Annotated in this window: 54 protein-coding genes, 1 tRNA gene and 1 pseudogene (2 of these 56 running past the window's edge); 11 read left to right on the forward strand and 45 right to left on the reverse strand. The window is 28.2% G+C overall.

Annotation, left to right across the window (positions count from 1 at the left end; genetic code table 11):
• Positions 1 to 360: the 5' portion of a zinc-ribbon domain-containing protein gene (locus tag ACMC9J_RS00615; RefSeq protein ID WP_019265493.1), read on the reverse strand. It extends 234 nt beyond the left edge of the window; 360 of the gene's 594 nt are visible here — the first part of the coding sequence; its start codon is at positions 358 to 360; its stop codon lies off the left edge, out of view.
• A gap of 271 nt (positions 361 to 631) precedes the next feature.
• Between ACMC9J_RS00615 and ACMC9J_RS00620 the strand changes: the two genes are divergently transcribed.
• Positions 632 to 1,975 carry an IS4 family transposase gene (locus ACMC9J_RS00620; protein WP_427003342.1) on the forward strand — a complete coding sequence of 448 codons (1,344 nt, stop codon included), beginning with the start codon at positions 632 to 634 and terminating at the stop codon, positions 1,973 to 1,975.
• A 71-nt stretch (positions 1,976 to 2,046) separates the two neighbouring features.
• On the opposite strand, the gene uvrC is transcribed toward ACMC9J_RS00620, so the two are convergent.
• The 5 genes from uvrC to ACMC9J_RS00645 all read right to left on the reverse strand — a co-directional run bounded on the left by uvrC (position 2,047) and on the right by ACMC9J_RS00645 (position 13,177).
• The gene (gene uvrC, locus ACMC9J_RS00625; RefSeq protein WP_019267084.1) at positions 2,047 to 3,798 is read right to left on the reverse strand and encodes an excinuclease ABC subunit UvrC; all 1,752 of its coding nucleotides are present in this window, start codon (positions 3,796 to 3,798) and stop codon (positions 2,047 to 2,049) included.
• 9 nt (positions 3,799 to 3,807) lie between these two features.
• Complete coding sequence (locus tag ACMC9J_RS00630) at positions 3,808 to 10,344, reverse strand: DUF3320 domain-containing protein (protein ID WP_427003355.1); 6,537 nt, start codon at positions 10,342 to 10,344, stop codon at positions 3,808 to 3,810.
• 162 nt (positions 10,345 to 10,506) lie between these two features.
• Complete coding sequence (locus ACMC9J_RS00635) at positions 10,507 to 11,355, reverse strand: PfkB family carbohydrate kinase (RefSeq protein ID WP_427003356.1); 849 nt, start codon at positions 11,353 to 11,355, stop codon at positions 10,507 to 10,509.
• Between the two features lie 23 nt (positions 11,356 to 11,378).
• Complete coding sequence (gene pdxS, locus ACMC9J_RS00640; RefSeq protein WP_004033648.1) at positions 11,379 to 12,260, reverse strand: pyridoxal 5'-phosphate synthase lyase subunit PdxS; 882 nt, start codon at positions 12,258 to 12,260, stop codon at positions 11,379 to 11,381.
• Positions 12,261 to 12,328: 68 nt separating this feature from the next.
• On the reverse strand, positions 12,329 to 13,177 hold the full coding sequence (locus tag ACMC9J_RS00645) for a cation diffusion facilitator family transporter (RefSeq protein ID WP_250416118.1): 849 nt from the start codon (positions 13,175 to 13,177) through the stop codon (positions 12,329 to 12,331).
• 97 nt (positions 13,178 to 13,274) lie between these two features.
• Between ACMC9J_RS00645 and ACMC9J_RS00650 the strand changes: the two genes are divergently transcribed.
• The 4 genes and pseudogenes from ACMC9J_RS00650 to ACMC9J_RS00665 all read left to right on the forward strand — a co-directional run bounded on the left by ACMC9J_RS00650 (position 13,275) and on the right by ACMC9J_RS00665 (position 15,293).
• On the forward strand, positions 13,275 to 13,457 hold the full coding sequence (locus ACMC9J_RS00650) for a hypothetical protein (protein ID WP_019265487.1): 183 nt from the start codon (positions 13,275 to 13,277) through the stop codon (positions 13,455 to 13,457).
• 158 nt (positions 13,458 to 13,615) lie between these two features.
• Positions 13,616 to 14,190: pseudogene (locus tag ACMC9J_RS00655) on the forward strand (transposase); the annotation flags it as partial.
• A 435-nt stretch (positions 14,191 to 14,625) separates the two neighbouring features.
• Positions 14,626 to 14,859: an AbrB/MazE/SpoVT family DNA-binding domain-containing protein gene (locus ACMC9J_RS00660; protein ID WP_427003357.1), complete on the forward strand. Its 234-nt coding sequence runs from the start codon at positions 14,626 to 14,628 to the stop codon at positions 14,857 to 14,859.
• Positions 14,856 to 15,293, forward strand: a complete 438-nt coding sequence (locus ACMC9J_RS00665) for a type II toxin-antitoxin system VapC family toxin (protein ID WP_019267083.1) — start codon at positions 14,856 to 14,858, stop codon at positions 15,291 to 15,293. The genes ACMC9J_RS00660 and ACMC9J_RS00665 overlap by 4 nt, the downstream gene beginning before the upstream one ends.
• 61 nt (positions 15,294 to 15,354) lie before the next feature.
• Here ACMC9J_RS00665 and ACMC9J_RS00670 read toward each other — a convergent pair whose 3' ends face one another.
• The 11 genes from ACMC9J_RS00670 to ACMC9J_RS00720 all read right to left on the reverse strand — a co-directional run bounded on the left by ACMC9J_RS00670 (position 15,355) and on the right by ACMC9J_RS00720 (position 21,887).
• A complete protein-coding gene (locus tag ACMC9J_RS00670; protein ID WP_427003358.1) occupies positions 15,355 to 15,495 on the reverse strand; it encodes a hypothetical protein in 141 nt (46 codons plus the stop codon).
• Between the two features lie 250 nt (positions 15,496 to 15,745).
• On the reverse strand, positions 15,746 to 16,186 hold the full coding sequence (locus ACMC9J_RS00675; RefSeq protein ID WP_427003359.1) for a hypothetical protein: 441 nt from the start codon (positions 16,184 to 16,186) through the stop codon (positions 15,746 to 15,748).
• A gap of 13 nt (positions 16,187 to 16,199) precedes the next feature.
• Positions 16,200 to 16,889, reverse strand: a complete 690-nt coding sequence (locus ACMC9J_RS00680) for a HisA/HisF family protein (protein WP_427003360.1) — start codon at positions 16,887 to 16,889, stop codon at positions 16,200 to 16,202.
• A gap of 647 nt (positions 16,890 to 17,536) precedes the next feature.
• A complete protein-coding gene (locus ACMC9J_RS00685) occupies positions 17,537 to 17,821 on the reverse strand; it encodes a DUF3194 domain-containing protein (protein ID WP_019267080.1) in 285 nt (94 codons plus the stop codon).
• Between the two features lie 33 nt (positions 17,822 to 17,854).
• Positions 17,855 to 18,205, reverse strand: a complete 351-nt coding sequence (locus tag ACMC9J_RS00690) for a prefoldin subunit beta (protein ID WP_004033636.1) — start codon at positions 18,203 to 18,205, stop codon at positions 17,855 to 17,857.
• Between the two features lie 62 nt (positions 18,206 to 18,267).
• Positions 18,268 to 18,534, reverse strand: coding sequence for a KEOPS complex subunit Pcc1 (locus tag ACMC9J_RS00695; protein ID WP_019264420.1), 267 nt, complete (start codon positions 18,532 to 18,534; stop codon positions 18,268 to 18,270).
• Complete coding sequence (locus ACMC9J_RS00700) at positions 18,531 to 19,013, reverse strand: ribonucleotide-diphosphate reductase subunit beta (RefSeq protein ID WP_019264421.1); 483 nt, start codon at positions 19,011 to 19,013, stop codon at positions 18,531 to 18,533. The genes ACMC9J_RS00695 and ACMC9J_RS00700 overlap by 4 nt, the downstream gene beginning before the upstream one ends.
• 50 nt (positions 19,014 to 19,063) lie before the next feature.
• Complete coding sequence (locus ACMC9J_RS00705) at positions 19,064 to 19,195, reverse strand: DNA-directed RNA polymerase subunit P (protein WP_004033630.1); 132 nt, start codon at positions 19,193 to 19,195, stop codon at positions 19,064 to 19,066.
• A gap of 3 nt (positions 19,196 to 19,198) precedes the next feature.
• Positions 19,199 to 19,468 (reverse strand): 50S ribosomal protein L37Ae, encoded by a 270-nt coding sequence (gene rpl37A, locus ACMC9J_RS00710; protein WP_004033629.1) that lies wholly within the window; start codon positions 19,466 to 19,468, stop codon positions 19,199 to 19,201.
• Between the two features lie 207 nt (positions 19,469 to 19,675).
• Positions 19,676 to 21,157: an IMP dehydrogenase gene (guaB, locus tag ACMC9J_RS00715; RefSeq protein ID WP_019264422.1), complete on the reverse strand. Its 1,482-nt coding sequence runs from the start codon at positions 21,155 to 21,157 to the stop codon at positions 19,676 to 19,678.
• A 16-nt stretch (positions 21,158 to 21,173) separates the two neighbouring features.
• Positions 21,174 to 21,887 (reverse strand): (5-formylfuran-3-yl)methyl phosphate synthase, encoded by a 714-nt coding sequence (locus ACMC9J_RS00720; RefSeq protein WP_019264423.1) that lies wholly within the window; start codon positions 21,885 to 21,887, stop codon positions 21,174 to 21,176.
• 140 nt (positions 21,888 to 22,027) lie between these two features.
• On the opposite strand from ACMC9J_RS00720, the gene ACMC9J_RS00725 reads away from it, so the two are divergent.
• Positions 22,028 to 22,939 carry a glycosyltransferase family 2 protein gene (locus ACMC9J_RS00725; RefSeq protein WP_427003361.1) on the forward strand — a complete coding sequence of 304 codons (912 nt, stop codon included), beginning with the start codon at positions 22,028 to 22,030 and terminating at the stop codon, positions 22,937 to 22,939.
• Here the strand turns inward: ACMC9J_RS00725 and ACMC9J_RS00730 are convergent.
• From ACMC9J_RS00730 to ACMC9J_RS00770, 9 genes are all read right to left on the reverse strand, one after another.
• The gene (locus ACMC9J_RS00730; protein ID WP_019264425.1) at positions 22,936 to 24,129 is read right to left on the reverse strand and encodes an LUD domain-containing protein; all 1,194 of its coding nucleotides are present in this window, start codon (positions 24,127 to 24,129) and stop codon (positions 22,936 to 22,938) included. The two genes, ACMC9J_RS00725 and ACMC9J_RS00730, sit on opposite strands and share 4 nt — an antisense overlap.
• A complete protein-coding gene (locus tag ACMC9J_RS00735) occupies positions 24,129 to 24,788 on the reverse strand; it encodes a (Fe-S)-binding protein (RefSeq protein WP_019267076.1) in 660 nt (219 codons plus the stop codon). Before ACMC9J_RS00735 ends, ACMC9J_RS00730 begins: the two co-directional genes overlap by 1 nt.
• Positions 24,789 to 24,908: 120 nt before the next feature.
• Complete coding sequence (locus ACMC9J_RS00740; RefSeq protein WP_019264427.1) at positions 24,909 to 25,256, reverse strand: DUF2304 domain-containing protein; 348 nt, start codon at positions 25,254 to 25,256, stop codon at positions 24,909 to 24,911.
• A gap of 13 nt (positions 25,257 to 25,269) precedes the next feature.
• Positions 25,270 to 25,992, reverse strand: a complete 723-nt coding sequence (locus tag ACMC9J_RS00745; RefSeq protein ID WP_304170837.1) for a glycosyltransferase family 2 protein — start codon at positions 25,990 to 25,992, stop codon at positions 25,270 to 25,272.
• Positions 25,993 to 26,005: 13 nt separating this feature from the next.
• Positions 26,006 to 26,464 carry a riboflavin synthase gene (gene ribC, locus ACMC9J_RS00750; protein WP_019264429.1) on the reverse strand — a complete coding sequence of 153 codons (459 nt, stop codon included), beginning with the start codon at positions 26,462 to 26,464 and terminating at the stop codon, positions 26,006 to 26,008.
• Between the two features lie 48 nt (positions 26,465 to 26,512).
• Positions 26,513 to 27,349, reverse strand: coding sequence for an ATP-binding cassette domain-containing protein (locus tag ACMC9J_RS00755; protein ID WP_427003362.1), 837 nt, complete (start codon positions 27,347 to 27,349; stop codon positions 26,513 to 26,515).
• A 6-nt stretch (positions 27,350 to 27,355) separates the two neighbouring features.
• Positions 27,356 to 28,048 carry a cobalt ECF transporter T component CbiQ gene (gene cbiQ, locus ACMC9J_RS00760; protein WP_094516549.1) on the reverse strand — a complete coding sequence of 231 codons (693 nt, stop codon included), beginning with the start codon at positions 28,046 to 28,048 and terminating at the stop codon, positions 27,356 to 27,358.
• 33 nt (positions 28,049 to 28,081) lie between these two features.
• The gene (locus ACMC9J_RS00765) at positions 28,082 to 28,372 is read right to left on the reverse strand and encodes an energy-coupling factor ABC transporter substrate-binding protein (RefSeq protein WP_019264432.1); all 291 of its coding nucleotides are present in this window, start codon (positions 28,370 to 28,372) and stop codon (positions 28,082 to 28,084) included.
• Positions 28,373 to 28,381: 9 nt separating this feature from the next.
• Positions 28,382 to 29,047, reverse strand: coding sequence for an energy-coupling factor ABC transporter permease (locus ACMC9J_RS00770; RefSeq protein ID WP_019264433.1), 666 nt, complete (start codon positions 29,045 to 29,047; stop codon positions 28,382 to 28,384).
• Between the two features lie 311 nt (positions 29,048 to 29,358).
• On the opposite strand from ACMC9J_RS00770, the gene pyrF reads away from it, so the two are divergent.
• Positions 29,359 to 30,000, forward strand: a complete 642-nt coding sequence (gene pyrF, locus ACMC9J_RS00775) for an orotidine-5'-phosphate decarboxylase (protein ID WP_304170696.1) — start codon at positions 29,359 to 29,361, stop codon at positions 29,998 to 30,000.
• A 9-nt stretch (positions 30,001 to 30,009) separates the two neighbouring features.
• Here pyrF and ACMC9J_RS00780 read toward each other — a convergent pair whose 3' ends face one another.
• The 5 genes from ACMC9J_RS00780 to ACMC9J_RS00800 form a co-directional block, all read right to left on the reverse strand.
• The gene (locus ACMC9J_RS00780; RefSeq protein WP_019267074.1) at positions 30,010 to 30,555 is read right to left on the reverse strand and encodes a hypothetical protein; all 546 of its coding nucleotides are present in this window, start codon (positions 30,553 to 30,555) and stop codon (positions 30,010 to 30,012) included.
• Between the two features lie 22 nt (positions 30,556 to 30,577).
• The gene (locus ACMC9J_RS00785; RefSeq protein ID WP_427003363.1) at positions 30,578 to 31,492 is read right to left on the reverse strand and encodes a deoxyhypusine synthase; all 915 of its coding nucleotides are present in this window, start codon (positions 31,490 to 31,492) and stop codon (positions 30,578 to 30,580) included.
• Positions 31,493 to 31,514: 22 nt separating this feature from the next.
• Positions 31,515 to 32,417, reverse strand: a complete 903-nt coding sequence (locus ACMC9J_RS00790; protein WP_019264437.1) for a CBS domain-containing protein — start codon at positions 32,415 to 32,417, stop codon at positions 31,515 to 31,517.
• A 184-nt stretch (positions 32,418 to 32,601) separates the two neighbouring features.
• On the reverse strand, positions 32,602 to 34,629 hold the full coding sequence (locus ACMC9J_RS00795) for a heavy metal translocating P-type ATPase (protein ID WP_019268487.1): 2,028 nt from the start codon (positions 34,627 to 34,629) through the stop codon (positions 32,602 to 32,604).
• A 196-nt stretch (positions 34,630 to 34,825) separates the two neighbouring features.
• Positions 34,826 to 36,130, reverse strand: a complete 1,305-nt coding sequence (locus ACMC9J_RS00800; RefSeq protein WP_094516552.1) for a UDP-glucose dehydrogenase family protein — start codon at positions 36,128 to 36,130, stop codon at positions 34,826 to 34,828.
• 50 nt (positions 36,131 to 36,180) lie between these two features.
• Between ACMC9J_RS00800 and ACMC9J_RS00805 the strand changes: the two genes are divergently transcribed.
• The 3 genes from ACMC9J_RS00805 to ACMC9J_RS00815 are packed head-to-tail and all read left to right on the forward strand — an operon-like array spanning position 36,181 to position 38,761.
• Positions 36,181 to 37,395 (forward strand): aldo/keto reductase, encoded by a 1,215-nt coding sequence (locus tag ACMC9J_RS00805; protein ID WP_019268226.1) that lies wholly within the window; start codon positions 36,181 to 36,183, stop codon positions 37,393 to 37,395.
• 24 nt (positions 37,396 to 37,419) lie between these two features.
• Complete coding sequence (locus ACMC9J_RS00810) at positions 37,420 to 37,629, forward strand: TIGR04165 family Cys-rich peptide (RefSeq protein ID WP_019264441.1); 210 nt, start codon at positions 37,420 to 37,422, stop codon at positions 37,627 to 37,629.
• Between the two features lies 1 nt (position 37,630).
• Complete coding sequence (locus ACMC9J_RS00815; RefSeq protein ID WP_427003364.1) at positions 37,631 to 38,761, forward strand: TIGR04083 family peptide-modifying radical SAM enzyme; 1,131 nt, start codon at positions 37,631 to 37,633, stop codon at positions 38,759 to 38,761.
• Here the strand turns inward: ACMC9J_RS00815 and ACMC9J_RS00820 are convergent.
• From ACMC9J_RS00820 to ACMC9J_RS00845, 6 genes are all read right to left on the reverse strand, one after another.
• A complete protein-coding gene (locus tag ACMC9J_RS00820) occupies positions 38,744 to 38,872 on the reverse strand; it encodes a hypothetical protein (RefSeq protein ID WP_256468691.1) in 129 nt (42 codons plus the stop codon). The genes ACMC9J_RS00815 and ACMC9J_RS00820 overlap by 18 nt on opposite strands.
• Positions 38,873 to 38,885: 13 nt before the next feature.
• On the reverse strand, positions 38,886 to 39,086 hold the full coding sequence (locus ACMC9J_RS00825) for a hypothetical protein (protein ID WP_019264443.1): 201 nt from the start codon (positions 39,084 to 39,086) through the stop codon (positions 38,886 to 38,888).
• 116 nt (positions 39,087 to 39,202) lie between these two features.
• Entirely contained in the window at positions 39,203 to 40,054 is an 852-nt protein-coding gene (gene galU / locus ACMC9J_RS00830; RefSeq protein ID WP_019264444.1) for a UTP--glucose-1-phosphate uridylyltransferase GalU, read from the reverse strand.
• Positions 40,055 to 40,129: 75 nt separating this feature from the next.
• Positions 40,130 to 40,435, reverse strand: a complete 306-nt coding sequence (locus ACMC9J_RS00835) for a DUF167 family protein (protein ID WP_427003365.1) — start codon at positions 40,433 to 40,435, stop codon at positions 40,130 to 40,132.
• 31 nt (positions 40,436 to 40,466) lie between these two features.
• Positions 40,467 to 40,550: transfer RNA gene (locus ACMC9J_RS00840), tRNA-Leu, on the reverse strand.
• Between the two features lie 107 nt (positions 40,551 to 40,657).
• Positions 40,658 to 43,225 (reverse strand): bifunctional glycosyltransferase/CDP-glycerol:glycerophosphate glycerophosphotransferase, encoded by a 2,568-nt coding sequence (locus tag ACMC9J_RS00845; protein WP_427003366.1) that lies wholly within the window; start codon positions 43,223 to 43,225, stop codon positions 40,658 to 40,660.
• Between the two features lie 161 nt (positions 43,226 to 43,386).
• Between ACMC9J_RS00845 and ACMC9J_RS00850 the strand changes: the two genes are divergently transcribed.
• Positions 43,387 to 43,875 carry a hypothetical protein gene (locus tag ACMC9J_RS00850; RefSeq protein ID WP_019264446.1) on the forward strand — a complete coding sequence of 163 codons (489 nt, stop codon included), beginning with the start codon at positions 43,387 to 43,389 and terminating at the stop codon, positions 43,873 to 43,875.
• 17 nt (positions 43,876 to 43,892) lie between these two features.
• Here the strand turns inward: ACMC9J_RS00850 and ACMC9J_RS00855 are convergent, their stop codons facing one another.
• The 8 genes from ACMC9J_RS00855 to ACMC9J_RS00890 form a co-directional block, all read right to left on the reverse strand.
• On the reverse strand, positions 43,893 to 44,705 hold the full coding sequence (locus ACMC9J_RS00855; RefSeq protein WP_427003367.1) for a DapH/DapD/GlmU-related protein: 813 nt from the start codon (positions 44,703 to 44,705) through the stop codon (positions 43,893 to 43,895).
• A gap of 14 nt (positions 44,706 to 44,719) precedes the next feature.
• Positions 44,720 to 45,325, reverse strand: coding sequence for a methyltransferase domain-containing protein (locus ACMC9J_RS00860; RefSeq protein WP_011954622.1), 606 nt, complete (start codon positions 45,323 to 45,325; stop codon positions 44,720 to 44,722).
• Between the two features lie 144 nt (positions 45,326 to 45,469).
• Positions 45,470 to 46,426 carry a DUF6270 domain-containing protein gene (locus ACMC9J_RS00865; RefSeq protein ID WP_427003368.1) on the reverse strand — a complete coding sequence of 319 codons (957 nt, stop codon included), beginning with the start codon at positions 46,424 to 46,426 and terminating at the stop codon, positions 45,470 to 45,472.
• 42 nt (positions 46,427 to 46,468) lie between these two features.
• The gene (locus tag ACMC9J_RS00870) at positions 46,469 to 47,068 is read right to left on the reverse strand and encodes a class I SAM-dependent methyltransferase (protein ID WP_400223225.1); all 600 of its coding nucleotides are present in this window, start codon (positions 47,066 to 47,068) and stop codon (positions 46,469 to 46,471) included.
• Between the two features lie 358 nt (positions 47,069 to 47,426).
• The gene (locus ACMC9J_RS00875; protein ID WP_427003369.1) at positions 47,427 to 52,181 is read right to left on the reverse strand and encodes a glycosyltransferase; all 4,755 of its coding nucleotides are present in this window, start codon (positions 52,179 to 52,181) and stop codon (positions 47,427 to 47,429) included.
• A gap of 12 nt (positions 52,182 to 52,193) precedes the next feature.
• The gene (locus ACMC9J_RS00880) at positions 52,194 to 53,384 is read right to left on the reverse strand and encodes a glycosyltransferase family 2 protein (RefSeq protein WP_427003370.1); all 1,191 of its coding nucleotides are present in this window, start codon (positions 53,382 to 53,384) and stop codon (positions 52,194 to 52,196) included.
• 228 nt (positions 53,385 to 53,612) lie between these two features.
• Positions 53,613 to 54,653: an FkbM family methyltransferase gene (locus tag ACMC9J_RS00885; RefSeq protein WP_427003371.1), complete on the reverse strand. Its 1,041-nt coding sequence runs from the start codon at positions 54,651 to 54,653 to the stop codon at positions 53,613 to 53,615.
• 17 nt (positions 54,654 to 54,670) lie between these two features.
• On the reverse strand, positions 54,671 to 57,671 hold the 3' portion of the coding sequence (locus tag ACMC9J_RS00890) for a bifunctional glycosyltransferase/CDP-glycerol:glycerophosphate glycerophosphotransferase (RefSeq protein ID WP_427003372.1). 581 nt of this gene lie beyond the right edge of the window; 3,001 of the gene's 3,582 nt are visible here — the last part of the coding sequence; its start codon lies off the right edge, out of view — the gene reads right to left on this strand; the stop codon is at positions 54,671 to 54,673.

The following is a 57,671-nucleotide window of genomic DNA, read 5'->3' on the forward strand; positions in this document are numbered from 1 at the left end:
ATTATACATTATATGTGCCTGATAAGGATAATTGGAACCTTCCTGTACTTTTTCATCAGCAGAAATAACATTTAATGAACTTTTATTATCCGGCTGAGTTGAGTTATAAATAAATGAAAATAATAATAATGCTATTACCACAATTCCTAAAACAATAGCTATTTTTTTACCTGTGCTAATATTCCATCCATTGTCTGATTTATTATCAGAATTAGCAGTTTGTGGATTTTTAATAGGATATGTACAATTTTCACAATATACTGAAATATCGTTATTTTCATATCCACATCTCGGACACTTAACCATAGTATCTAATTCCCAATAAATTGTTTTTACTGTATAAAACTTATTAAAATTCATCATATTTAAATCTAATTGAAAAAAAACATTGCTGTCAAGCTAAGCTTTTTTTGATTTTTAGTTTTTTTTCATTTAATTATTCTTATTTTTTGCTTATTTATTTTATAACTTGTTATATTCTTTTTATTTTAATTGTATCTATTTTTATTTTAATTATATTTAATTTTAAGTATTTTTTATAGTTAATTTTATTTATTAGTAATTATATATATTTATTTAAGTATGTTAGTTTATTTTAGTTTGATATAGTTAAATTGGAGTTGATTTAGGCATGTTTTTAAGTAGGATAGTTTCAGATGAATTCGGAAATTTTAATAATTTTGTTGAACGAAAATATGTATTAAGTGATGTTGCTTTTACTCGAAAAGGAAAATTGAGTTTAGAGTCAATTATTAAATATCCATTGTGCAATAATAAAAAAACAACATCTATTGAGATTAATCGTTTTTTAAGAAACGAATTGAACGATAGAGGTGTTAGAATTACTAAACAAGCAGTTTCTGAAAAAAGACAATTTATTGATCCTCAAGTTTATATTGACATGAATGACAGCTTAATTTCAAAAATATATGCTCATAAAGACGAAATGACAACTTTCAAAGGTTTTAACGTCTATGCAATTGATGGATCAATTGTTGAAATCCCAAACACAAAAATAACAAGAGAAGAATTTGAAATTCCAGAAAAAACTGAACTAAATAAAGATACATCAACTGCAAGAATCTCTTGCATGGCCGATACAAAATGGGACTTCATAATCTCATCAAACATAACCAATAAAAGCACCAGCGAAATAGAACACGCATTAATGCACTTAGACGATGCAAAAAATAAAATAGACCTCACAAAGACAATAACAACCTATGATAGATTCTATAACTCCATAGAAATAATGTTCAAAACCATGCTATTAGACTCTTACTTCATAATACGTGGAAAAACACACACATTTAAAAAACAACAAAATAAAATGAAAAAAGAAGGAAAAACCGACGAAACACACGAAATCAACATAAAAAAAGCACAAATCAACAATTTTTTCACAGAAGAAGTAAAAAAATTCGCAAGAAAAACACGAGAAATAAAAGTCAGAATAGTATTCGTAAAACTCAAAACCGGAGAAACAGAAACACTATTTACCAATTTACCCAAAGAAATAGCAACACCAGAAGAATTAAAAGAATTATATGGCACAAGATGGACAATAGAAAAAAACTACGACAGATTAAAAAACAAACTCCACATTGAAAAATTCACAGGAAAAAAGAAAATAATCATCGAACAAGACTTCTACAGCCACATATACCTATTAAATATACTAATAGCACTCAAACATGACGCAGAAGAAGAAATAACACGAAAACCAAAAGAAACAACAAAATACAAATATGTTTACAAAAGCAATGTAAACACACTTATCGGAAACATAAAAGAAGAAATGCCCCGGCTCCTAACAGACGATAAAGAAGAAATAAAACAAATAGTAGAAGAAATACTAGACATAGCAAGAAAAGACCTAGTATACACAAAAATCAAAGCACCAACAAACAAAGAAAGAGATAAAAAGAAATATTATCACAAAAAATGCAAATCAAACATCCAAAACAGCTTTTAAAAAAATGCAAAACCTTAACTTGACAGCAATGGAAAAAAAATAGAATTTTATAAAAAATCAAATAAGAATGACTAATGATAATAATCATAAACATTAGCAGCTGCTTTCTTATTCATACCTTTTATTTTAGCTAATTCATCAACAGAAGCATTTTTAACATTGTCAATAGTTCCAAATTCCTTTAAAATATTAATCTTACGTTTTTTACCAATGCCCGGAATATCATCTAATGAAGATTCACTTATATTATCACTTCTTAATTTTCTATGGTATGTGATTGCAAATCTGTGAGATTCATCTCTAACCTGCTGAAGCAAATGCAAAGCTTTATTATTTTTAGGAATAATAATTGGCCGTTTAGAATTAGGAATATAAATTTCTTCAAATTCCTTAGCTAGCCCAATAATAGGAATGTGGGCCAAATTAAGCTCATCTAAAACCTCACAAGCCATACCTAACTGACCTTTACCACCATCAATAACAATTAAATCAGGCTCTTCATCTGTGTCAATCATTTTTAAACGACGTGTTAACAATTCTTTCATCATAGCAAAATCATTAGGTCCCGGAGTTTCAATTTTAAAACGTTTATATTTCTTTTTATTTGGTTTCGCATTTTTAAAAGAAACTTTTGAACCAACAGCAAATTTACCTGAAATATTACTTATATCATAACCCTCAATAATTCTTGGAAGTTTATCAAGCTTCAGATACTTTTTAAGTTCGATCAATGAATTTTCCATAGCTTTCTTCTGATGCTTGATAATTTCAGCATTTTTTTGAGCCATATTAACAAGTCTGAGCTTTACACCTTTCATAGGCACTTTAATATAAACTTTATTACCTCTTAAGTCACCTAACCATTCTTCAAGCAATTCAGCATCATCAATAGGTTCATTTAAAAGAATCTGTTTTGGAATATGGCGATTAAATCCATAATATTGCTGAATAAATGCAAATAATATTTCAGAATTTGATTCGTATTGTGATCCGCTCATTAAAAAGTCATCACGCCCAACAATTTTACCGTTTCTGATAGGCATTATAATAACTACAACTTCGTTATCATTAGGAGCAATAGCTATTACATCCTGATCCAAATCATCATCTACCAAATCAACAAACTGCTTTTCCATAATTTCTTCAATGGAAGTTATCTGATCTCTTAAAACAGCTGCCTTTTCAAACTGCTCATTTTCAGCTGCCTTCGCCATTTCTTTTTTAAGATTTTTAACAATGACAGAATACTTTCCCTGAAAAAACAAATCAATTTTACTGATTATTTCATCATACTCCTCTTTTGAAATTTCACCGGAACATGGAGCATAACATAAATCAATCTGAGAATTTAAGCAAGGCCCATCCATATTTCGACAAGTTCTAATTTTAAATAATGATTTTAAGAATTTTACTGTCTTTTTAACAGAAGTTACATCTGTAAATGGGCCATAATATATTCCATTTTTTGTAATGTTTCTTGTGATAATTAACCTTGGATATTTCTCAGTTGTAATTTTAACATAAGGATATCTTTTATCATCCTTAAGCTGTATATTATACCTTGGACGATGTTTTTTAATAAGATTAGCTTCTAATATAAGAGCTTCCTTTTCAGAATTAGTTACAATATATTCCAAACTGTCAAAATGACTCATTAAAATTTGAGTTTTGGGCCTGTCCAGTTTTTCTCTGAAATAAGACCTGACTCTGTTAATAAGGTTTTTAGCTTTGCCAATGTAAATAATTTCATCATTGGCATCTCTCATTATATAAACACCCGGTTTTTTAGGTAAATTTTCCGGAGATTTAACTTTTGTTGACATGATTTTACACTATTTTAACTCAAGAGTATCATTATCTAACTTGACTTTATTATCAGCTATCATTAAATCTAAAACACTGTTAATTTTATTAGCTGTCTTTTTGGAAGTTGATTTAAATCCAAAATTCCTTGAAACTTCTTTTGGTAATGTTTTTGCAGAGATTGATTGTTTATGAACTAAAATTCTTTCAATATTTTTAGCTATTTCCTCATCAGAAATTAAATCAATATTAGGTTTATGTCTTTTTCTGATGCATACATCATTGCTTGCAGAATCATATAAAAAGTCACCAATTTTAATAATGTTTCCCGCATCTTCAGATGCACTAATAGCACCATTAACTGCTTTTTTCAAATTAGCACCAGCTCTTTTAATATTACAGCTGTCTTTAACTCTTTTAATAACTTCACTAACATGAACTGGACCTTCTATTCTTACAATTTTATCAATAGACTTAGCTACTTCTTCACTGGACTTTTTAAATAAATCCTCCTGTGATGTTAAACCAATATCTTCAGCCTGTTTATACTCTGCAATTTCATCTTTAAGTTTGACTTTTCCTGGAAGTTTTTTATCATCAAATGCTTTTAATGTATTGTTATTTTTAAATCTTTCCTTTTCAATTTCAACATAATCTTCATTAGCTGTTTGAATAATATCTTCCAAAGCTTGATCTTGCATTTGCTGTCTTCTTTTCTCTTCATGAATCGGAATAATAACATTTTCATCACTAGCTATTTCTTTTTTAAGTGCTTCCATCAATTTTTCCTGTTCATATCTTTTTTCTTCAGCTTCAGCAAAAGTTAATTCTTCTGTTTCATCATTGGAAAAGACATACTCATCTTCATCATGTTCAGGAGTTATATAATCATCTGGATTATATTCTTCAGTTCTGTCAATTACAGCTACATATTCTGCAGGTGTTGGATTTTCAATTTCTTTTAATGATTTATTAATATATTTTACTTCATTTTTTAAATCAACAAGAGAATCTTTAACAGATTTGTTTTTATTATCATTTGTTTTATGGTAAACATTGTTCTTTTTAAGAGGATTGGTAATGCCACTTACTCCCTGATAATAATCATCTTGATTAACTGATGTAGATGTAGTTGATGTTTCCTGTGAAATATTATCATCCTGTTGAGTATACTGATTTTCATCATCATAATCTTGATAATTATCTTTATCAATTATATTTACTTCAATGTCTTTTTCATTATTAATATCTGAAATTACTTCTTCAAAAGCATTAGCTACAATATCAGAAGCTACATTATGAATATCTTCATCATCTAAATCTACATTAGATTTAAATTTTAGATTTTCATATAATTTCTCACCATCTTGTGAATTTTCATCAATAATTTCAGGTTCTACAACATACTCATCCTTAGGAGTTGGCCTATGTAACTTAGGATTTTCATTCTCCATTATTTCACCACCTACAGTTTCAATTTCCTCTTTTTCCAATTTAGATTTACCAATAATCGCACTAGCTATTGTTCCATGTTCTTTGTTTTCCAATCTTTCATTATCAAAGAAAATACTTTTAATAGAATTATTTTTAGATTTCTTATTATCTGATTCTATAGGATTTACTTCTTCATCAAAAGATTCATTAACCTCTTCTTTAGATTTTAACTCGTCCTCTTTAGAATCAACATTATCATTATTAATATCTTCTTCAGGTTCCAAAGCTTTTAATTCCTCTTCTTTATCATTATCACTATTTTTAGCATTAACTTTTATATCTTCTGCTTTTTCTTCAGGTTTTGAATCAGTTTTATCATTTTTAAAATCTAATTCATCTTCATTTTCAATATTTTTACTAAATTTAATATCATTTATTTTTTCAGTATTTTTACCTGCATTTTTCTTTTTAGATTTGAAAATTGAACTAATACCAAAACCTTTTGATAAAGATTTTTTAGATTTATTTTTATCTTTAATATCTTTAGTTTCATCATTTATAGACTCTTGAGAACTTTCTTCTTTAACTTCAGAGAAATCTTCTTTTTTAGATTTTAAAGAATCATCATCTTCCTCAGAAGAAACAACCCCAACATCAGAAACTACACTCTCCTCAAATTCAGAATCATCATCTTCCCCAGAAGAAACAACCCCAACATCAGAAACTACACTCTCCTCAAATTCAGAATCATCATCTTCCTCAGGAAGAATAACCTCAACATCAGAAATTTCATCTTCTCCAGATTCAGATTCAGTACTATTTCCTTCAAATAAATAATCATCATCTTCAACATCCGAAGAATCATTTTTATTTTCATTAAATTCCAAATCCTCTTCAGGAGGAATAACTTCAATATTTTCATCCTCACCAATATCAGAAGTTGATTTTTCATTTTCTTTTTGTTCTTCAAGCTCCTTTTGTTTTGCAAGACGTAATTCTTCAGCTAATTTTTCAGCTTCTTTTTTCCTTTTTTCAGCCAGTTTTTTAGCTTCTTCAGATTTGCGTTTTTCCTCTTCACGTGTTTCTTTAATAGCTATTTCAACAGCTTCAAGTAATCTTTTACGTCCCAAATCCCTATTTCTATACCAGTCTGTAGACCATAAATGATAAAGTTTCCATCCAAGACCTTTTAGAACCTGTTCTCTTAGCCTATCTCTATCTCTAGCTACTTTACTTGATGCATACATTTTTCCGTCAGTTGTAATTCCCAGAATATACTTTCCGGGATTTTCATCATCAACAATAGCCAAATCCACTCTAAATCCTGCACATCCAATTTGTTTATCTACTGTATAACCGTTTTCAGCTAAAAAACTGGCAATTGCATCTTCAAATGGTTCACTGGACTGTTGAGTTATTTGTGATGCTCCTAAAGTCAAATTCTCAGCATATGACAGGAATTCTTTTAGAGCTTTTACACCATATGGCGGATTTGCTGTTAAATGCATATCATAAGCTTTAAAGTTGGAAAATACTACACATTTTTCCCTTGCACGTGTAATTAATACATTTAACCTTCTTTCCCCACCGTCCTGATTTAATGGACCGAAATTTAGAGACATTTTTCCTGCTTGGTCATGACCATATCCTACACTTATTAAGATAACATCTCTTTCATCCCCCTGTATTGTTTCAAGGTTTTTAACAAAGAAACGTTCATCTTTATTTTCTGAGAATAATGGCTCTAATTCCGGACGGTTTTTACGTTCAATTTCCAGTTCTTCAAGAATTGCATTTTTTTGAGCAACAGAAAATGTTCCAACACCTAAGCTTTTAGTATCTCCATACTTATCAAAATGATTGAAAATTTCCTTTACAACATCACGGGCTTCCAGATGGTTTGCAGATGATGAACCTCTGTCATAAACAGTATTTGGATTATAATGGAATTTTAATCCCAGTTCCGGATCATCATGGGACGGAGAAGGATATACCAACAACTCATTATTATAGAATTCTTTATTTGAAACAGAAATTAAAGATTCATGACGACTTCTATAATGCCATTTAAGCATTTTAACAGGGAATGACAATTTACATAAATGCAATATGCTCTCCATATCCAAGGAAGTAGCTACCTCTTCTTCACTTTCACCGGTTGCCATTTGGTCAAAGAAGGATGTTGGAGGTAACTGCTGAGTATCTCCCATTACAACTGCAGTTTTGCCTCTCATAAATGCACCTAATGCATCTTCAGGTTTAACTTGACTTGCTTCGTCAAAAATAACAACATCAAACTGCAATTCTTCATTTGTAGGGTCAAGATACTGTGCAACAGATAACGGACTCATCATAAAACATGGTTTTATCCTTTTAATGATTCCTCCAGCTTTTTCCAATAATTTTCTAACTGGCAGATGCCCGCTTTTTCTTGTAAATTCTCCGGCTAATATTTTAGCTTCCGGATTTTCAGTAGCTCCAAATATTTGTGGAATATTATTATTTAACTTTTGGAAAATTCTTTTACGGTTTAGGGATAATATTTTTTTATCTAAATCTTCAAACTCTTTTATTCTATTTTCATGTAATTCTCCAATAAATGTAGCCAGTTCCTGATTTTCAACAAATAAAATATTTAATAATGAATCTGCAAAGTTTCCCTGAACCAGTGCTTTAACATCATCTTTTTTAATGTCTCTTCTTTCAATTGAATCAATAAACTGTTCAGAATCTGTTCCTTTACAAGCATTTTTAGTATTTAAATATTGTGACCATAAATGAAGACTGGATAACTGTCCTCTCCAGTTATATAATTGTTCCTGCCATTTTTCAAAAGCAACATCTCCAGTATCCCTTTTAAAAATCAGTTTACTTCTAGGGTTTAATTTAGATTCTAATTTTTTAAGTTCACTTTCAAATAAATTTCCGGATTCAATGTACTCAGTCAAATCCTCTTTAGGATTTATACTAAACATATCTTTAGATAAAATATCAATAGTGTTTTGTGAAAAGATTCCGTCACGGGTTAAAGCTACGAATTCATTCATCCATTTTGCTATTTCTTTTAAATCATTAATGTTTGCACCTAAATACCAATAATCACCATAATATTTACGAGCTAATGATTTATTAGCATCCAATTGATTTTTAATAAGAATTACCTGTTTTGCCTGTTCCAAATCAAATATAACATCTTCTGGAGATTTAGGAACTGGACCTTGATAATATCTTTCAACTAACTCAATGTGAGGTTTATTACCGAATAATCTGGATAATTTCTTATGAGCACTTTCTTGAACCTGTCCAATCAGTCTGTCAATATCTGCAGAAAATATGCCTGAATTAAATTTGTCTAATGATTTAGCTGCTTTTTGATATTTATCCAATTCTTTTATTAACCTATAAGCATCATCATTGTTATTATTCCAGGCTCCTGATTTTAATATGTCACCATCAATCAATTCAGAATTTTTAGAACTGATTATATCAAATGCTGAAAGAGACTTTTCAAATTCATTAAGTGTCTCTGGTTTTTTGATACCATAAATATCATAAACTCTTCCCCTTTCAACTAAAAAGTCATCTAAAGCATGTAATGTATCATTAATTAATTGCTCGATTTCCCTTAAATCTGCAGGAAGTAAACTTTTTGGAGCACATTTACTCCAGGGATTTTCCTTAGAAATTGTCTGATATAACTCAGCCAGGTTTTCTAAAGATATAGTTATGTCATCCAAATCTTTTAAAGTCAAAGTTTCAGGATGAGAAAACCTGACTAATGGAATTATACGGTTACTTCTTGAAAAATGCTCATCAGCTGCTTCTTTTAAACCATATAACTGAAATGCAGATAATTGAACCTCATACAATGGTTTATGAATAATTTCTGCATAATCATCAAGCTGCTGTCTTAATGTTTCAAGCTTTCTTATAGTCTGATCTATATTCATTGGTTCCTGAGATCTTACTGTTGTAGCCTTTTCCAAATCTTTCAAGAATTTTTTACGCCTTGTTTTATGTGAATGCAATTCCAATATAAACTTACCTAATCCGACACCTGTTAATCTGTCTTTTACTACATCTAAAGCAGCCATTTTTTCACTGACAAATAAAACAGATTTTCCTTCAGCAAGAAGTTCAGCTATTAAATTTACAATTGTCTGAGACTTACCAGTTCCAGGAGGTCCTTCTACAACTAAATTTCTTCCGGCTTTAACATCCTGAATAGCTGCAATCTGTGAAGAATCAGCATCTAAAACCTGATACATTTTAGAGTATTCCAATTGGGAATCAATGTCTTCTTCCTTAAATGCCTCTTTATCATTAATACTTGGATTAAATATAGCTTGTATTAACTCATTTTTAGTTAAATCCACATTATTTTCCCATGCTTCAGGATTTAAATCATTATACATTACAAACTTGGTAAAACTAAAGAAACCTAAAGCTATATTAGTATTAACTTTCCATTCATTCATTCCTCTAACAGAATCCCTAACTTCTCTTAAATAATGGTCAATAGCTTCACCATATTTTTTAAATTCAAAATCCGGAAAATCAATACCGTTTTCTTTTAATTTAGCTTTAATAGATATATTTGTTTGAATATCTTCTCCTGTCCACTCTAAATTAAATGATTTACCTACTTTTTTACGCTCCATTGCAACTGGAATAAGAACTAATGGAGCATGATTTACCTGTTTTGGTTTGGTATTATCTCTCCATTCTAAAAATCCGACAGCCAAATAAAGAATATTATAACCTTGTTCCTGCAACATTGTTTTAGCTTGGTTATTAATATAAAACAATCTTTTTTGAAGTTCATTAGGAGTTAAATCTGTAGATAATGTTTTATCCCCATCAGTGAACCTTGAAAGATCAAATGGAGCATGATCCCAAATTGAAAATCCTGATTTTTCCTCTTTTTTCTCTTTTTTATTAGCTACAAAATACATTTTATTATTTTGCAAAACTAATGTTTGATAAATGTTAATTGGTGATTGATTTGAAATAGTAATTGTTCTGGCTCTGGTTTTAAAATTAAGAAGCTGATTTCTTAAAGTTAAATCTAAAAGCTCATTACGTAAGTTTTCAAACTCCTTTTTGATTTTATCTGATGAATTATTTAACATGCTGCCCCTTTATTATATAAACTAAAAAAATTCAGAAATCATATATAATTATTTTTTCATTAATTAATAAAGTTTTCTAATTAAATAAAATTTAAATAAAAGCTTAAAAAAACAGGTAATATTATTATAAATATATATAATCATAATACAAGTAAATTAAAGTTATATTAAAGATTTGTACGGTCCAAAGGACATCAATTTTTCACTAGCTATTAATGAAGCGAATTCTCCAGCTTCTTTTGGTGAATCTAAAAGCAATCTCTTTAGAATATAAGCTGCCATATATGTATCTCCACAGCCAGTAGCATCCATTATATTATCAACTTCTACAGCCTCAATTTTAATTTCATCACCATTGCTGATAATTCTGGAGCCATCACTGCCATTTGTAATTACAATTTCATCAATATCATACTTATTATAATTACCGTCATCAAATACAATTTTAGCTTCGCTTTCATCTAAAAATATACCTGTAACTCCATTTAAAATATCCTCTAAATCATTATACATTTCTAATTTAATTGAATAATTTTTATCATCAATTTTTTCATCTGGAAGACGTAAAAAACCCTGAACAGATAAATAAATTGGCACATTGAAAGTTTTTAGATAATCAACTGTTTCAACAGGAAAATCATTTCTATTTAGAGGATTTAAAATAAATGCATCAATTTCAAAAATATCATCTAAAACAAACTCCAGCTGATTTTTTAAAAGTGGAATATCTGCAAAATTAGTGTACTGTTTTCTAATATCCAAATTATCGTTTTCAGGATATTCATTAATAAAATAATGAGTATCGTCTCCAACAATAGGAATTAAATTACCTAAATTTGGAAAATCCTTAATTAAATCTAGATTATTAAAGTTTGCAACTGCAACATAATCCATATTAAACTCTTCAAAAACAAATGATTGAAAATAACTGGCTCCTCCAGCAGCAGATGTTTTTGAATTTGAAGTAATGATTTGGTCTTGTGTTAGCGGACCAATAACCACAATTGTCATAAAAAAAAGTAAAAATAAGGAATTTAAATTCCTCTGTCTTGCATTCTGTCAGCTTCAGATAATGTAGACATTTCTAAACCTTTCATAGCTTCCCCAAGTCCTTTTGAAACTTCAGCTAATACTTCAGGTTTATCATAATTTGCAGTTGCTTCAACAATAGCTTTAGCAAATGCTTCCGGATTATTGGATTTGAATATTCCAGAACCTACAAAAATACCGTCAGAACCTAACTGCATCATTAAAGAAGCATCTGCAGGAGTAGCAATACCTCCAGCTGCAAAGTTAACTACAGGTAATTTACCAAGTTGTGCAGTTTCTTTAACAAGATCAATTGGAGCTTCTATTTTTCTTGCATATTTCCATAATTCTTCTTCATCTAAACCTTGAATAGTTCTGATTTCTCCTAAAACCATCCTCATATGGCGAACTGCTTCAACAATATTTCCTGTACCTGGTTCACCTTTGGTACGAATCATTGCAGCACCTTCATCAATTCTCCTTAAAGCTTCCCCTAAGTTACGTGCACCACATACAAAAGGAATAGTGAATTCTTTTTTGTTTAAATGATATTCTTCATCAGCAGGTGTAAGTACTTCACTTTCATCAATCATATCTACACCTAATGTTTCTAAAATTTGTGCTTCTGCAATATGACCAATTCTAGCTTTAGCCATAACAGGAATTGAAACTGCATCTACAACTTCTTCAACAATAGTAGGATCAGCCATCCTAGCTACTCCTCCAGCAGCACGAATATCAGCAGGCACTTTTTCTAAAGCCATAACAGCTACTGCACCAGCATCTTCAGCAATTCCTGCTTGTTCTGCATTTACAACATCCATAATAACTCCGCCTTTTGTCATTTTAGCGAAGCCTTCTTTTAAAACATCTGTTCCTTTTTCCATGAAAAGATTCTCCATAACTAATTTATAAAAATATAACACTTTATATATTTTTCATAACTTATAATTGTTTACATAAATTCAACTGTCGTGTCTATTATATGATATTTAGAAGCAATAGTCTGAATCTCGTTTTTAACTTCATCACCATTATTAACATCATCAATGATTATTTTTAATGTTAAAATAGAATCAATACCGTCTAAAGACCATAAGTGCATATCTGAAATATTATCAACATGATTTAAACTTTCTATTTGGGATTTGACTTCACTAACATCAATATTTTTAGGTGATTTTTGAAGTAAAACACAGACAGACTCATGTAATGCTTTACCCATATTATATAATAACCATAAGCTAATTATTAATGAAAGTAACGGATCTAAAAATGATACATTCCAAAACATTAATATTACACTAATAATTAAAATAGCTACCCATCCGAATACATCTCCTAAAAGATGAAATAGAATAACTTTTTCATTAATGGTTTCTCCTTTATGAAGTTTAAAAACAGAAACACCTTTAAATATAATCCCGACAATAGCTACTAAAAGCATCCATCCTGCTTCCGGTGCTACAGGATTTAATAAACGTGAAACTGATTCATAAACTACAACAACTGAAACAATAATTACAAAAATTGAAGTTATGACTGCTCCTAAAATAGAAAACCTCTGATAACCATAAGTATAGCTTTCATTTGGATTTTTTTGAGATATATGCTCTAATACCCAAGCCAATCCAACAGATATAGTATCTGATAAATCATGTAAACAATCAGCAAGAATAGCTACACTATTTGTAATTAATCCTCCGAAGATAACTACCACATTAAAAATAATATTTAAAATGAAAACAAAAAGGAGATTACCTGTAGCTTTTTCATGATGTTCATGATTGTGTTCTATTTTCATACACTATTATAAGTTTGATTAAATTAAAAAAGGTTATGATAACACCACAAATATCTTTATATAATTAAATAGACAATATGTATAATAGTGATAAAAAATGGCTTTTGCAGGAATTACTTTATTTTCACATATTTTACCGGTAATATTCGGGTTCTTTGGAGTTTTATTATTAATATCCGGAACATTAGATGAAAATAAATACAAATTCAGTATTGGAATAGTATTATTTGTCTTAGCGGCTATATTACCATATATAATTTTAAGATTTTTGTTATTATAAAATAACATTTTACTCTTTTTACAATTTTGAGTCTGTAAAATTTTATAGGCTTATTTGATTTTGAATTTTTTACAAATGAACTTTCATTCTAATTTTTCTTTAATTTCAATATAAATGATTTAAAAATAGTAAAATACTTTAATAAATGAGGACAAATAATGTTTACGACAAAACAAAACAAATCTGTCCTCAATAGTAATATAAACTTCATGCAACTTAAACTTCATGATTTTTCTGATGAAAAAATTGATCAAGAAAAAAATCATTTTCAAAAAGACTGAATAAAACACCTGATTTTGAAAATACTAACCATAAAACTATTTTTAGATGAAAATAATACTTTAAAATATGATGATCCTATTTGTCCAGTTTGTGGAAGCCACAAAATAATCAAAAAAGGCACAATAAAAGAACAGCAATATCAATGCAAAAAATGTGGAAAAAAATTCTAAAATATACAATAATCCTTTAATTGGTAAAAATAAACAATTCTTACAAGAAATAATGGATAAAATTTCAGGAATAATGAAAATATGGTATCAATCACCTCGTAAAATAAGTAAATACTTTGAAATATTCCTTGGAATCAGAATATCCCATCAAACAATCAAGAACTGATTCCGGCAAAAATCACGAAGAAAACACCAGCAATGAAAAATTTGAATATTCTGACTATTATCAATGGAATTCTAATATTTTTAGACTATCAAATGCAAAATTAGACCGAAAGACACATTAAAATCAATAAACCTATAAAATTTTACAGACTCCAAAAATTTAGAAATCCTTCTTCGAAGATTTCCCAGTACAAATTTATCATTCATATGTCGCCATTGCAACATTTACATGAGATCCTGACAAAGTCATACAATTAAATCTTACTCTTACCAATTAAGATTAAGAAGAGGCATTCATATCTCCAAAAATAATGCACTGAAATAGACACTTGATAAGTCCCTAAATTATGCAAAAAATGTTTCATGAATTTGTACATACTTATCCAATTAGTATGGTGTGGTTTTCTCATAATTGGAATAACATTCACTATACTATATTATATTTAATTACTATAATATTAAATTTTCTAATAAAAATTTATTATCATATATATTATATCCTATTAGAAAGAGATAATATCATAGATACTAAAAACCAAGAGGTGAAAAAAATGCTGATATTAGCTACAAGTAAAATTCAAAGCAATTACCAAACCACAATACCAAAAGAAATAAGAAAAAATTATGAAATTGACAATGAAACTGTTGTAGAATGGTTTATAAATAAAAATGGAAATCCTGAAATAAATTTTAGAAAGAAAAGAAACTTTAAAAATCTAGCTGGTGCTTTTAAAACTGATGAAAAAACCAATGCTGTAGAATTGAAAAGAGGTTTGTACGAATGAGAAAAATATTCCTAGATACATCTTTCATCTTAGCCTATATCAATTCAAATGATGACTTGCATGAAAACGCTTTAAAACTAGAAGAAGCTGAAAACATTCTCTCACAGAATGTATACATTAATAATAACGTGCTAAACGAAGTTTTAACATTAACAGGCAGAAAAATGAACATAGATGCTGCTGAAGAAATATATTACAGTCTGGTTGACAGCTTTGAGATATTAAATGAATACACGATTTTAAACTACACAGCTAAAACATTTGATATCTTCAAAAAAATTGTTGGAGACAACAGTAAAAAGACAAAACTAAGTTTCACCGATTCAAGCATTATCTTAACCATGAAAGAATCAAACATTACTGAATTGGTCAGCTTTAATCAACAATTCAAAAATTTCAATAAAATTAGTTTAATTGGTTTAGATTATCTATAATTATCAAAATTATTATATATTCTGATAGCATCAACAGGATACTAAAACACGCCCAATACTATCACTTAATTTTTATATCACTATTATGCCCCTCAGTAACCTTATTTATGATACCTATTCTTTTTTTTAAACTTCCCCTCTCCTCAAGTTCATTTCTAATATTCCTTACTTCTGATTTTAATGCTATGTTTTCTTTTTCCATTTGAATGAACTGTAGTGATTTAACAGACAGCTTTTCAACTATCTAAAAATCATTTAAAACAAAAAATAAATATTTAACAACACTATTTATATAAAATAATTGTTAAAATTAATTAAAAATAAAAATTAATGAAATGTAGATTGAATAATATAAAAATAATAAAAAATTAAGCTAAAAATTTTTTGACAAAAAATCAAAAATCAATTTTAGCAGACACAATAATTTTAAAAAAAAAGATGGATAAGAATTATCAATAACCGTAAGTTACAACATAACCGCGGTCATCACAGACTCTGAAGTAACCGTCGTCATAATTAATTCTATGATATCCGTTTCCAAGGTCACTACGGGAAACTTCATGTTGTTTTGGATCCCATCCACTATCTAAAACATCAGATTCATGGGCAGTTAAGTATTCTTCACCACCATAAATTCTTGTAGGTCTTTCATAACCATCATCTGCAGATTTAGATGATGAACCGCTACTTTTAGATCCGGATGATGAATCAGAATCTGAAGTTACATTACCTACAGACACATTAGTATTATTCGTATTATTAACTGTTGTGCTATTATATGTTTCCTGAGTATTTCCAAAGACAAGTATTGCTCCACAGATTACAACACTTAAACAGATAATAACCAGTACAATAATTAAAGTATCTTTATTAACCACAATATCTTCCTCCATTTATAATTTTTAATCAGTCAAGTAATTTCATTTCACCAGAGTGCAAAGCAGTTCCTACTAAAACCTTTTTTATACCAATATTTTCAAGTTCACTAACTGCTTTGTTATTTAAACCACCTGCTATAATCAGTTTATCTTTCAAATCTTCAAAATCATCCAATAATTCCTGATTATAACCTTTTTGTGTTCCAACACTTGTAATATCCAAAAGAATTATTTCATCAGGATCCAATTCTTTCAAAATTTCTTTAAATTCAGCTAATGAAATGTCTAAATTCCTGGAATATAATTCATTGTCTTTAACATCTACACTTACAACAATCCTTTCTTTAGGATACTTTTCAAAAATCTTTTTAATCTCATCAATGCTTTTTATAGTTTCTGTCGGAACAATTATCTTATATGCATAGTCTAAAAAGAAAGTAAATGATTCAAAATCCTTAACACCAGCATCCAGCATGACAGGTATAATTGTATTTACCATTTTAATATCATGAATATTATGGCCTTTACTTTCAATTAAATCCAAATCCGCAATATATAACTCATCTGCTCCATTAATTAATAATCCATTAGCTATATCAATAGGATTGGATGATGGGGCGAAAACTGTTTGCAATGGAGTATATGTATCCCTTAATCCAGATTTTCCACTAACAGCAACATTATCTTTTAAATCTAAAACAGGAACTTTTTTAATCATGATTAAATATTTGATAATGTCTAACTATTAATATTTTTGAAAAAAAGTTGTTGATATATAAGGAGGTGAAATTAGGTAGGAACACCTAATTTCCAAATAAAAAAAATAATGATCAATTATAAGGGTTTAACAAAAAATATGTTATGAACCTTACACATAGATTTAACTTCGTAGTATATAAACTTTACTTTATTTTATAAAAATTAAAGTATAATTGATAACTAAATTATACAATAAAGCAGGCTAAATATTAAATAAAATTAGAATATCTAATTTTTAAATTAAACAGAAATATGAAATTTAATAAAAATTTGAATAAATGCAATTTCTGATAAAAGAAAAATCCAAGATATGCTAAATTAAGCTTGAAAAGAAAAATTAAAGATATTTTTTAATACATAACAATCAACAGTGCATCCTAAGTAAAATATTAGTAAAAAATAGCTTGAAGTAATGTATAAAAGAGGAGAACTGAAAGACAATACATTATGTATCTTAAATAGGATGACTTAATGAATAATATAAAACATTACTCCAAACTGTATATTATACATCAACTTCCATAGTATAAATACTTTTTTATAAAAAAGTATTACTTCATTAATATAAAAAATAAAAAAAGTATTAATAAAAATTAAAAAATAAAATTACTGCCTATAATTCTCATCAATATATGAATCAAATTTTAAATAAGCTTCATCAATAGCACCAGCTATCTGATCTTGAGTAATCTCTGAAAGTTTATCAAAAGTAACTCCCACATCAACATCAACATCTAACTGATTATCCTCATAGCTAATGACAATATCCAAATCCAAATCATCTAATTCCTTAGTAGAAATAGCCTTTGAAACTTCAACTTCTAAAATTTCACCAAAATCATCAGAAATAGTAGCTAAATCAGCAGATGATAATTTTTTAAGTTTAGACATAATAATCTATAAAAAAAGAATTTTATAGGAGAATTATTCTCCTTGTAAACCTTGCATAGCAGCTTGAATGTTAGTTTGCATTTCTTCAAGTTTTTTCATGACTCTTTCTTCCTGACGAGCCATAGTTTGTTTTCTTAACTTAAGAGTTTCTAATTTTTCATTCATATCTTCAACTGCTTGTGCATAATCAACTTTAATAAGTAAGTTTCCAGCTTGTTTGAAAACTTCAGCATTTTCATCAGTTTTGTTAAGTTCTTCAAGAGCAGTTTCACTTTCCTGAATTTGAACTTCAACATTTTGAATTTGCATAGTTACAGCTTGAGCTTGTTGTTGTAATTGTTGAAATTGATTTAATTGATGTTGTATATTTTCTGGAATTTCCATTTTACCACCTATTATGTTTTAATAACTAAAAGTTGTTTTTTATAATATTTAAAAATATTGTATTAAATAGTTAAATTATTAATCTCTAAAGACAATTTAATCCATTTAATAGCAGAATTAACAGAAGCTCTAAAAGAAGTAGAATCTTCTGCATTTATTCTAATTAGAATCCTGGATTCATCTAAAGTCAGATTCATAGATGATCTGTAATCAGGAGCAGTTTCAAATTCTAAAACAATAGCATCATAAATTATTTTAGCCTGCTTTTGATTTTCAAATTCAATAGCTATATCACTTTTAACTGATTCAAGAGGACTGTCAAAGTTCATAATTCCCCATCTAAAATCTTTTTAACATTAATTTGCAAATCAGTTTTATCTCCAAATTTATTTACAAAATTAATTTTAGCTATTAAATCTTCTTCCTTAGAAATAAGAATATAATTTTCACCAGCTTTATCTACTAATTCAAAACCTAAAATTTCACTTAAAACATTAAGTTCTTCAACTTTAGAAACTATTTTCAAATTTTTAGGCAGAATATGGCATCTTTCATTAGAAGTATTAACACCAATCAATATTATAAGCAAAACTTCCCCTTTATTTGAATAAAAAGTTACTCTACTAGGATTACCCTTAATCTCATTAACAATAGCCAAATTATGCTCCTCTAATTCAAGAGCTTTTAAAAGTAACTCACGCATATTACTTTTTCCCCTATTTACACTAGTAGAACCAGTTGCATGAGCAAGATTTTTACAAAACTTTCTTGTTTTTTGAGAAGGTTTTCTAGAAGTTGAAATTAACATTTTAAATCATAAAAAATAGTTTTAAAAAATATTAGATAAAAGCAAAATGATTATCTTGCTTTTATAATTCTTGTTACTTCTGGAACATTTTTAAATAAAATCCTATATCTGCATTTAGGACATTTATTTTCCATGTAGCTTTTGTGATCTACTTCAGTTCCACAATGTGGACATCTATACAAGGATTATTCCTCCACGTTAACATTTCTTATGTTACGTGCTGCAGATTTTGCCATAGGAGTTTCTGGTACATATGCTCCTCCAGTAAATACTGCACCACATTTTCTACATTTCCAAATTCCAGCAGCTTGTCTTTTTACATAAGGTCTATCACATCTAGGACAAACATGATTTTTTTTCATGTTTTCTTCGATCATTTTTACAGATCTTTTTGCTTTTCTTCCGTATCTTGCACCGAACCTACCTGTAATACCCACTTTTTTTGTTCTTGCCATTTAAATTCTCTCCACATCAAAATAAATATGTAATAATGTAAATATTCAAAATTATTTACACAGATTATAAAATAATCTTAAAATTATCTAATATAATAATATTATAGATACTAATATTTAAAGTTAATGGTATTTTAACTTAAAAAAGGATTATAACACAAAAATGAGAAAAAATTCAATCATTTTTGCGAATTAAATTACTGCCAACTAATCAAGAGTTGGATAATTAGGACTTTCGTTAGTAATTAATAAATCATGAGGATGGGATTCTTTAATACCACTGCTTGTGATTCTAACGAATTTTGCTTTTTCCTGCATAGCTGCAATATCTTTAGCGCCGCAATATCCCATGGAAGATTTTAAACCTCCAACAAGTTGGAATAAAATCTCATTAACAGTTCCTCTGTAAGGCACAGCTCCTTCAATTCCTTCAGGAACATATTTGGTATGATTCATTTTACTTTTAGATCCTTGGAAGTATCTGTCTGCTCCACCATCATACTCACTGGTCATTGCTCCCATGGAACCCATTCCACGGTATTTTTTGTATTGTTTACCATTCATAACAACAACTTCACCAGGAGCTTCATAGGATGCTGCAAGTAAATTACCAAGCATTACTGCATCTGCACCTGCACCAATAGCTTTTGCAATATCTCCAGAGTATCTGATTCCACCGTCAGCTATTACCGGAATATCATATTCACGAGCTACATCAGCAACTTCGGAAATAGCTGTAAGCTGTGGTACACCAACACCAGCTACAATACGAGTAGTACACATTGAACCTGGTCCAATACCTACTTTAAGACCGTCTACACCCATAGATGCTAAGTCTTCAGCAGCTTCTGCAGTAGCTATATTACCTACACATAAATCAGCATCAATATTATCTTTAATAGTTTCAGTAAACTTAACTACATTCATATTATGAGCATGAGCACAGTCAATAGAAATAATATCTGCACCAGCCTGATCTAAAGCCATAGCCCTATCTAAATCAAAAGGACCAGATGCAGCTGCCACTAAATAGTTGCCGTCTTTATCACGAGCAGCATTAGGATATTGAGCCTGATTTAAAATATCCTTAATAGTAATGATTCCAACCAGTTTACCGTCACGAAGAACAGGAAGTCTTTCAACTTTATTTTCATAAGCAATGTTTAAAGCTTCTTCTGCAGTAATTGGTTCTTCAACAGTTACAACATCAGATGTCATGATGTCCTTTACAGTTTTATCAACACCTTTTTTCAATACAGGTCTGATATCTCTTTTAGAGATTATACCAATAATTTCATCATTATCTACAACTGGAAGACCGCTGATTAATTCATCATTCATTTTTGCCTGAACATCGGCAATTGTAGAATCCGGAGTAATAGTTATAACATCACGTATTGTTAAATCTTCAGCTGACTTGACTTTTTTAACTTCTTCCACTTGTTTTTCCTGAGTAATATTTCTGTGAATTACTCCAATACCACCTTCCTGTGCCATAGCTATTGCCAAATCTGCTTCAGTAACAGTGTCCATAGCAGCACTTAAAATTGGTATATTTAACTTAATACCTTTTCCTAATTTAATTCTAGTATCAATATCCTTTGGTTCCACATAACTTGCATTAGGAGTTAATAAAAAATCATCAAAAGTATAAGCTACCTTTGCTTCTTGAACTTTTTTTGAAAACATTTAAAAATCACCTTATTTAAAATGAATCACATAATTCTTTAAGCTCAGCTACAGCACTATGATGTATTTTACCAGTGTTACGATCACCACCTACACAAGCAGCTCCCCTAATACCTACAACATCACAACCAATGTCATTTAAAGGTTTTAACTGTTCTTTTTTAACAGAACCTGCAAGAGCTGTTTTCAAACCATAACTATGAGCTTCATTAACAAATTTTTCTAAATCTTCAATACTTAAATAATCAAATAATGTATGACCGTCTTTAACAGCAGTATCAAGCATAGCTAAATCACATCCAGCATCTTTAGCTACTTTTGGAATTTCCATAGGGTCAACTGCACCAACACGGTGTGCATCTGCATAACCTGCAGCTACAACAATAGTGTCATTATCAACATCTTTAATTGTTTTAGCTACATTTTCCATAACTTCAACTGCTTCATCATAATCTTTTGTTCCATATAATCCTACTTTAATATAATCTGCTCCAGAAACATGAGCCCCCATCGCCGCAAGAGAAACAGTACCTGGCTTATACGGTACATCACCTAAAGTTGCACTAACTAATTTGTCTTCAGGAGTTATCTCCCTAATATCCCTAATAACCCAAGGGAAATTAGCACCTAAAGATCCTTCTTTAGGATTTTTCACATCGACAATATCTGCTCCGCCTTTAATAGATTCGAGAGCTTCTTCATGATTTATAGGACTTATTAATAGAAGCATGTATTTCCTCCGTTTTTACATTTTAAATATAATAATTAAATATAGTATAACCTTACTTATAAATATTTATTATTTTTACTGGCAAAAAATTAAAAGTTGATAATAAATTATTTAAACACTAATTTAAAAAATACTTTAATATGAAAACATTAGACATAGTTGTTCCATGTTATAATGAAGAAGAAATGCTTCAAATATTCTACAAAGAAGTTTCAGATAATCTGAAAAACATAAAATGGAATGTTATTTTTGTAAATGACGGGTCAAATGACAACACTTTAGAAGTTATCAGAGAACTTGAAAACAGCTATGATAATGTTAAATACATCTCATTTTCAAGAAACTTCGGTAAGGAATCTGCAATATATGCCGGATTAGACTATTCCACTGAAGATTATGTTGTACTAATGGATGCTGATCTGCAAGACCCCCCATCTTTAATTCCTAAAATGATGGAATATATCAAAGAATATGATATTGTAGGAACACGCAGAGTCACAAGAAAAGGAGAACCTTTTATAAGATCATTTTTTGCAAGATTATTCTATAAAATAGCTAATAAAATAACTAAAATAGAACTTGTTGACGGTGCAAGAGACTTTAGATTAATGAAAAGAGAAGTTGTAAATGCAATCCTTGATTTGAAAGAGTATAACCGTTTTTCAAAAGGAATTTTCCAATGGGTCGGATTTGAAACAAAATGGCTGGAATATGAAAATATTGAAAGACAAAAAGGAGAAAGTAGCTGGTCATTTTGGGAACTGTTCAAATACTCCATTGAAGGAATTGTTTCTTTTACAACAGCTCCTCTTCATATAGCTACCATTACAGGGATTTTCTTTTCAATCATTGCATTTTTAGCTATTATAGTTATTGTTATAAAAACTCTTTTATTTGGAGAGCATGTAGAAGGTTGGCCTTCAACTGTTTCAATTATTCTGTTTTTAAGCGGAATTCAGCTATTTGCTGCAGGAATAATTGGAGAATATTTAGCTAAAATTTATCTGGAAAGTAAAAAAAGACCAATTTATATTATAAAAGAAAAAGATTAATATGGAGAATCTTTTTCTATAACAGATTTACTTATTTTTTCATGAGCTTTTGGATGAAGCTGTGAAGATTTTCTCATTTTTTCAATTATGTCATTTGTGGGAATAGATACGGGACAATTGACAGTACATAATCCGCATAAAGTACATTTATACAATCCTGATTCAAAACATTTTTCATCATCTTCAATGAATTTACTCATAGCTACTCCACGACCGCCTAAATAATTGTTGAATCCGAATTCGTTTCCAACAGCATTATATACCGGACAGTTAACTATACAGTTTCCACATCCAATACACCATAAGCATTCTTCTCTAGCTTCACTTCTTCCATTGTCAAGCAGGATAACAACTACCTTTTCAGCACCATACATATTTTTAAGAAGTTTTTTCTCAATATCTGCTGTTTTTGACGGTCCTGAAATTACATTAATATATGAAGTTACATAATTTCCAGTTGCATAAACTGTTTCAAGTTTTGCAACAGACATGGCATCTTCCAGAGCAGGTACAAATTTATCAATTCCTGCTACAATAATATGCAAATCTTTTAGAGAAACTAATGAAATATTGCCCTCATTATGAACTAAAACAATAGATCCCTCTTCAGCCGCTACAACATTAGCTCCACTTATACCTACAGTTGAATTTTCAAGACGTTTTAATACATCTGCCCTTACAACTTCCATAATTTCACGGGGAACCCTTCCCACATTAGTTTTCATGGATTCATTAACAATACTGGCTATTTCATCTACATTTAAATGAGATGCCGGACCTGTTGGATGCACTGGTTTGTTATCTTCTTTTTTAAGTTGTAAAATCCTATCTCCCAAGTCAGTTTCAACAACATCATAACCTTTAGCAGCCAAATTACTTTTAAGTTCAATTTCACCTAAAGTATTGGATTTGGCTTTAGCGATTACATTAGAACCGTTATCATCTAACAAATCATAAATAATATCCAACGCATCGTCCTTGGTTTTGGCATATTCAACATCAATGCCATTTCGCTTAAATGATTCAACAGCCACTTCCATCAGTTCCTCTTTATGGGCAATTGACTCTTTTTCAATTTCCTTAACTCTTTTTTCCAATCGTTTAATGGAAGAGGAATTTTTAATTTTGGAAGATCTGTCTTTAACTGTTTTAAATGACTTCCTCATTGTTTTAAGTTCACTTTCCTTCATTATTCTCCCCCATATTTAATTAAAAATTCTGTTAAATCCAAAACCTCTAAACCATAATCTTTTAAATTAAGTTTACAAAAAGGACATGGTGTAATCAGTATATCACAATTAGTATCCTTAGCCTGACTGATTCTGGCTTCTGCAAGTTCTGATGCAATTTGAGGATAAGCTGACTTTACTCCACCTCCAGCTCCACAGCATAAACTATTTTCTTTAATATTTTCCATTTCAATTAAATTAGCTACTGATTCAATAGCTTCCCTCGGTTCATCAAATACTTTACAATGCCTTCCCAAATGACATGAATCATGATATGTAACATCCAGATCTTTTTTATTGAACTTTAACCTGCCTTCATCAATTAAAATAGCCAGCAGTTCCGAAATATGAATAACATCCAGCCCTTCATAATCCTGAAGTAAAGTCTTATAACATCCCGCACATGAAGTCAGTATTGTTTCATCACCAAAAACTTCAGTATTTTTAGCTATTTGCTTTTTAGCCTCATCTTCAAAACCTGTTCGAAGTAAAACTGAACCGCAACATTTCTCATCATCCAATATATGATAATCCACATTAGCCAATCCCAATAGCTTTTCTGTAGCCTCAGCAATACCTGTTTCTTTTTCTCTTGCAGTACATCCTCTAAAATATAACATTGTAATTATTACTTATGATGTTATTACTAAATATATATGATGGATTTTAAAAGCTAATCTGAAAGTATTTTTTTAGAAAAATAAGAATTAAATAAAGTTAAAATAAAAAAAATAAGCTGATTAATCTTCATCATCAGATAATGAAATTTCATTATCCAATGCGATTTCTTTAACCATTTTGTTGATGTCATTTTCCAATTTATCCAACTTGTAATATAATTTGAATATAATATAAGCCATTACAGCAAATACTACAATAAAAATAAAATCAAGTCCCCTTGTTATTCCAAATAAATTAGCAAAGACCATACTGACATCCGGAGCCAGTGCAAAGAGCACTAAGAAAACCCATAATATAATCCACAGCACTAATGTACTAATTGTATTTTTTCCATTTCTAACACGTACAACAAACCATAAAATAGCCAATACTGCAATTATAGGAAATACTAAAGAATAAAAAAACATTAAAATCACCTTTTTAATCGAATAATTTATGTCTAATCATTGTAAACAATATTTTAATTCCGACTTTGTAATTGGTTCCTTTTGCCTGTGTTTCAGGAGTGTAAATAGTCTCAATTGTCACTTCTTCAAAAGGAATATTATTATCATTGATTTCTCGTATAAATTCTGAAGAAATTAAATAACCCTGAGCATTAATAGATATTTTATTTAATGCACTTTTAGTTAATGCCCTAAATCCTGTCTGAGAGTCAGAAACCTCAACACCATAAAAAATATGTGTCAATATATTCATTACAGAATTTCCAAAATTTTTAGATGTAGGCATATCTTTTAAAGAACGTACACCAATAACCGCTTCAGCCCTACCTGTAATTAACGGTTCAAGGACACTTTCCAAATCATCTACAGAGTGTTGCCCGTCAGCATCAATATTTACAATATATTTCGGATTATGTTTTAAAACAGCTTCAAAACCTGTCTGCATAGCTAATCCGACACCACGATTAATAACATGAGAATAAATAAAAATATTTTCAGGATATTTCCTTTGAACATCCTTTAGAATATCTAAAGTACCGTCAGTTGATCCGTCATTAACCAGAATTATCTTAAACCCCATATCAGCTATAGCTTCAATTACCGGTCTGACTCTTGTTTCTTCATTATAAGCTGGAATAATAACATAAGTCTGTTTTCTGTCTTCCATCGATACTTTAAATTCATTTTCAACAGTCATATAAATACACTTTTTATAATGGTCCTACATTAGGCTTTCCTTCACGGACTCCAGTTCCGGCTTCTTTTCTCATAGCTTTTGGATGATACATCATTTTAATAAGATTTTGTGCATGTTCACGTGCTCTGTTTTCAGCCAATACCTTAAGGTCTTCAGGATTATCCTCTTCATCTTCATGGACAAATACTTCCAAAATATGTTTATTAGTCATCAATTGTGCATTAATAAGACCTGTAGATGCTTCATGAGCACATACTTTATCTTTTTCCATAGGTCCCGGCATTCCAAGTGCCATTACAATGTCACAATTTTCCTCTTCAATTAGAATTTTAGCTGTAACAGGCAAATCTTTAACTCCAGGAACTGTCTGGCGAATAATAGTTAAATCTGTAGCATTATTCTTTAATTCATCAATAGCTGCAGCTCCCATATCAAAACGAGCAAAAGTTGTATCACAAATTCCAATCCTCATAAGTTCACCTTAAGCTAAAATCTGTTATTTTTAATATATAACTTTTTATTAATTTTTTATCAGTTCTGAAATTTTATCTACTGCTTCATTAATTGTCAAAGGATAATCATTATTTTTAATACTTACTTTATTTTTAATATTCAGTACTTTAAAAAGTTCAGATATTATTGGAAGCTTCAGATTAGCTTTTTTAATTAAATCTTCATTGGAAAATATTTCATTAGGAGTTCCGTCACCTATAATTTCACCGTCAGCCATAACAAATATTTTATTTACATACTGGGAAATCAAATCAACATCATGTGTTGAAATTACAATTGTAATTCCTTCTTTGTTAAGCTCAGATAATAAATTCATGATTTTTAATGCTCCCTGAGGATCCAAACCTGCAGTAGGTTCATCTAAAATCATTATTTCAGGTTTCATAGCCAATATTCCTGCAATGGCTATTCTTTTTTTCTGCCCGCCGCTTAAATGATGTGGTGCTTTTTTCTCAAATCCTTCCATTCCTACTCTTTTTAAAGCTTCTTCTACTCTATGCTGAACTTCATCCATAGGTAATTTTAAATTCAGCGGTCCAAATGCCACGTCTTCCTCTACACTTGGAGCAAATATTTGATTATCCGGATTTTGAAAAACTATTCCTACTTTTTGTCTGCATTTAAGTAATGCTTTTTTGTTATACTTTAATTTTTCACCATCAATTAAAATTTCACCATCATCAGGTTCGTAAATTCCATTGAAATGTAGGAATAATGTTGATTTGCCTGCTCCGTTTTTACCAAGTATTGCTACCATTTCACCATCATCTATTTTTAAGCTCACATTTTTTAGAGCTTGTGAATCATTATCATAAGAATAACTAATATTCCTTGCTTCTAACACTAATAATCACCTTCTATTTTGAGGTTTGTAAATTGGAATTTCACCATCATATCCTCTGGAATCCAGAGAATGTTGTAATGATTCTGCTTTATCCATAGATCTTAAAAATATATTGCTTCCCAGCATTGCTACAGATTTAAATGAAGTTTTATATCCATTATAACCTAATCTTGTTTCCTGTGCTTTTTTCATTACATCAAGTTCATTTAAAAATATGAAAATTGTATTATACATAAGCAATGCAATTTCTATTACTATTTTAGGTACTTTTATAACTTCCAAGGAATGTAAAACCTCGGCTATTGGAGTAGTTAAACCTAAAAATCCTAAACATGAAAAACATGCGAAAATTCTAAAAAAGGTATAAATTGCCAGATTAACGGCATCTTTTCTTATTGCAATTCCATAAAAATGGCTGTCCCAAACAATATTTCCTGTTCCAAAGAAAAACAATAAGAATACACAGGTTATTATTGTAAATACTGCTGGAATAGAAATGAACTTCAAATATGATTTAAATGAGATTCTGGCTACTCCCACTATTAAAATTAACATTAAAGCAAATATAATAACATCAAAGTATAGATTATCTAAAAATAATGTAATTATCATTAATCCAATAGCAATAGCTATTTTATAATAGGAATTCATTAAAGTTAATCTATTATGATGAGCAATGTAGTCCATGTCAAATTTCATAAAAATCACTAAAAAAAATAAAAAATGAGGAAATTAATCCTCTTTTTTAGACTGACCTTTCCAATAACCAAATGCATATCCGATTATCAATGCCCCGATAGCTGCCTGAAGTGCAAAAAGCAAACTTTCAATTTCACCACTTGGAGGTTCCCAGATAGAAGAAAACCATGGTTCATAACCGGTTTCTTCAATAGCTTCTCCAGCCTGACCGTCAGCTCCACCAAAGTAGCCTTCGTCTTCACCATATCCATTATACATTACTAATGGTGCAATAAACAAAATAATTACAACTGCTAATAAAATAATTAATGTTGATTTTTTCATAATAATCACCTAATTTTCCTTAGCACTTAATACATCAAGTTTTTTCAACAATTTTGGTTTATATACTTTCAATCTATCCCAAATAATCACAGTCAAAATACCTTCACCAATTGCCAACGGTATTTGAGTAACAGCAAATATTATTAAAAATTTGTATAATGCTGCTCCAAAAGTAGGAAGTGGGAAAGCAAGAGCTAACTGGAATGATGTAGCTACATAAGTCAATAAATCTCCTAAAAATGCTGCAAAGAAAACTGCAATAGTTGATGAAACATCAGATTTTATTAAAGATTTATAAACAATCCATGCTACAAATGGGCCTACAATACCCATTGAAAATATATTTGCTCCTAAAGTTGTAATTCCACCATGTGCAAGTAATAATGCTTGAAAAATTAAAACTATTGAAGCTAACACTGCAGTAACTGCAGGTCCAAATAATACTGCACCAAATCCATTACCGGTCGGATGTGAACAACTTCCAGTAACAGAAGGTAATTTCAATGAAGATAAAATAAACATAAACGCTCCGCTTACAGCAATTAAAGCTTTAGATTCGGGAGTAGTTTCTGTAATCTTCTTTATCTGATATACACCATAGAGTACTATTGGTATTGATATAATAAACCAAACAGCACACCATTCTGCAGGTAAAAAACCTTCCATAATATGCATACTTATATTCCTCCAAAATAAGCCAAAAACATACTCATACTCTCTATCCAATTCAATAAAAAATCAAATTGGTATTACTCTATTTTAATATTATAATATATAAACTTTGCCTGAATAGATGAACTAAATATAAAAATTTAATAAAAAAAATAAAAAAAATATAATAAACTTAAAAATAAAATTTAAACTACACAAAAATTGTATAAAAAGTATTAATAAAGTTATGTACTGCAAAAAACAATTCCTAATTTATATAACCATTAAAAGACAATAAATATAAAGTAACTATAAATCAATAAAGGCGATTCCAAATGAATATTAAAAATAACTTAATATTAGCACTTGATGTAACCAATAAAGACAAAGCACTTGAAATATGTAAACAGGTAAAACCTTATATCAACACAATAAAAATAGGATATCCGTTAACATTAGCTGAAGGATTAAAAATCATTAAAATTATAAAAGATGAATTTAATGCAAATATTATCTGCGATTATAAAGTTGCTGATATTGATGCTACCAATTCCAAAATCTGCGATTTAACATTTGATGCTGGAGCAGATGCAATAATCTGCCATGGTTTTGTAGGATCCGACAGTGTTCGGGCCTGTCTGGACAGTGCAAATGACCATGGAAAAGAAATATTTTTACTTACTGAAATGTCACATCCCGGAGCCAAAATGTTTTTACAGAAAGATGCTGAAGCCATAGCTAAAATGGGAGTCGACATGGGAATTACCAATTATGTTGCACCGGCTACCCGATTAGACAGATTAAGTAAAATAAGAGACATTGCAGGTGATGATGCCTGTATTATTTCTCCAGGTGTTGGAAAACAGGGAGGAGATGCTAAAAAAACTCTTGAATTTGCAAGTGCAATTATCGTTGGGAGAAGCATTTATGAATCTGATAATCCTGCACTAGCTTGTGAAAAAATAATAAAGGATTAAAAATCCTTTTTAAATTCTACTTTTTTTAAATAAACCATTTTCAGATATTGAACCTGCAATCAAGTATGCAAACTCAAATAATATAAACAGTACAAAGAACCATATATTAAATATGCCGCAAAGAGCCAGTAAAAATATTGCTACTTTCATTGCAAATCTATACTCAAAAAAACAATTTAAAAATTTATTTTCAGTTAATTTACTTATTAATTCATGACCTACTTCATCTAAAAGTGCTGAAAATATACATATCAATAAAATAACTAAATTTAGCTCAGGAATACCCATAATCAGTGAAATCAGCACAAAGAGTATTAAAGTTATAATATGATGAAACCCGTCTACTTTTAGGGCAAGGAGATTACCAATTAAAATTCCAATAAATATACATGCTGCAGATGCACTTGATACTGTTGCAAATGCAGAAGTTATTGCACATAATATGCCCAGTGCAATAGCTAATGACTTATCATCACCTATATCACAGGCATCATCTGACAGTTTCATGAAAAATCCGCTTAAGAAAAATAAAACAGCTAAAATAACATAACTCACTTAAAATCACCAAAAAAGAAAATTAAATTTTATCTAATGCTGCTGCATAGATTAATGGAAATATAATTGTAACATCTCCAACAACAGTAGCTAAATTAGATCCGCATTTTGCTTTTGACCAGGATTTAGCTTCTTCTAGTGGAGCTCCACCTAAACTACCTGCTTCCGGCCTATCCATTGTTATTTGAATTGCACAATCAAGACCACCATTTAAAATGTTTGAAGCTAAAGTATAGTGTTTTGTAAGGCCCCCTCCAAGTAAGATTCCACCTACTTTTTTGCTGCCAAATACAATATCTGATAAATAAGGCATGTCTCCTGCAGCACTTATTGTAAAATCATGGTCCTGTGAAAAAATCCATAGCTGCAGACCAATCATACAATCAATAATACCCGGAGCAAAAATCGGAACATTGTTTCTAGCTGCAGTAGCTATAAAAGAATTTTCATCATCAATTAACATTCCAATTTCATAAATCAATTCCTGAATAGATATTACCGGTTTTTTAGCAGATATTATTTCAAATAATTTAATTATTTCTTTTTCAAAGACTTCAAAATCATTAGATCCTACATTAATATCAGCTATCCTACCAATTCCTTCAGCATTAAGTTCCTCATCATCTTTTCCTTCATCTCTGTAATGAGCACCACCAAATGCTTCAAGTAAATCATGAGTAAGATTAGCTCCACTTGATACAATCAAATCTACATAACCTTCCCTTATCATTTGAGAAACAATATTTCTCATTCCACCTGGAATTAATGGACCTCCAAGGCTCATAAACACATTTGTATCTTCATCTTTAATCATATTAGCTAGAATATCAGTAGCTCTTGCAACTCTGCCAGCACCTAAAACATCAGATGCTTCAAATTGAGCTATTAAATCACTTACTTTCATATCTTTGGAAATATCTATTTGATTTACTTTCATTAAATCACTTGTAAAAAAATAATTATTGGGTAATAATAGGAAATTGACTTAAATTAGTTATAGAATTAATTAAATCTGTTCTTGTAACAATTCCAAGTAAATTATTATCTTTATCAGCAATAAGCACCCTACTAATTGCTTTTTTAAGCATTATTTCAATAGCATTAGCTATTCTCATGTCTTCATTAACAATTACAATATTTGTAGTCATCAAATCTCCAACAAGCAAATCCTCTTTATCATCAGCTATTGCTCGAACAAAGTCAGTTACAGTAAATACTCCTATTGCTTTACCATCTTTCATTACAGGAGCTCCTTTAATATCATTAAAAGCAAAAACTTTTGCAGCTTCTTTTAAAGTAGAATTGACTTTTAAAGATACAACATTGCGACTAGCTATATCACCTACAGTATTTTTAGGAATGCTTCTGATTGTAGTAGTATCTACAAGTAAAATATTGTCCATATCATCCCTGCCTACAATTTTGCCCATTACTCCTAAATTATTAACTGGTGTAGGACCTATTCTGATAGTATCTCCTAAATTTAAATCCTTAATGTTTCCTAAAACTTTAATAGCTGCCTCACATTCACCAGGCTGCGGAATACTGGTAAATTCAATTTTAGCAACTGAAATATCTTTTAATTTTTCCCCACCTTTATAAATAGGTACATTAAAATCCTTATCAGTAACTGAAATGTTTAAAGAATGATATGCTTCAACAGTAGGTTTATAACCACCACGAGGTCCCGGTACTCCTTTAACTAAACCTAAACTTCTAAGAGACTGCATCTGATTACGAATTGTTCCCGGATTTCTACTCATAATTTCAGCAATGTCTTCCCCCTTAATAGATTTACCATTAGCAGATTGGTACAAATTAATCAATGTTTGTAAAATTTCTTTTTGTACTGAGGTTAACATGAAAACACCTAAATATTATTATAAAAATTAATATTATATCTGTAAAATAATGTTTATAAATATAATGATTTATCATAACAAATCCAAAATTAAAAACCATTCAAAAAATATAATTTAAAAATGAAATAATTTTAAAATAACAGTTAAATAAAAAAATAAAAGGTGAAAAACAAAAATTAAAAAGTCATAATTTTGAACAATGAGATTTTAATTTTAAAGAATGTCTGTGAGAATGAATATGTTTAACACCTTCAGATGTATGAATTTCACCAAGTATTTCTACATTTTCATGAGAATGTAAATGTTTACCGTCATCATGATAATGGTAGTGACTATGAATCCTATTTTTATCAAAGTTTCTGTCATATAATAATGCTGCATTTAAAACAACTAAACATGACCCTGCATTATGAACAATAGCTCCAGTTACTGGATTTAACAGTCCCAATACAGAACAGATAATAGCAATAGCATTAATCATCATTGATAAAGCTATATTAAACTTAATTGTAAATAATGTAGAATTAGATAACCTTTTAAGATAGGGTATTTTTTCTATATCATCACCTAAAAGTGCAATATCTGCTGCATCAATAGCTATATCACTACCAATTGAACCCATAGCTACACTTACATTAGCTGTCTTAAGTGCGGGAGCATCATTAACACCATCACCAACCATACAAACTTTATTTCCTGATTTTTTAAATTTTTCAACCCACTGAAGCTTTTCATTAGGCAGTAAATTTCCATGAACTTCTGAAATTCCTACCTGTTTTGCAAAGTAATTAGCTGTTTTAACATTATCCCCAGTTAAAAGAACTGTTTTAACACCTAACTCATGTAAATTTTCAACCACAGACTGTGAGTCTTCACGAATACTATCTGATAATGCAATTATTCCAATAACCTGATTATTTAATCCTACAATGATAATTGCTTTACCTTCACTGTTTAAATTATCCAAATAGGTGTTAGTTTTATCTGAAATTTCAAAGTTTTCTTTAATGTAATTTAAATTACCTGCATAAATTTTTCCTTTTGAATTTATTCCAAAAACTCCTCTGCCTGGATACATTTTAAAATTACTTACTTTTTCAACTGCAATATGTTCATCATTGGCTTTATCTGCAATAGCTTTAGCTAATGGATGTTCACTTAAATTTTCCACAGCCGAAGCAATAGCTAAAACTTCATTTTCAGTAAAATCACCTGTTGGAATTATATCAGATACTTTTAAATCACCATAAGTTAATGTTCCTGTTTTGTCAAAAGTTATAGTACTTAATTCTCCTAAATTTTCCAGAGCTTCACCTGATTTAATCAGTATTCCATGTTTTGTAGCCTGGCCAATAGCTGCCATAACTGCAGTTGGTGTAGCTAATATTAAAGCACATGGACAAAATACGACTAAAACTGTAACTCCTCTTTCAATATTTCCTGTAGCAACCCATGCTGCTGCGGCTATTATTAAAGCAACCGGAACCAGCCATGTTGCCCATTTATCAGCTATTCTTTGAGTTGGTGCCTGCTTTTCATCAGCCTGTTTTACTAAATCAATTAATTTTTGAAGTGATGAATTTTCACCTAAACTTGTTGTTTTAATATCAAGTACACCATACATATTTAAAGTACCGCAGAAAACTTCATCACCATCTGATTTATCAACAGGCAGAGATTCACCAGTTATTACAGATTGGTCAATAGAACTGTCTCCATCAATTACTACTCCATCAACCGGAATTTTTTCACCAGGAAGTACTCTTAAAACATCATCAATTTTAATTTCATCAACTGAAATTATTTTTTCCTGTTTTTTTCCGTTTTTCTCATAAATTAATCTGCCTGTTTGAGGAGTAAGTTCTATTAAGTTTTTTAAACCTTTTTTAGCTCTCTCAACTGTCCAGTCTTCAAGAAGTGCTCCCAGTGCCATTATCCATGCTACTTCTGCAGCTGCAAATATTTCTCCAATAGCCAGTGAAGCTATCATAGCTATTGTAATTAATAATGCTGATGAAACCCATTTTTCAAATATTAACCTATCTAAAGCCAGATAAAATAAAGGGATTCCGCTAATTATTACAGCTCCCCATGCCGGATCTATAGGACTTTCAATTCCAGATACCATACAAATAATAGCACATAAAAGAAAAACACCTGAAACTATTGTCATTTTAAGTCCTGCAAGGATATCCATTATTTTTATTAACATGTTTTCTCACCTGAAGTATTACTTTTTTTAGTTTTATTTATATATTGAGTATTACTAACCTTCAATGAAGAATTACTTTTCATGAAAAAATAATTTAAAAAAATAGAAAAGTATTACTTTTTTGGATTTTATTTAAATACTCAGTATTACTTATTAGTTATGGACAACAATATTAATAAAAGTTTTCAAAATTGTTTCAGCAGCCGATCTGATATAACTCAAAACCAGCTTTTCTAATTTTAGGTGAATAAATATTCCGGCCGTCAAAAATAATCTTCTGATTTAATCTTTTAGCTAATTCATCTAAATCAAGAGCTCTGAATTCTTTCCACTCAGTAATTAAAACAAGAGCATCAGCATCATTTAAAACATCATATTTGGAGTTTTCATAAACAATATTTTCAGAATCAAAGTTCTGTTGGAAATTATCAGTAGCTTTCGGATCATATGCCTGTATTTTTCCGCCTCTTTCAATAATTTCAGAAGCTATTACTAAAGAAGGTGCACACCTTACATCATCAGTTTGAGGTTTAAAGGAAAGCCCCCAAATAGCAAAAGTAAGACCGGATAAATCCTCTCCAAACCTGTCAACAATCTTGTTTACTAAAACAAGCTTTTGATTTTCATTGACCTCATCAACATTAGCCAAAATCTTAGGTTCATAACCATTATCAGCAGCAGTGTTAATTAATCCTTTTACATCTTTAGGAAAACAGCTTCCACCATAACCGCATCCTGCATAAATAAAGTCATAACCAATTCTTTTATCGCTGCCAATACCTAAACGAACATTCTTAACATTTGCACCAACTTTCTCGCAGATATTAGCTATTTCATTCATGAAAGATATTTTAGTGGCGAGAAGAGCATTAGCAACATATTTGCTCATTTCAGCACTTTTAACATCCATTAAAACAAATCTGTCACTATTAACAATAAATGATGAATATAACTCTTTTAAAGTATCAAAAACTTCATCATTTTGAGCTCCAATAATAACACGGTCAGGATGCATGCAATCATCAATAGCTACACCTTCCTTTAAAAATTCAGGATTGCTGGCTATGTCAATTTTAATGTCTTTATCCAAATTAGATTCAATTAACTCCTTAACCTTAAAAGCAGTACCTACAGGAACAGTGGATTTAATAACAATTAATGAATCATGACTAATAACTTCAGCTATTTCTAAAGCTACATTATAAACATAATCTAAGTTAACACTGCCGTCCTCTTTTTCAGGAGTTCCAACAGCTATAAAAATAACATTGGAACTGTCTAAAGCCTCTTTTAAATCACCAGTAAAAATCAAATCTCCTTTTTCCTGATTAGATTTAACTAATGATGCTAAATTAGGTTCATAAATCGGCAATATATTATTTTTTAAATTAGCTATTTTTTCCAGATTATTATCAACACAGTAAACATTATTTCCCATTTCTGCAAAACAGGTTCCGGTAACAAGACCTACATAGCCGGTTCCAATAATTGTCAGTTTCATACAATTTATATATATCATTTAAATAATTTAAAGTTTATTAATAATTAATTATGGAAAAGAGGATTATCAAAAAAACCGGGGAAAAACTCTCACCAATAGGACTCGGAGCTATGAGATTACCTTCAAAAAACGGTAAAATCAACTATGCAGAATCTGAAAAGTTAATACACCATGCAATAGACAATGGAATAAACATTATTGATACTGCAGCAATCTATAATAATGGAGAAAGTGAAAAAGTCCTTGGAAAAGCTCTAAAAGGAGAATACAGAAATAAAGTTAAAATTTCTACAAAATTACCTGCAATAAACATTAAAAAATACGAAGATATGGAAAAAATATTAAATGAACAGCTGGAAAGACTGCAAACTGATTGCATTGACTATTACTTCCTCCACAATGTTGATTTAAAAGCTATGAACCGTTTACTTAAAAAAGATGTTTTAAAATTCCTGTCAAAAGCAAAGCAGGAGGGAAAAATAAAATATGTCGGTTTTTCATATCACGGCACTACTGAAGAATTTCCATTATTGCTTGATGCATATGACTGGGATATGGTAATGATTCAGTACAACTACTTTGATAATAATGTACAGGCAGATATTGAAGGCATTCACCATGCAGCATCAAAAGGAATGGGAATTTTTGTAATGGAACCTTTAAAAGGTGGAATTTTAGCTGGAAAAATGCCTGCTGAAGTTGAAGACATATTCAAAAAAGCTAACCCCTCTAAAACAAATGCTGAGTGGAGCTTATCCTGGATTTTAAATCATCCTGAAATAACCTGTGTATTTTCAGGAATGAATACATTATCTCAAATTGATGAAAATATAGCTGTCGGAAACCGTGCTGAACCTCATTCCATGACTCTGGAAGAATTGGAAACAATTGATTATGCAAAAAGAGCATTAAAGGAACTGCTTCAGATTAACTGTACAAGCTGCGGATATTGCCTGCCATGCCCCAAGGGAGTAAATATTCCTGAATGTATGAAAATATATAATGAAAAATATTTGTTTAATCAGAAAGGCCTTTTAAATCAAAGCTTAATCGACTATTATTTGACTGTAGGAGGGATTATGATAAACAAATCAAATGCCGGTTTATGTAACGGATGCGGAAAATGTTTAAGAAAATGTCCTCAACACCTGGATATTCCCAAAGAACTTGACAAAGTTAAAAAAGAATTTGAAGGTCATTTCTTTGGATTTAAAGTGTTATTTGTAAAAACTATCGGTATGAAAATATATCAGAAATTTTTTTAAATAATAAAATAAAAAGTGATAAATATGAAACTCGAAGAAATATTGGCTCCATGCCCAAAATGCGGTTCAAAAGATAAACATATACATAGAAAAATGTTAGACAATCACAGAGCACATGCAGAGTTAGACACTGTAAAATGTGAAGATTGCGGATATATTTTCTTTGTAAATGACAGTATGGATGAAGATGAGAAAAAAGAACTTTTAAAAGAATTAAATAAATACTACGGATAAAATGACTTTTCATGTAATGATAATCCCTACTTTAGGTTGCCAATGTAACTGCAAATACTGTTGGGGTTCCGAATCAACAAAAGAAATAATGGACATTAGTGTAATTGATGATATTATCACCTGGTTAAAGGATTTTAGAGATGATAAAGTTCATTTTACATTCCATGGAGGAGAACCCCTTCTTGCAGGCTATGATTTCTATGCACAAGCTTTAGAAAAATTATCCAAAATAGATAATGTGGAAGGCTTTTCCCTTCAAAGTAATATTTGGTTACTTTCAGATGAGTTAATTGATTTATTTTTAAAGTACAATGTTGTTGTAAGTACCAGTATTGACGGACCTGAAGAAATTAATGATTATCAAAGAGCAGAAGGTTATTTTGAAAAAACCATGTCCAGATATGAAAGAGCAAAAGAAAAAGGATTAAACATTAACTTTGTTTTAACAGTAACTCAATATTCTAAAGACTATAGTGATGAGTTATATGACTTTTTCAAATCAAATGGGATGAATTTAAAAATACATGCAGCACTTCCGTCACTACGTGGAGATAATGCTGATCCATGGGCTCTTGATCAGGAAGAACATGGAAAACTTTTAATTGATTGGCTGGATAAGTATCTTTACGATTTAGATAAATTCAGTGTAATGGATTTGGATCATATTGCTAAAAGTACATTCAGAAGAAGAGGAACATTATGTACCTTTGCAGATTGTATAGGTACAACATTAGCTGTTGGTGCAGATGGTTCAATTTATCCATGCTACAGATTTGTAGGAATGGATGAGTATATTTTAGGCAATGTCAAAGAAAATCCAAGTTTTGATAAGCTAAAAGAGTCTGATGCATGGACAAAACTTCAGGAGTTTAGAGAATATGTTGATGAAAACTGTGCTAAATGCAGATATGTCAAATATTGTGAAGGCGGATGTCCATATAATGCCATTGTAGCCAGTAAAACTCCAAAAGCTGTTGATCCACAATGTGTAGCTTATAAAATGATTTTTGGTGAAGTTTCTAAAAGACTTAACAAAGAATTTGCAAAAAATGCATTAGGCGGATTAAACGGACCAAGTGTTAAAAAAGAAAATGAAGCTTTCAGCATTATGGATTTAATGATGAAACCCTAATATTTTTCTTATTTCTAATTCCCTATAACCAATACAAAGTAACTGTTCGATAGCTAATCTTAATTTACCATCAGGTGCAGGCATTTTCAACTGGCTACAATCTGTAGCCACTTCAAGACATTCATTACTCTTTTTTATACAAATCTTTCAAATATCCTCTTTCAATACACCAATCCTTAAATTCATTGTATTTTACTGGATCTTTTCTGAGATATAACTGTTCATAAAATAATTTATCATTATGACTCTTCATTTTTTTGATAGCATTCACTATCTGATAATTCATATCTTCACCATAACCCATTTTATCCATTTTTTTAAGCATATAAATCAACTCATACTAAATATATTATATTTACATATAAAGCATAATTTATACACAAAAATATATAAATGTTGTGGTAAAATTAAGTTTAAAAAAAAAGAAGTTATGGGAAATATTTAATTTGAAGCTATAATATCTTTCATATAACTGATTAAATCGTTTTTAGATTCTTCATCATCCATTGCAAATTCTATAGATGTTTTTAACCATTCTAAACGATTTCCTATATCATAGGTTTTTCCTTCAAAGGTATTTCCATAAATTTTATCTAATTTAGCCAGTGCATCAGTAAGCTGAATTTCTCCTCCAACTCCAGCTCCGGTTTCTTTGATTTTATCGAAAATGTCTGGAGTGAGTACATATCTTCCCATAATAGCTAAGTTAGACGGTGCCTGATCAACTGGTGGTTTTTCAACAAGTTCATCAATCTGATAAACATCTGTTTCTATTTCTTCTCCTTTAATTATACCGTATCTTTCCACTTTTTCCTGAGGTACCTTTTCAAGAGAAATAGCTGATGCTTCATATTTGTTGTAAATATCTATTAACTGTTTTGTACATGGAGTTTTTCCTTTTGTTATTGTATCTCCAAGCATTACTGCAAAAGGTTCATCTCCTACATGTTTTTTGGCGCAATAAATTGCATCACCTAATCCTTTTTGCTCTTTTTGACGAATATAACAAATATCAGCCAAATCAGTGATATCCTGAACCTGTTTTAAATATTTAGTCTTACCAGCCTGCTTTAAAGTATACTCCAATTCAAATGATTTATCAAAATGATCTTCAATAGAACGTTTATTTTTACCAGTTACAATTAAAATATCATCAATACCTGAAGCTACAGCTTCCTCAATAACATACTGAATAGTAGGTTTATCAAAAACAGGCAACATTTCTTTAGGTTGTGCTTTAGTAGCTGGCAAAAACCTAGTCCCAAAACCAGCTGCCGGAATTACTGCTTTCATCTAATTATCACCCTCTTAATTTAATTAATACTAACTTATGTTTTAATTGGTTAAATAGTTAATTATTTTTTACATTTATAAAATTTCACTTAATTTTTCCAATATACAATCAATACTGACATTATAACAGACAATTGTTTTTTGAGAAGATTTCTCACCTTTTGAAATACTAACATCACAATTAAATATTTTAGATAATTCTTTTACAATTTCCTTATTGGCCTTGCCTTTTTGAGGAGCTTGCTTAATACGTATTTCAAATCTGTTTCTCCATTCGTTAAATCCTGAAATTTGAAATTTATTGGAATTTGGAGAAACCTCAATATCTATAAAAACATTATTATCTAATGAAGAAATTGCATTTAAGTATTTATTAGACATAATAATCAGAAAAATAGTTTATTAATTAAAGTGCGGGAGACGGGACTTGAACCCGCGAAGGGACTAACCCAATAGGCCCTCAACCTATCGCCTTTGACCACTCGACCACCCCCGCATCACACATAACAAAAGTAGTTATTAAAAAATGTGTTTTTTAAAGTATATAAAGTTAACGATTTTAATATAAACAGTAAAAACTGATTTTTTAATTTCATTATCCAGTTACTCATAATCCATCTTTTTAATAGCCTCATAGACTCTTTTACAATTATTTTTATCATTAAACTCAAAGAAATCATCGACTCTTTTAATATACTGATTTTTCATTTCACATTCATTTTCAATATATTCCATTATCAAATCAATTAATTCTTCATGATTATCAACAACTTCTCCAAAACCCATTGTTTTATAATCAAAATAGCTCTCTTCAATATCAAAATGATAATCCTGAGCATAATGATAATAAATAACTGGCTTTTTTAAATAAGCAAAATCAAAAGCTATTGAAGAATAATCTGTTATTACTAAAGAAGCATGTGTGAAAATATTATTATAACTATTGGAAGTTGAATCAATTGTTACATAATCATTAGTTTCAAATAATTCAATGAATCTGTAAACATTTGGATGTGGTTTAAAAATCAATTTATAACCATGTTCTTTACAAAAATCAATTAAACGAGAATCATTAATTAAAGTATTGTATATTTTGAAGTAATTTGATTTTAATATTTTTTCTTTAGTTGAATGATGGAAATGCCTCCTCCAGGAAGGCATAATTACAATTTCTTTATAATCTTCCTTTTTTTCAAGAGCATCATATCTGGGAAACCCCAATAACTGAGGAACATCTTTATGATAGTTATAAGGGTACTTAAAAAATGATTTCAATTCCAGTTTTGATGCAGTTACAATTAATGAAATGTTTTTATCCGCTTTATTAAGCCACATTGAAATATTATCCTTTGTAATACCATGCTGTAAAAATACAAGCCTAAATTTAACAAGACCTGATAAAAAAGGATAATTGCCCCAAAATGGATATACTAAACCATTATCCGGATGGGAGGATATGACCTTTTCTGCAAATAAAGCATATATCCTATGTTTAATAGAACCGTATTCAATGGTTTTTCCAATTTGAGAAACTTCATCAAATGCAAAATTATCTTTATTTAAAACAAAAACCTTTTCAATACCATCATTTATACCAACAGCATATTTAAAAAGATTAATACCATTATCATCAGCCAAATAAGGTAAATCCATAAAAATCCAAATTCTTCTAGATGATAAAAACGGATATAAAATAAAATAAACAATTCTAAATATCACACCAGTTCTCCAGCCCTGATTAGTTTCACGCAACATTGTGTAAATAGTTGAAATCTCATTTTTCAATATTCTTACCCAATTTTTTGGTTTGACAGTTATTACACTTCCTTTAACCTTAGCAATGTGATTTTTTGAAAGTGAATATTTAGAAGTATTTGAAAGTCTGCAAGGCCTATTAAATTTTATTTCAAGATCTTTAAAATCATTAACATCCGTTTTAAATTGGATTTTAAGATTTTTTGAAGTAATTGGAATAAAAAGCTCAAAATCATTATTGTAAGCATATTCAAAATTTAGAGAAAACCTATCTCTTTGTGGATATTTCAACTCTTTAGTTTCAAAAATCTTATCATTAACAAAGGCAAAAACCTTACCTTTTTTATTGAAAAATGTAGTAATAAATCCTGAAACATAAATAACATCATTTTGTATCTCAAAAATATCAATAAAAACCTGATTTAATGATAACTTATCAAGAATATCATTATAAACTTGTTTTCTATATTTACAATCACAATTAGCTAAATAATCATTACCTAAATATTTTAAAAAGAATATATGTGTTTTAAGCTGATTTTGAATATTTTTTTGATTATATATCACATCATCATCAATATTTTGCAAAATAAAAATCAGATTGATGTAAAGTTCATAAATTTCATCATAACTTAAAATATGGTCAATTTTTTTAATTTTGAAAAGCCATTGCAAATCATACATCAATACATATTGAATAAACTTTAAAACTTCACCATAATCTCTTTTAGAACATTCAATTAATTTAAAATGAAACTGTTTAATTCTAGAAATATAATATTCTTTAGTTTTACTTGAATAATCAAGAAGAGAATTTTTAGCTTCAAATTTTCTATAAAAATAAGATCCGCTTTTAACAAGCCCTAATTTTAGTTTATTTAAAAGAACCTGATTAACAAAAAATGCATCTTCAGCAGTTTGTAATTTATCATTAAATTTAATATTTTCAATAGCTTCTGCTTTAAAAAATGAAGAAGGTCCAGATAATTGAATAAATTCCGGTTGTTTCAATAAATCAACAACTTCTGTTTTTTTAAATTTAAAATTTAAAGGGTGATTACCTTTTTGTGATCCAAAATAATATATTGGAATTGAAACAACATCAATTTCTGAATAATGTTTTTCAAAGAAATTATAAACATCTTTAAATGTATTACGGCTTATATAATCATCACTGTCTAAAAAATTAATATATTTTCCTTGTGCTTCTTTTAATCCCTGATTTCTAGCATGTGCTGGGCCAAAACAATCTTTAGTTGATATATACTTAATATTTTGAGGATATCTAACCCTATATTTCAAACACATTTCTTCTGTATTATCCGTACTTCCATCATTAACTACAATAATTTGAATATTTTTTTCAAAATCCAAACTTTGACTAATAACAGAATCAAATGCTTTTTTTAAATACAAATCAGAGTTATGTGCTGCAATTATAACAGAAAATAAAAATTTATCATGAATTTTTATAGCCCCCCACTATTTTAAAAAATAATCCCAAAAATATATCAGATATAACCATTAATATAATAATATATCTACCAAAGATAATAAAGCTTTTGATGGTGAGAATTATGAAAAAACTATATTTATTATTAATTATACTGATTTTATTAATGGTAGAGGTCAATTTATACAATTACAATGGTTTTGATTTTAATTCAAACAAAATAGAATTCGAAGGTGCCAAGTTTGATTTGCCTGACAATTTCAATATTACTAATGAAAGTAAAAATACAATAAGCCTCTACGATAAAAGTAACAATATAACTATAAATATAACTCATTTAAATGACAATGTTTCAATTAAAACCTATTTCCAAAAAGCTCTAAAAGATAATTTTACAGTAGGCAATGAAACTCAAAAAATAGATGATATTAATGTATATGTAACCTATCGTGAAACAAATTATACTAATTCAACACAATTATTCTTTGAAAAAGATAATACAAATTATCGTATGTGGATACTGAACTATGATAATAAAAATGATTATTCTTCAAAAATAGCTGCTGAAATTATTACAAGCCTAAGACCTGCAAATCAAGGATATATAGGTTAAAAATAACCTTCAAATCCTTATTTTATTGCAAATCTATTTTTTCTTTTATTTTGGACAAATAATTTCTGAATAAAATCCAGAGAATCATCAACATTCAAACATTTTAATGTTTCGTCAATTTTAGGAAAGTAAAGTGATTCATTTGGAATGACATTATAAATAAAAACATCACTTACATAACTATTAACACTTTCAGACTCTGATTCACTGAAAGCACCTAAATAATCTTTAGTAAAAAAAACATTTTCTTGAATAATTTGTACAGGATTACCGCTCAAAAAAGAATTAGACAATCCTTTACAGTTAGGAGGGACAAATGCATTATTATCTACAATAGAACCAGAACCTAAAACAACTCCTGAAGATATATAAGCCAAATGACCTAACCACACATGATCCCCAATAAGAACAGAACCCGGAAAATTAATCCTTTCTTTAGTTTTGGATAAATATATCGGATAAGCAAAAGAAGTTCTAATATTTGCACCACTACCAATATTACAATCATCACCAATAACTAAATTCTGATGTTCCTGAACATTGATGTTTAAAGGAGCAGTCATATTATTATCACGACCAAAAAAGACAACTGAATCATGATAAACCTGTAAATTCAAAGGATATTGTGAATTAGGAGTGGAAGATAAATAAACTAACGAATTATTACCTTCAAAACGTATATTTGCATTAACTAACTTAACCTCACGTTCACAATAAAATAAATTACCTTTACCTCTAAAAGTAACATTGGAATTAACAAATTCTGGTCTACCAATAAAATTATTTTGCTTTAAATTCCCGATTTGATCAATATTACTAACTGACTCCATAAAAACCACAATAATTATTTTTTAATTGAATTTAGAATCGCATCTAATTTATTTTCAAGATTATTCATTCTTCTTTCTAAATTATCTCCGCTATTTACTAAAGAACCTGTTTTTTTAGCAACAAGACATGTATCACACCAAGGTTTAGCATCAGCATTTGTAGAAACATGAATAACTTCAAAATCAACATATTTAGCTAATGCACTCATACCATCTTCATAAAAACGATAGCAGTCAGTATCTGCATCACCATGTTTAGGTCCTCCACTAGGAGCAATAATACAGCAAAAACCACCAGGCCTTAAAACTCTGTCAATTTCAGCCATTGTAAGCCAGAAGAAACCTAAATGTTCAAAAAATTGACCTGAAACAACAACATCATAGCTATTGTCTTCAACTTCATACCAATTGTAAATATCATCAACAACAATATCCACATTAGCCCCTTTTTCAAAATCTAAACCCTGATAAGTCCAATTAGAACTATTAAAAATAGATTTATAATTATAATTAGTACCACTTGTATCTAAAGAACCAACATCCAATATATCTAAAAAATCATTATCATTAAGATAAGTATTTTTAAACCAACTCATTTTATCATGACTAGACTTATGCATGTTATCACCAATTAATTCTCTCTAAAATTAAGACTAAATTATACCAATTTTATTCGACCTTTGATATAAATTATATCCATTACAATTATTTTGTTTTTTAGCTATAAAAACATTATTTAATTACATTTAAAAAAATTATTAAAATTATAAGTTTTCTCCTAATTTTTTCTTTAAAAACATATTTTCTTTTCTTAAAACACCATTATTTTTACAATAAAACTTTTTTTGATCACGTATTTTAATTAATTTTTCTTTTAAAATTTTCTGTTGGAAAAGTAACTGCTCAATTTCTTTTTCATAATTTAAATTCTTATCTGTCAAAAATTGATAATTTTTTGAAATATTATCAAATTCAACAATATGTTTAAGCTGATTAAATTTATCTGAATAATAAGACTTTTCATAATGTGTTCTACCAGAACCCCAAATATGAGATTCATCAGCTAAATAATCTCTACCAAAATACATAATTTCAACATCATAATTATTTTCTATGTATAACTCCAAATCTTCAATATAACTATTAACATTTAACAAATAACTATTTCCACTTTCATCAACAATTGTCTTGTCTTTTTTTAATATTTTTGTTGCATATCTTGCAGAATTCAAAATAATCTTTGAAGATTGACAATTATTTTTTAAAAAATTAAAAAATAAATCTATACTTTCTTCATATAATTTGAAATAAGTTTTTGAATCCTCAATTATTGTCAATGCAGTTGATTTGTCTTTGATAGTTTCATAAAACTTAGTTTTTGGTAAATCCCAATAATTATTTGTAATAATATTTCCATCATCTAAAATTAAAATTCCAAAAATCAATTCATAAATAACATCCATAATAATATAATCTGGAGGATTATTTGCTATTTCGGAAAGCCAACATTTACTTAAATCATACCTAATAGAATCATTGTAATTATTTTCAAATATTATGTCTTTTTCATCAAATTTTATGTTATTTTGCATCAAACTAATGATAGATGTTCTTTGTGAATAAGAAATTATTTGAAAAAAAGTTTTATAATTTGGAACAATTTGTGAATTAAATAAATCCCTTGACACACATGATCCAAAAACACCAACTGTAAAAACCAAAAAGAAACCTCCTTAATTAACTAACAATGAAAGAAAATTAACTTATTCATTAATTTTTTTTAAAATTAAATCTAATTTATTTTCAAGATTATCCATTCTTTTTTCTAGATTATTATTAACACCATACTGTTTTCTAGCTATTAAAACACAATCATACCACGGATAAGAAATTTCATCATCATTAACATAGCATTCCAATATTTGCAATCCTACATAATTAGCTATCTGTTTCATACCATCATCAGTGAATCTGAAACAGTCATAAGGATTTTTGTGAACCGGCCCTGCACTAGGAGCAATAATACAACATAATCCTCCAGGTTTTAAGATTCTTTCAATTTCTTTTATAGCTTTCCAAAAGAATTCCATATGTTCAAAAGCCTGACCAGAAACAACAACATCAAAAGAATTATCTTCAATTTCAATCCAATTATAAATATCTGAAACAACAATGTCTACATTAGGACCTTCCTGAATATCCATACCCTGATATTTCCAGTTATCTTCTCTTAAAAATCTGCCGTAATTATAAGAAGTATCACTAGCATCATAAGACCCAATGTCTAAAATATTTAATGAATCTTCAGTGTTCAAATAATTATCTTTAAATTTTTCCATTGATTGAAACGAACTTTTATGCATATTATCCCATTAAATATTATTGATTAACTATCATATAATTTATAATTAATTATATTTAATAATTAATTTCCTATTTTAAGTTTATTTAAAGAAAATAACTTTAAATCAGAACTTGAATATTCTTTCAATTTATCTATTTAATTTTCTATCCTATTTAAAGATTAATCTCTTAATTTTGGGAAAAAAGTTATTCACCGGTTAATTTCCTATTTTTTGCAATTAATTTCTAATTTTCAATTAATGATTTTCCATTTTCTTTTTTAAACTTGTAAATTTTATTCTTTAAAATTACAATTTTAATATCTATGGTTCAGAAAATTTTATTTTAATAAAATAATTAATCAATAAAAATTATTTTTTATTTGAACTTTGATTTTATTTGTTTAAAAAAACCCTTATTATTTAATTTTAATTCATTTAATTCTTTTTTTAACATTTTATTACAATAATTCAAATATCTAATCTTATCTTCATATTTATTTATATTAAAATTTGATGAAGAAACTCTTTGCCCTAATTTATTATTATGAACATTAAAATTATCCAATGGCATTGTCTGTTCATTCAAATTAGAGTTAAAAAGATAATTTTGAACATTATATTTAATATTCTTTAACTTTAATAACATTATTAAATTAAATTCTTTAAATGTATCTGATTCTATAATAGATTTATAAAAATCAAAATTTTCTTTAGTCAACTTATCTTCAACAAGAACATTGTTAATATATTTATTTTTCTCAAAATTTTCTTTAATACATTTATAAAAATCATATTTATACTCATTGTCTAATCGTTCATACCACATTTTAATTACAGATACCTTATGGTTAAACAGAATATGATCAAACTCTTCAAAGATATTGTGTTTTAAAAAAATTGAAATAACCTCATCCAAAACAGGTACAATATCAAAAATCTTATTATTTCTATTTTGCATTATTGAATCATCATGAACACGCCTAAAATAAAAAGGATTTGAAATAAATGACACTTTATTAGCTAATAAAAATACTTCATAGAAAAATGGATTATCTTCAAACATAGAATAAACTTCTGGGAAAGAAATATTATTCTCTTTTAAAATAGAAGTTTTATAAATCTTATTAACCGGACCGACAGGAATTGAAAATAATTTATTTAATAAATCTTTATAATTAAAAATCTCTTTTTCATTTTTAAGGAAATTTATATTATAATAATCTGTTTCATAAAATTCTTTTGAAACACAATTATAATTAATTAATTTAAAAATAACCATATCTAAATTGTTTTTTTTAGCACTTGAATATGTTGATTCAAAAGCATCCAATTCAATCCAATCATCAGCATCAATAAATGATAAATATTCACCTTTAGCATATTTAATACCTACATTTCTTGCAAAACCCTGACCATGATTTTCATTTAAAGAAATTATTTTAATTCTCTCATCACGAGCTGCAAATTCATATAACCTCTCTAAAGAATTATCTGTAGAACAATCATCAATACAAATAATCTCAATTTCTTTTAGTGACTGATTCATAATACTGCTTAAACATTTATCAATATATTCACCAGTATTATAAACTGGAATTACAACTGATAATTTAATTGATGATTCTTCAATATGTTTATCTATTATATCTTTAAATAATTGTTCCCATTTTAAAATTACAACATCATCGACAAAATTATTTAAAACCTTTTTTCTAGCTAATTTACCTAGTTTAATAGCTTTATTTGGATTATCCAATAAATCTATAATTGATTTTGCTAATGCATCAATATCATACTGATTAACAATAATTCCATCTTTACCATTTGAAATTATATCTGATGGCCCATAATTAAAATTAAATGCAATAGCGGGTGTAGCACATAGCATAGACTCTAAAATACCCAAACAAAAACCTTCAGAATGAGAAGTAAAAACAGTACACAGCGAATCTTCCACTTCCTCATAAATATTATCAACATAACCTCTAAAAGTAATATTGTTTTCCATATTATTTTCTTTAATAAATGATTTGATTTTATTTAACTCATCAATTTCCCATTGAAGATAAGCACGACCAAAAATTTCAAGTTTGGCCTCTTTTTTTGATTTAATAACTATTTGAAATGCTTTAACTAAATCAAAAAGATTTTTATGAAAAGAAATGCTTGAAGTAAAACTAATTTTATTGAAATTTTTTTCAACATTTTTTAAATTAATAGGCTCCACAAAATTAGGAATTGAAGTAAACCTTTCATAACCAAATTCATCAATTAAATCCTTTTTTTGACTTTCAGTTAATGTAACAACACTATCTAAATTATCTTTATCATTAATAGCTGAAAAAGATTGAATATCACTACCTTTAACATATGGTTCTTTAAAGATATTTCCGTGTAATTGCCCTATTTTATATGCAATATCTGAAGACACATTTCCAATACTTGGAATATGTCCTGTAGATTCTATAATTAAAAATGGTTTTTCTTCACAATTACGACATATTTCTTCAACAAAAAACGTCTGAAAATGTAACTGCTTATTATATTCATGGGCTGCACCAATACAGACAGAATTACAATCCTTTCGATTATTTAAACAATAAAACTCCCTATTATTTTTTATAAACATCTCATAAAAACAAAAACCGTCTTTAGTAAATGCTTTTTCTCTAATACATTTATCATTCTGGAAATATTTTTCAATAGCTAAATAATTATCAAAATATCTCTCAGTTTTTATTTTAACACCATTTTCAAAATAATTTCTATCAACAGATTCATCATTATTATGAACTAACTTATAATTTGATTTAAGATTTACGTCAATTAAATTATCATTTTTTGATGATACTTCATTTTTATTTCTATAATAATCAAATAAATTAACTATATCAACTTTATCATCCAAATAACCGCTTTCACATAATTTTTTAATAACAAACTCATAATTTTGTCCAAAATCAACAGTTAAAATAGTTACTTTATAACCTAATTCTGATAATTTTTTAGATCTTGTTAAAACTGCTTTTGCAAGACCTCCAATCTGGGGCTCTAATGCATAACATAATAAAAATATATTTTTATTTTTTATAAGTAAATCTAACTTAGATGAATTACCATTTAATTTTACTAATTCAACAACAACTTTATCATAATCTTTATTTGAAATAGCTTTAAAAAGAGAAAATTTATCCTTTGAAACTTGAAGATTTTCATTTTCTAAAAATTTCTGAAATAAAATAGATGATAAATTAACAACTTCTTTAATTTCATTTAAATCCAAATTAGAATCAATAAATTTTGTAATCCAATAATATAAAGATTTTAGTACAATATCAATATTATTTGGAGCATATTTTTCAAAAAGGCTCAAATGTTTATAGTATAACTTAATAAGACCAATTAATACTTTTTTTGAATTATTACAAGATACTGATATTTCATCATCATCCCCATCTCTTGCATCATAATAAACAATTTCTTTATTTATAAAAACAATCCCCTTTGCTTTAAATAATGCATGATGAACAAAAAACAGATCTTGACCTGGAAGATGTTCTGGAAACCAAATATTATTTGACAAAATAAAATCTTTTTTAAATATTTTAGCCCATACTGATGGATAAACATTAAATAAGTTCATGTTTTCCTTAATAGAATTAACTTTTATTTCATCTCCTTTTAATTCAAATTTATCTTCCCAGTCATATTTTTTGCCATCCTGGAAAAAAGAATCAATAAAATTACCTGAAACAATATCTGCATTTTCATTAGTGATTTTTTCATATAAAACATTACAAGCATCTTCAAAATAAGAATCATCTGGATCTAAAAACATCACATAATCTGCAGATGCATATCTTAAACCAATATTTCTAGGTTTGCCAGCAAAACCACTATTTTCTTTAAGAAAAACACTTTTAATATTGTCATACTTTTCGCAATATTCCTCAATAATCTTTCTAGAATTATCACTAGAACAATCATCAACTAAAATTACTTCTAACTTATTAAATCCAAATGATTGGTTGATAATTGAATCAATAGCCCTTGTTAAAAAATTTTCCATATTATAAACAGGAATTATTATAGATATCCTAAAAAATGTATCAATATCTTTCATTGAATATTTTTGAGGGACATTTTTCTTTTCGTAAGTACAATACTCCATATAAGAATTACTAAATAAAATATTAAGAACCTTTGATTTATATGAGCCATACACTAAATTTAAATCATTTCGTGTTTTCAAAAATGATTGAAAATCTGATTTTACCTTTAAAAAGAATTCATTTTTAAATTCATCAGTAGTTTCATTAAATCTGGTAAATATTGAATAAAAAAACTTATTAAAAAGAAATTTTTTATATTCATAATCATAATTATTTGTTTTAATAAATTCTTGCCTAATTAACCTAAATGCATCAACAATATCCATGAATTTATTATCTTTTCTAACCATCGTAGAATTTCTTCTGTTCACCCTATAATAATATAAATAATTATCCAATATGGAAACTCGTTTAGCATTTAAATATACCCTATAAAAAAAGACTTCATCTTCAAAAATAATATCTTCAGGAAACCTAATATTATTTTCAACTAAAAAATCGTTTTTATAAAGTTTACACCAGGGAGCTACAGAAATATTACAAGTAACTTCCTTAGTATCATAATGAGAAAAAACTAGTTTATCAATATTATCTAAACAATTCAAAGATAAATAATTTTTATTAAAATCTGTTAATTCTTTTAACTCATTATCAAAAGCAAATGTTTTAAATAGCAATACATCTAAATCCAATTTTTTAGCTTTTTTAAAAGAAATTTCAAACAAATTTAAATCAATGAAATCATCAGAATCAACAAAACCAATATACTCCCCAGTAGCTTTTTTGATACCTTCATTTCTTGAAAAGCCCTGACCACTATTTTTTTCATTTTTAATTATTTTTATTCTATCATCATTATTTGCATATTCCTGTAAAATTTTCAAAGAATCATCTGTAGAACAGTCATCAACACAAATAACTTCAATATCTTTTAGTGTTTGACTTAACACAGAATCTAAACATTCCTTTAAATAATCTTCAACATTATAAACTGGAATAATAACTGAAACTTTAACCATGAAAAACCTCCCCTATTCAAATAAATTTTTAAATCTCCAAATTTTTGATGATTCTACATTATTAACCTTCAAATTCAATTCCACGTTTCTATTTTTAAGATAAATATTATCTGCTTCTTTAATCCTCAAACTTTTTAATAATTTTTCATTTTCTCTTTTGTACTCTTTTAATAAACTTGTAATATTATCATAATTATAATAAATTTCTTTTTTAATATTATATTCAATATATTTAATTAAATCAATATTATCAAAGATTCCATTTTCAATATTTTTAAATATTAGTCTAAATTCAGCAGCCTGATTAAAAAATTCATGATTTTTAAAATTTTCAAAATTTGATGAAACAAATATTGAAGACAATTCATCTAAACTTAAGCTATCCTTTAATATTTGATTTGTAAAAAACTGCAAATGAGATAGCAAGATTAATTTAATTAAATTTTTATTAACATGATTATTCATACAAACATCTAATGTTAAATTATATGCTTCAATTAAACCTAAAATATATTTAGAAGTTACATTTAATGAAATTGATTTATCATTATCATCAAATCTTAAAATTCTATTATAAACAATGAAATTATTTAATGATAACACATTTTTCGCATTAAAAAAAGCATCTAAGAAAAAAACTAAATCCTGACCAGGAATACCCTCTGGAAATTTAATATTATTCTCAACTAAAAAAGATGTTCTGAATATTTTAGCAGAAATAGCTGGATTTATCTTAACCAAATCAATGCAATTAGTCGTGTCCTCAAAATAAGATTCATCTGAATTTTTAAAAGGCAATACAATCTGTTTGTTATCTCCATGAATATTTTGATATCCTCCCAAAACAATATCCAATTCAGCATTACCATTAATTTGATTGTATAAAACTTCAATTGCATTTTCTACAAAAAAATCATCAGAATCTAAAAACATTACAAAATCACAGGATGCTTCCTCAAGACCAATATTACGAGGCTTACCTGCAGCACCACTATTTTCATCTAAATGAACAGCTTTAAAATTATCATATTTCTTGGAATATTCATCAATAATTTTTCCACTGCCATCAGTTGAACAATCGTCAACCATAATTACTTCAACATCATTTACATTAAATGTTTGATTTAATATACTATTTAATGATTTTCTGATATGCTTTTCAACATTAAACACAGGAATTATAATTGAAACTAGTTTCGACATAATATCTTTAAAATAAATTATAATAATCTAATTATCAATATTTAATTTTGTGAATCATACTATTTATATTTATCTTATAAACAATATGAACACAAATCGAATTGATTTTAATCAATTGATTTTAAAAATATAATCTTCTTATGAATCTACAACAATTCATTTGATATTTCTAAAGAGATATCTTACATACATAAATCACACTACTCCCCTTAATTGAAAAATTAATAATTATTCATCATCTATTTTGCATTTTAAAATAGTATCCGCAATAAATGTCCAGGGCTGTTCTTTAATAATCTCAAATTTATAACCTAAATCTAAATTCTCAATCCAAGGTTTTATTTCAAAGAAATCTTCGACACTATGATATATACTAATAAACAGCATTGGTTTTTGACTTTTTATTGTTTCAATAGCTCCACTTAAAAGATCCTTTTCCGCTCCTTCAACATCAATAGTAATCAAACCAACATCCAAGTTATTTTCCTTGACAAATTGATCAACAGTTACTTCTTGAACTTTTAGCTCTTCTGTATATTTTCTTAAGTTAGAATCAGAGGTAATTCCCTGAAAATTATCATTAGCTAAATATAAACTTCGCTCACCATTAATATTTCCTAAAGATTTGTTTACAGGTTTTATATTTGAAATATTATTAATTTCAACATTTTCTTTTAATAATTTAAAAGACTCTTCAAATGGTTCAAAAGCAAAAACATTTTTATGAGTAACTTCAGATAATGGAATTGCAGTATCTCCAGTAAATGCTCCTGCATCAATTATATCTTTATTTTCAAGAAAATTCTTATCTTCTTCACTTAAATTTAAATCCATAAAACCATGAAGATTATATCCACCTTTAAAGTTATATTTTCCTATTTTATCCTCAGATATATTATTTATTTTAAAATCTGTCCACTGTTTTTGTTTTTCCAGTTCATCATCAAAAAATAAAGTTTCTCTTCTATTATAATTAATAGCTAAACTTCTTAAAAAAAGCCATTTAAAGTAGTTTTTTGATTCTTTAGGTAAATTTTCAACCATTTTCTTGAATTTTTCCTCAAAATCATCTCTAAAATAATAATTTATATAAGACCAATTACAAAAGCTAGCTGCAGTATGTTCATTAGCTCTAATTTTACTAAGATTGTTATATTTATCGTTAAGAGAATCAATCTCTTTATGTAAATTTTCTATTTCTTGTTTAAGAACTTTATTTTCCTGAATCAGCTTTTTTTTATTTCCAAAAATGTTATCCTTAATTGTCATAGTATGCCTTAATGTAATTAATTTTCATAAATCCAGTCATAAACTCTTTTAGAGTTATTTTGATCATTATATTTGTAGAACTTGTCAACTCTTTTTTTATAATTTTCTTTCATTTCACAATCATTATCCAAATAATCTTTAATTAGCTTTATTAAATCATCCTCTTTTTTGATAACTTCTCCAAATCCCATTGTTTTATAATCAAAATAGCTTTTGGATAAATCAAAGTTATAGTCATCTGAGTATTGATAATATATAACTGGCTTTTTAAGATATGAAAAATCAAAAGCAACAGATGAATAATCAGTTATAAGTAATTCTGATTCATTAAATAGCTCCTGATAAGTCTTTTTATCATCTACAATAATGCTTCTATCTAAATCAAACAAATATCGGAATTTAGCTAAATTCGGATGCGGTTTAAAAATTATTTTATAACCTTTATCTTTAGCATAGTCAATTAACTCTTCATTATTTAATAAATCATTTAATCCTTTAAAGTATTTGGAATTTTTAAGAGCAAATTCACTTTTTTGCAAATATTCTCTCCAGGAAGGCATTATTAATATCTGTTTTTTGAGATTATTATTTTCCAAATTATCAAAACGTGGAAATCCAAGTGTTTGAATAATTTCAGGAGAATAATTATAATCTTCACCTAAAAAGGACTTTCTTTCTAAAGGAGAAACTGTTAAAATTAAAGATAAATCCTTATCATATTTTCTAATCCATTTAGAAATATTATCTTTTGTAACTCCATGCTGTAAGAAGTATTTCTCTGATGTAATCAGTCCACTGTATAAATCTCCATTTTTGGCATAAAAAGGATTTAAAATGTTTTCATCAGGATGTGAAGAGATTATTTTATCTGCAAATAAATAGATTAATCTTTGTTTTAATGAATAAAATGGTAAAACATTTTTATATTTGTTTGTTAATCTGGAATAATCTTTACTATCCTTTGAAACCGTGAAATATTTTTTAACATGATCTTTTCTGGATAGTGCATACTTAAATAATTGTTCAGCATTATCATCAGCCTCATTTCGCCTATCCATAAATAACCAGATTTTTTTATTTTTTAAAAATGGATATAAAAAAAGATACATTAATCTAAAAGCCAATGCAGAAGTATAATACGGGCCTTTATCATTATAGATTTTCATTAAACATTTATACTCCAATTTTAACATTTTAATAAATGAATATGATGTTATATAAAAAGAATTATCTTTAAAAACCACAATATTATTGTCTTTAATTAAGTAATTGCTGCTAGATGATAATCTTGCATGCTTTTCAAAAGTAATGGGAATATTAAACGATTCATCACCATTTAAAACATAAACAGTTACTTTTTTATTTTTAATTTCATCTACCGGAATCTCCAAATCAAAATCATAAGGAAATTTATATTCAACTGATAAAAATTTTAATGTTTTTCTTGTAGGATAAACAAATCGTTTAGATGTAAATTCCTTATTTTCACACTTAGCTACTATTTCAATATTGTCCGGATTAAAATTACTCATTAAAAGACCGGATATGTTTAAAGAACCATTTTTTATATTAACTATATCAATGTAAAACCTGTGAATACCTAAACGGTCATTAAGCTGTAACTCATTAATTGTTTTAGCAGTTAAATCAGACTGTTTGATAGTTAATAAAAACTCGCGAACATTATTATCTAAAGTTTTATAGTTTTTAATAATATCTTCATCAATATAAGATAAGACATCTAAGAAAACTTCCCAAAATTCATTAATTTCATCTTTATTTAAAATATTCTCAATTTCTTCAACTTTTACCATCCATTGAAGATCATAAAGTAAAGTATACTGGATAAACTTTGGAGTTTTACCATATTTTTTAACTGAATAATCAATAAGTTCCTTAAAGTAATATTTTAACCTGTCTGTAAAAAATCCTTTCTTTTTTTGAGAATTATCAATTGTAGATGACTCATCAAAGCGTTTTCTATATAAGTAATTGGCATTTTTAACCAAACCTAATTTCGGATTATCAATAAGAATTTTATTAATGAATAATGCATCTTCAGAATTAACAATACATGTATTAAATCTTAAATTACCAATAGCTTCCCTTTTAATAAAAGCTGATGAAGCTGAAAGCTGCGGATAATCAGGTTCATCTAAAAGATTAACTACTTTTTCGTTTTTATATTTATAATTAAGAATATGTGCTCCTTTCTGATTGTCAAAAAAAGTTATAGGTATTGATATAACATCTGCAGCAGGATTTTTCACTAAAAAATCATAAACTGCTTTAAAAGTATTTGGAGACAGTTTATCATCACTGTCAAGAAAGTTTATATAATCTCCCTTAGCATATTCTAATCCTAAATTACGTGCACTTGCCTGACCGCCGTTTTCTTTAGAGATTACCTGAATATTATAAGGATAATTTTTCTGATATTTCCTAGCTATTTTTAAAGAATCATCACTACTTCCATCATCAACTATAATAAGTTCCACATTATGTTCGAATCCAAAATTTTGAACTGTTAAAGATTCAACTGCATCTTCAAGATATTTGTCATTATTATAAGATGCCATTATAACTGAAAATGGCTTATATGAATCCAATTTTTCAAATTCTTCAAGATTTTTGGAATTCAATACTTTTAAAGTTCTTGATTTTATTTTAAAATCCAGTTCATCAACATTTAATGAAAAATCTTTTGAATTTTCATTTAATATTTCATTAAATTCTTTTTTCATCAGATTAAAGAAATTTTTTCTATATTTTGGAGCTGTCTGGCTGAATCTCCATAAAATAAGATGGATGAATCTGTTGTAAACCTGTTTTTTATAGACATTTATATAATTAGTTTCAACTAATAAGTCACGAATTAATCTGAAAATATGAATAATATCACTATAATCTTTATCCAAACCTTTAGAAACTGTTGAACCTTTTCTGTTTGTCCTATAACAATATAAGTTTTCATCAATTAAAGAAATCCTTTTAGCTTTAAGATAAACATTGTAAAAA

It is taken from the genome of Methanobrevibacter intestini, assembly GCF_047402955.1.
GTDB lineage: Archaea > Methanobacteriota > Methanobacteria > Methanobacteriales > Methanobacteriaceae > Methanocatella > Methanocatella intestini.

What these genes read in the sequence shown, in the direction of transcription:
- ACMC9J_RS00695 (WP_019264420.1), bottom strand. Translation starts at nt 18,534, where the DNA reads ATGAACTTTGACAGTCCTCTTGAATCAGTTAAAAGTGATATAGCTATT.
- ACMC9J_RS00635 (WP_427003356.1), bottom strand. Translation starts at nt 11,355, where the DNA reads ATGACAATTGTGGTTATTGGTCCGCTAACACAAGACCAAATCATTACT.
- ACMC9J_RS00855 (WP_427003367.1), bottom strand. Translation starts at nt 44,705, where the DNA reads ATGGAGTCAGTTAGTAATATTGATCAAATCGGGAATTTAAAGCAAAAT.
- ACMC9J_RS00800 (WP_094516552.1), bottom strand. Translation starts at nt 36,130, where the DNA reads ATGAAACTGACAATTATTGGAACCGGCTATGTAGGTCTTGTTACCGGA.
- ACMC9J_RS00765 (WP_019264432.1), bottom strand. Translation starts at nt 28,372, where the DNA reads ATGAAAAAATCAACATTAATTATTTTATTAGCAGTTGTAATTATTTTG.
- ACMC9J_RS00805 (WP_019268226.1), top strand. Translation starts at nt 36,181, where the DNA reads ATGGAAAAGAGGATTATCAAAAAAACCGGGGAAAAACTCTCACCAATA.
- ACMC9J_RS00745 (WP_304170837.1), bottom strand. Translation starts at nt 25,992, where the DNA reads ATGACTGTTGAAAATGAATTTAAAGTATCGATGGAAGACAGAAAACAG.
- ACMC9J_RS00660 (WP_427003357.1), top strand. Translation starts at nt 14,626, where the DNA reads ATGCTGATATTAGCTACAAGTAAAATTCAAAGCAATTACCAAACCACA.
- ACMC9J_RS00790 (WP_019264437.1), bottom strand. Translation starts at nt 32,417, where the DNA reads ATGTTAACCTCAGTACAAAAAGAAATTTTACAAACATTGATTAATTTG.
- ACMC9J_RS00795 (WP_019268487.1), bottom strand. Translation starts at nt 34,629, where the DNA reads ATGTTAATAAAAATAATGGATATCCTTGCAGGACTTAAAATGACAATA.
- ACMC9J_RS00740 (WP_019264427.1), bottom strand. Translation starts at nt 25,256, where the DNA reads ATGTTTTTTTATTCTTTAGTATTTCCTATAATTGCAGTATTGGCTATT.
- ACMC9J_RS00680 (WP_427003360.1), bottom strand. Translation starts at nt 16,889, where the DNA reads ATGATTAAAAAAGTTCCTGTTTTAGATTTAAAAGATAATGTTGCTGTT.
- ACMC9J_RS00620 (WP_427003342.1), top strand. Translation starts at nt 632, where the DNA reads ATGTTTTTAAGTAGGATAGTTTCAGATGAATTCGGAAATTTTAATAAT.
- ACMC9J_RS00735 (WP_019267076.1), bottom strand. Translation starts at nt 24,788, where the DNA reads ATGTTATATTTTAGAGGATGTACTGCAAGAGAAAAAGAAACAGGTATT.
- pdxS (WP_004033648.1), bottom strand. Translation starts at nt 12,260, where the DNA reads ATGGAAAAAGGAACAGATGTTTTAAAAGAAGGCTTCGCTAAAATGACA.
- cbiQ (WP_094516549.1), bottom strand. Translation starts at nt 28,048, where the DNA reads ATGAAATTTGACATGGACTACATTGCTCATCATAATAGATTAACTTTA.
- guaB (WP_019264422.1), bottom strand. Translation starts at nt 21,157, where the DNA reads ATGTTTTCAAAAAAAGTTCAAGAAGCAAAGGTAGCTTATACTTTTGAT.
- ACMC9J_RS00770 (WP_019264433.1), bottom strand. Translation starts at nt 29,047, where the DNA reads ATGCATATTATGGAAGGTTTTTTACCTGCAGAATGGTGTGCTGTTTGG.
- ACMC9J_RS00825 (WP_019264443.1), bottom strand. Translation starts at nt 39,086, where the DNA reads ATGCTTAAAAAAATGGATAAAATGGGTTATGGTGAAGATATGAATTAT.
- ACMC9J_RS00850 (WP_019264446.1), top strand. Translation starts at nt 43,387, where the DNA reads ATGAAAAAACTATATTTATTATTAATTATACTGATTTTATTAATGGTA.
- ACMC9J_RS00785 (WP_427003363.1), bottom strand. Translation starts at nt 31,492, where the DNA reads ATGAAAGTAAATCAAATAGATATTTCCAAAGATATGAAAGTAAGTGAT.
- ACMC9J_RS00665 (WP_019267083.1), top strand. Translation starts at nt 14,856, where the DNA reads ATGAGAAAAATATTCCTAGATACATCTTTCATCTTAGCCTATATCAAT.
- ACMC9J_RS00815 (WP_427003364.1), top strand. Translation starts at nt 37,631, where the DNA reads ATGACTTTTCATGTAATGATAATCCCTACTTTAGGTTGCCAATGTAAC.
- ACMC9J_RS00700 (WP_019264421.1), bottom strand. Translation starts at nt 19,013, where the DNA reads ATGTTAATTTCAACTTCTAGAAAACCTTCTCAAAAAACAAGAAAGTTT.
- ACMC9J_RS00685 (WP_019267080.1), bottom strand. Translation starts at nt 17,821, where the DNA reads ATGTCTAAACTTAAAAAATTATCATCTGCTGATTTAGCTACTATTTCT.
- ACMC9J_RS00670 (WP_427003358.1), bottom strand. Translation starts at nt 15,495, where the DNA reads ATGGAAAAAGAAAACATAGCATTAAAATCAGAAGTAAGGAATATTAGA.
- ACMC9J_RS00645 (WP_250416118.1), bottom strand. Translation starts at nt 13,177, where the DNA reads ATGAAAATAGAACACAATCATGAACATCATGAAAAAGCTACAGGTAAT.
- ACMC9J_RS00650 (WP_019265487.1), top strand. Translation starts at nt 13,275, where the DNA reads ATGGCTTTTGCAGGAATTACTTTATTTTCACATATTTTACCGGTAATA.
- ACMC9J_RS00860 (WP_011954622.1), bottom strand. Translation starts at nt 45,325, where the DNA reads ATGCATAAGTCTAGTCATGATAAAATGAGTTGGTTTAAAAATACTTAT.
- ribC (WP_019264429.1), bottom strand. Translation starts at nt 26,464, where the DNA reads ATGAGGATTGGAATTTGTGATACAACTTTTGCTCGTTTTGATATGGGA.
- ACMC9J_RS00675 (WP_427003359.1), bottom strand. Translation starts at nt 16,186, where the DNA reads ATGGAGGAAGATATTGTGGTTAATAAAGATACTTTAATTATTGTACTG.
- ACMC9J_RS00630 (WP_427003355.1), bottom strand. Translation starts at nt 10,344, where the DNA reads ATGTTAAATAATTCATCAGATAAAATCAAAAAGGAGTTTGAAAACTTA.
- ACMC9J_RS00870 (WP_400223225.1), bottom strand. Translation starts at nt 47,068, where the DNA reads ATGCATAAAAGTTCGTTTCAATCAATGGAAAAATTTAAAGATAATTAT.
- ACMC9J_RS00810 (WP_019264441.1), top strand. Translation starts at nt 37,420, where the DNA reads ATGAAACTCGAAGAAATATTGGCTCCATGCCCAAAATGCGGTTCAAAA.
- ACMC9J_RS00690 (WP_004033636.1), bottom strand. Translation starts at nt 18,205, where the DNA reads ATGGAAATTCCAGAAAATATACAACATCAATTAAATCAATTTCAACAA.
- ACMC9J_RS00880 (WP_427003370.1), bottom strand. Translation starts at nt 53,384, where the DNA reads ATGTCGAAACTAGTTTCAATTATAATTCCTGTGTTTAATGTTGAAAAG.
- galU (WP_019264444.1), bottom strand. Translation starts at nt 40,054, where the DNA reads ATGAAAGCAGTAATTCCGGCAGCTGGTTTTGGGACTAGGTTTTTGCCA.
- ACMC9J_RS00725 (WP_427003361.1), top strand. Translation starts at nt 22,028, where the DNA reads ATGAAAACATTAGACATAGTTGTTCCATGTTATAATGAAGAAGAAATG.
- ACMC9J_RS00875 (WP_427003369.1), bottom strand. Translation starts at nt 52,181, where the DNA reads ATGGTTAAAGTTTCAGTTATTATTCCAGTTTATAATGTTGAAGATTAT.
- pyrF (WP_304170696.1), top strand. Translation starts at nt 29,359, where the DNA reads ATGAATATTAAAAATAACTTAATATTAGCACTTGATGTAACCAATAAA.
- ACMC9J_RS00885 (WP_427003371.1), bottom strand. Translation starts at nt 54,653, where the DNA reads ATGACAATTAAGGATAACATTTTTGGAAATAAAAAAAAGCTGATTCAG.
- uvrC (WP_019267084.1), bottom strand. Translation starts at nt 3,798, where the DNA reads ATGTCAACAAAAGTTAAATCTCCGGAAAATTTACCTAAAAAACCGGGT.
- ACMC9J_RS00835 (WP_427003365.1), bottom strand. Translation starts at nt 40,435, where the DNA reads ATGTCTAATAAATACTTAAATGCAATTTCTTCATTAGATAATAATGTT.
- ACMC9J_RS00730 (WP_019264425.1), bottom strand. Translation starts at nt 24,129, where the DNA reads ATGAAGGAAAGTGAACTTAAAACAATGAGGAAGTCATTTAAAACAGTT.
- ACMC9J_RS00720 (WP_019264423.1), bottom strand. Translation starts at nt 21,887, where the DNA reads ATGCTTCTATTAATAAGTCCTATAAATCATGAAGAAGCTCTCGAATCT.
- rpl37A (WP_004033629.1), bottom strand. Translation starts at nt 19,468, where the DNA reads ATGGCAAGAACAAAAAAAGTGGGTATTACAGGTAGGTTCGGTGCAAGA.